Annotated in this window: 51 protein-coding genes, 1 tRNA gene and 1 pseudogene (2 of these 53 only partly in view); 39 read left to right on the top strand and 14 right to left on the bottom strand. The window is 60.5% G+C overall.

What is annotated here, in order from left to right:
• From HZB60_05940 to lepB, 21 genes and pseudogenes are all read left to right on the top strand, one after another.
• On the top strand, positions 1–342 hold the end of the coding sequence (locus HZB60_05940; protein ID MBI5059306.1) for a tetratricopeptide repeat protein. The gene continues 408 nt to the left of window position 1, outside the view; the window shows 342 of its 750 coding nt (coding positions 409–750); its start codon lies off the left edge, out of view; it ends in the stop codon at positions 340–342.
• Positions 343–429: 87 nt separating this feature from the next.
• A complete protein-coding gene (locus tag HZB60_05935) occupies positions 430–1,500 on the top strand; it encodes a glycosyltransferase family 2 protein (GenBank protein MBI5059305.1) in 1,071 nt (356 codons plus the stop codon).
• Complete coding sequence (locus HZB60_05930) at positions 1,494–4,421, top strand: DUF2723 domain-containing protein (protein MBI5059304.1); 2,928 nt, start codon at positions 1,494–1,496, stop codon at positions 4,419–4,421. The genes HZB60_05935 and HZB60_05930 overlap by 7 nt, the downstream gene beginning before the upstream one ends.
• A 50-nt stretch (positions 4,422–4,471) precedes the next feature.
• Positions 4,472–5,218, top strand: coding sequence for a hypothetical protein (locus tag HZB60_05925; protein MBI5059303.1), 747 nt, complete (start codon positions 4,472–4,474; stop codon positions 5,216–5,218).
• Between the two features lie 208 nt (positions 5,219–5,426).
• On the top strand, positions 5,427–6,140 hold the full coding sequence (locus tag HZB60_05920) for a polyprenol monophosphomannose synthase (GenBank protein ID MBI5059302.1): 714 nt from the start codon (positions 5,427–5,429) through the stop codon (positions 6,138–6,140).
• Between the two features lie 2 nt (positions 6,141–6,142).
• The gene (locus tag HZB60_05915) at positions 6,143–6,997 is read left to right on the top strand and encodes a glycosyltransferase family 2 protein (protein ID MBI5059301.1); all 855 of its coding nucleotides are present in this window, start codon (positions 6,143–6,145) and stop codon (positions 6,995–6,997) included.
• A gap of 116 nt (positions 6,998–7,113) precedes the next feature.
• Positions 7,114–8,061 carry an acetyl-CoA carboxylase carboxyltransferase subunit alpha gene (locus tag HZB60_05910; GenBank protein ID MBI5059300.1) on the top strand — a complete coding sequence of 316 codons (948 nt, stop codon included), beginning with the start codon at positions 7,114–7,116 and terminating at the stop codon, positions 8,059–8,061.
• A complete protein-coding gene (locus HZB60_05905) occupies positions 8,030–8,467 on the top strand; it encodes an acyl-CoA thioesterase (GenBank protein MBI5059299.1) in 438 nt (145 codons plus the stop codon). The genes HZB60_05910 and HZB60_05905 overlap by 32 nt, the downstream gene beginning before the upstream one ends.
• On the top strand, positions 8,464–9,447 hold the full coding sequence (locus HZB60_05900; GenBank protein MBI5059298.1) for an NAD-dependent epimerase/dehydratase family protein: 984 nt from the start codon (positions 8,464–8,466) through the stop codon (positions 9,445–9,447). Before HZB60_05905 ends, HZB60_05900 begins: the two co-directional genes overlap by 4 nt.
• Complete coding sequence (locus HZB60_05895; GenBank protein MBI5059297.1) at positions 9,448–12,366, top strand: DEAD/DEAH box helicase; 2,919 nt, start codon at positions 9,448–9,450, stop codon at positions 12,364–12,366. It begins immediately after the preceding gene.
• Positions 12,366–13,889, top strand: a complete 1,524-nt coding sequence (locus HZB60_05890) for an acetyl-CoA carboxylase biotin carboxylase subunit (protein ID MBI5059296.1) — start codon at positions 12,366–12,368, stop codon at positions 13,887–13,889. Before HZB60_05895 ends, HZB60_05890 begins: the two co-directional genes overlap by 1 nt.
• A 14-nt stretch (positions 13,890–13,903) precedes the next feature.
• Positions 13,904–14,404 carry a biotin/lipoyl-binding protein gene (locus HZB60_05885; GenBank protein MBI5059295.1) on the top strand — a complete coding sequence of 167 codons (501 nt, stop codon included), beginning with the start codon at positions 13,904–13,906 and terminating at the stop codon, positions 14,402–14,404.
• A 5-nt stretch (positions 14,405–14,409) separates the two neighbouring features.
• On the top strand, positions 14,410–16,086 hold the full coding sequence (locus HZB60_05880; GenBank protein MBI5059294.1) for a methylmalonyl-CoA mutase: 1,677 nt from the start codon (positions 14,410–14,412) through the stop codon (positions 16,084–16,086).
• Entirely contained in the window at positions 16,059–16,868 is an 810-nt protein-coding gene (locus tag HZB60_05875; GenBank protein ID MBI5059293.1) for a biotin--[acetyl-CoA-carboxylase] ligase, read from the top strand. The genes HZB60_05880 and HZB60_05875 overlap by 28 nt, the downstream gene beginning before the upstream one ends.
• The gene (locus HZB60_05870) at positions 16,865–17,635 is read left to right on the top strand and encodes a type III pantothenate kinase (GenBank protein ID MBI5059292.1); all 771 of its coding nucleotides are present in this window, start codon (positions 16,865–16,867) and stop codon (positions 17,633–17,635) included. The genes HZB60_05875 and HZB60_05870 overlap by 4 nt, the downstream gene beginning before the upstream one ends.
• Positions 17,632–19,107, top strand: coding sequence for an N-acetylmuramoyl-L-alanine amidase (locus HZB60_05865; GenBank protein MBI5059291.1), 1,476 nt, complete (start codon positions 17,632–17,634; stop codon positions 19,105–19,107). The genes HZB60_05870 and HZB60_05865 overlap by 4 nt, the downstream gene beginning before the upstream one ends.
• A 14-nt stretch (positions 19,108–19,121) precedes the next feature.
• Positions 19,122–19,601, top strand: coding sequence for a transcription elongation factor GreA (gene greA / locus HZB60_05860; GenBank protein ID MBI5059290.1), 480 nt, complete (start codon positions 19,122–19,124; stop codon positions 19,599–19,601).
• A gap of 9 nt (positions 19,602–19,610) precedes the next feature.
• A pseudogene (locus tag HZB60_05855) lies at positions 19,611–19,808 on the top strand (PspC domain-containing protein).
• Positions 19,809–20,078: 270 nt separating this feature from the next.
• A complete protein-coding gene (locus HZB60_05850) occupies positions 20,079–20,360 on the top strand; it encodes a PspC domain-containing protein (GenBank protein MBI5059289.1) in 282 nt (93 codons plus the stop codon).
• Positions 20,360–22,153 carry an elongation factor 4 gene (gene lepA, locus HZB60_05845; GenBank protein ID MBI5059288.1) on the top strand — a complete coding sequence of 598 codons (1,794 nt, stop codon included), beginning with the start codon at positions 20,360–20,362 and terminating at the stop codon, positions 22,151–22,153. Before HZB60_05850 ends, lepA begins: the two co-directional genes overlap by 1 nt.
• Positions 22,154–22,203: 50 nt before the next feature.
• The gene (gene lepB, locus HZB60_05840) at positions 22,204–22,953 is read left to right on the top strand and encodes a signal peptidase I (GenBank protein ID MBI5059287.1); all 750 of its coding nucleotides are present in this window, start codon (positions 22,204–22,206) and stop codon (positions 22,951–22,953) included.
• Between the two features lie 97 nt (positions 22,954–23,050).
• Here lepB and HZB60_05835 read toward each other — a convergent pair whose 3' ends face one another.
• From HZB60_05835 to uvrB, 11 genes are all read right to left on the bottom strand, one after another.
• Entirely contained in the window at positions 23,051–23,710 is a 660-nt protein-coding gene (locus HZB60_05835; protein ID MBI5059286.1) for a hypothetical protein, read from the bottom strand.
• Positions 23,710–24,546 (bottom strand): hypothetical protein, encoded by an 837-nt coding sequence (locus HZB60_05830; GenBank protein MBI5059285.1) that lies wholly within the window; start codon positions 24,544–24,546, stop codon positions 23,710–23,712. The genes HZB60_05835 and HZB60_05830 overlap by 1 nt, the downstream gene beginning before the upstream one ends.
• 16 nt (positions 24,547–24,562) lie before the next feature.
• A complete protein-coding gene (locus HZB60_05825; protein ID MBI5059284.1) occupies positions 24,563–25,186 on the bottom strand; it encodes a hypothetical protein in 624 nt (207 codons plus the stop codon).
• Positions 25,187–25,205: 19 nt separating this feature from the next.
• Positions 25,206–26,438 carry a fibronectin type III domain-containing protein gene (locus tag HZB60_05820; protein MBI5059283.1) on the bottom strand — a complete coding sequence of 411 codons (1,233 nt, stop codon included), beginning with the start codon at positions 26,436–26,438 and terminating at the stop codon, positions 25,206–25,208.
• A gap of 263 nt (positions 26,439–26,701) precedes the next feature.
• Positions 26,702–27,574 (bottom strand): DUF3108 domain-containing protein, encoded by an 873-nt coding sequence (locus tag HZB60_05815; protein MBI5059282.1) that lies wholly within the window; start codon positions 27,572–27,574, stop codon positions 26,702–26,704.
• Between the two features lie 46 nt (positions 27,575–27,620).
• Positions 27,621–28,256, bottom strand: a complete 636-nt coding sequence (locus tag HZB60_05810; GenBank protein MBI5059281.1) for a threonylcarbamoyl-AMP synthase — start codon at positions 28,254–28,256, stop codon at positions 27,621–27,623.
• Entirely contained in the window at positions 28,256–28,741 is a 486-nt protein-coding gene (locus tag HZB60_05805) for an LptE family protein (GenBank protein MBI5059280.1), read from the bottom strand. The genes HZB60_05810 and HZB60_05805 overlap by 1 nt, the downstream gene beginning before the upstream one ends.
• Complete coding sequence (locus HZB60_05800; protein ID MBI5059279.1) at positions 28,728–29,819, bottom strand: sigma-54-dependent Fis family transcriptional regulator; 1,092 nt, start codon at positions 29,817–29,819, stop codon at positions 28,728–28,730. Before HZB60_05800 ends, HZB60_05805 begins: the two co-directional genes overlap by 14 nt.
• A complete protein-coding gene (gene purD / locus HZB60_05795; GenBank protein ID MBI5059278.1) occupies positions 29,816–31,072 on the bottom strand; it encodes a phosphoribosylamine--glycine ligase in 1,257 nt (418 codons plus the stop codon). The genes HZB60_05800 and purD overlap by 4 nt, the downstream gene beginning before the upstream one ends.
• On the bottom strand, positions 31,069–31,803 hold the full coding sequence (locus HZB60_05790; protein MBI5059277.1) for a hypothetical protein: 735 nt from the start codon (positions 31,801–31,803) through the stop codon (positions 31,069–31,071). The genes purD and HZB60_05790 overlap by 4 nt, the downstream gene beginning before the upstream one ends.
• Entirely contained in the window at positions 31,800–33,782 is a 1,983-nt protein-coding gene (gene uvrB / locus HZB60_05785; GenBank protein ID MBI5059276.1) for an excinuclease ABC subunit UvrB, read from the bottom strand. The genes HZB60_05790 and uvrB overlap by 4 nt, the downstream gene beginning before the upstream one ends.
• Before the next feature lie 204 nt (positions 33,783–33,986).
• Here uvrB and HZB60_05780 point away from each other — a divergent pair, with 204 nt between their 5' ends.
• The 10 genes from HZB60_05780 to HZB60_05735 all read left to right on the top strand — a co-directional run bounded on the left by HZB60_05780 (position 33,987) and on the right by HZB60_05735 (position 45,603).
• Positions 33,987–35,813 (top strand): peptidylprolyl isomerase, encoded by a 1,827-nt coding sequence (locus HZB60_05780; GenBank protein MBI5059275.1) that lies wholly within the window; start codon positions 33,987–33,989, stop codon positions 35,811–35,813.
• A gap of 140 nt (positions 35,814–35,953) precedes the next feature.
• Positions 35,954–36,433 carry a hypothetical protein gene (locus HZB60_05775; protein ID MBI5059274.1) on the top strand — a complete coding sequence of 160 codons (480 nt, stop codon included), beginning with the start codon at positions 35,954–35,956 and terminating at the stop codon, positions 36,431–36,433.
• A 77-nt stretch (positions 36,434–36,510) separates the two neighbouring features.
• Positions 36,511–37,899 (top strand): sugar transferase, encoded by a 1,389-nt coding sequence (locus tag HZB60_05770; GenBank protein MBI5059273.1) that lies wholly within the window; start codon positions 36,511–36,513, stop codon positions 37,897–37,899.
• An 18-nt stretch (positions 37,900–37,917) separates the two neighbouring features.
• Positions 37,918–39,201: a serine--tRNA ligase gene (serS, locus tag HZB60_05765; protein MBI5059272.1), complete on the top strand. Its 1,284-nt coding sequence runs from the start codon at positions 37,918–37,920 to the stop codon at positions 39,199–39,201.
• The gene (locus HZB60_05760) at positions 39,188–39,859 is read left to right on the top strand and encodes a class II aldolase/adducin family protein (GenBank protein ID MBI5059271.1); all 672 of its coding nucleotides are present in this window, start codon (positions 39,188–39,190) and stop codon (positions 39,857–39,859) included. The genes serS and HZB60_05760 overlap by 14 nt, the downstream gene beginning before the upstream one ends.
• Positions 39,856–40,872 carry a tRNA (adenosine(37)-N6)-threonylcarbamoyltransferase complex transferase subunit TsaD gene (gene tsaD / locus HZB60_05755; protein MBI5059270.1) on the top strand — a complete coding sequence of 339 codons (1,017 nt, stop codon included), beginning with the start codon at positions 39,856–39,858 and terminating at the stop codon, positions 40,870–40,872. Before HZB60_05760 ends, tsaD begins: the two co-directional genes overlap by 4 nt.
• A gap of 27 nt (positions 40,873–40,899) precedes the next feature.
• Positions 40,900–43,059 (top strand): VWA domain-containing protein, encoded by a 2,160-nt coding sequence (locus HZB60_05750; protein MBI5059269.1) that lies wholly within the window; start codon positions 40,900–40,902, stop codon positions 43,057–43,059.
• Between the two features lie 13 nt (positions 43,060–43,072).
• Positions 43,073–44,614 carry an acyl-CoA carboxylase subunit beta gene (locus tag HZB60_05745; GenBank protein ID MBI5059268.1) on the top strand — a complete coding sequence of 514 codons (1,542 nt, stop codon included), beginning with the start codon at positions 43,073–43,075 and terminating at the stop codon, positions 44,612–44,614.
• A gap of 36 nt (positions 44,615–44,650) precedes the next feature.
• A complete protein-coding gene (locus HZB60_05740) occupies positions 44,651–45,121 on the top strand; it encodes a response regulator (protein ID MBI5059267.1) in 471 nt (156 codons plus the stop codon).
• An 11-nt stretch (positions 45,122–45,132) separates the two neighbouring features.
• Positions 45,133–45,603: a hypothetical protein gene (locus HZB60_05735; GenBank protein ID MBI5059266.1), complete on the top strand. Its 471-nt coding sequence runs from the start codon at positions 45,133–45,135 to the stop codon at positions 45,601–45,603.
• 101 nt (positions 45,604–45,704) lie between these two features.
• On the opposite strand, the gene HZB60_05730 is transcribed toward HZB60_05735, so the two are convergent.
• The gene (locus HZB60_05730; GenBank protein MBI5059265.1) at positions 45,705–47,255 is read right to left on the bottom strand and encodes an FAD-dependent thymidylate synthase; all 1,551 of its coding nucleotides are present in this window, start codon (positions 47,253–47,255) and stop codon (positions 45,705–45,707) included.
• A 338-nt stretch (positions 47,256–47,593) separates the two neighbouring features.
• Here HZB60_05730 and HZB60_05725 point away from each other — a divergent pair.
• Positions 47,594–47,679, top strand: a tRNA-Leu gene (locus HZB60_05725).
• Positions 47,680–47,782: 103 nt separating this feature from the next.
• On the opposite strand, the gene HZB60_05720 is transcribed toward HZB60_05725, so the two are convergent.
• Positions 47,783–48,913, bottom strand: a complete 1,131-nt coding sequence (locus HZB60_05720) for a hypothetical protein (GenBank protein MBI5059264.1) — start codon at positions 48,911–48,913, stop codon at positions 47,783–47,785.
• Positions 48,910–50,262 carry a cytochrome ubiquinol oxidase subunit I gene (locus HZB60_05715; GenBank protein ID MBI5059263.1) on the bottom strand — a complete coding sequence of 451 codons (1,353 nt, stop codon included), beginning with the start codon at positions 50,260–50,262 and terminating at the stop codon, positions 48,910–48,912. Before HZB60_05715 ends, HZB60_05720 begins: the two co-directional genes overlap by 4 nt.
• A gap of 157 nt (positions 50,263–50,419) precedes the next feature.
• Between HZB60_05715 and HZB60_05710 the strand changes: the two genes are divergently transcribed.
• The 7 genes in view from HZB60_05710 to HZB60_05680 are tightly spaced (at most 43 nt apart) and all read left to right on the top strand, a layout consistent with a single transcriptional unit that may run on beyond the window.
• Positions 50,420–51,421, top strand: coding sequence for a phosphoribosylformylglycinamidine cyclo-ligase (locus HZB60_05710; GenBank protein ID MBI5059262.1), 1,002 nt, complete (start codon positions 50,420–50,422; stop codon positions 51,419–51,421).
• Positions 51,418–52,011: a glycerol-3-phosphate 1-O-acyltransferase PlsY gene (gene plsY, locus HZB60_05705; protein MBI5059261.1), complete on the top strand. Its 594-nt coding sequence runs from the start codon at positions 51,418–51,420 to the stop codon at positions 52,009–52,011. The genes HZB60_05710 and plsY overlap by 4 nt, the downstream gene beginning before the upstream one ends.
• Before the next feature lie 6 nt (positions 52,012–52,017).
• On the top strand, positions 52,018–53,010 hold the full coding sequence (locus HZB60_05700) for an NAD(P)-dependent glycerol-3-phosphate dehydrogenase (protein MBI5059260.1): 993 nt from the start codon (positions 52,018–52,020) through the stop codon (positions 53,008–53,010).
• A gap of 27 nt (positions 53,011–53,037) precedes the next feature.
• Positions 53,038–54,357 carry an asparagine--tRNA ligase gene (gene asnS, locus HZB60_05695; protein ID MBI5059259.1) on the top strand — a complete coding sequence of 440 codons (1,320 nt, stop codon included), beginning with the start codon at positions 53,038–53,040 and terminating at the stop codon, positions 54,355–54,357.
• A 43-nt stretch (positions 54,358–54,400) separates the two neighbouring features.
• Positions 54,401–56,077: a hypothetical protein gene (locus tag HZB60_05690; protein ID MBI5059258.1), complete on the top strand. Its 1,677-nt coding sequence runs from the start codon at positions 54,401–54,403 to the stop codon at positions 56,075–56,077.
• Positions 56,074–56,349, top strand: a complete 276-nt coding sequence (locus HZB60_05685) for an acylphosphatase (protein ID MBI5059257.1) — start codon at positions 56,074–56,076, stop codon at positions 56,347–56,349. Before HZB60_05690 ends, HZB60_05685 begins: the two co-directional genes overlap by 4 nt.
• 1 nt (position 56,350) lies before the next feature.
• Positions 56,351–57,671: the 5' portion of an FAD-binding protein gene (locus HZB60_05680; protein MBI5059256.1), read on the top strand. It continues 71 nt past the right edge of the window; 1,321 of the gene's 1,392 nt are visible here — the first part of the coding sequence; it begins with the start codon at positions 56,351–56,353; the stop codon falls past the right edge of the window.

The following is a 57,671-nucleotide window of genomic DNA, read 5'->3' as shown; positions in this document are numbered from 1 at the left end:
GCGCTGGGCGTGATTGCAGCCCTGGTTGCCGCGCTTCGTCTGCTGCAGCCGTGGTGGGCCCGGCGGATCGTCCAGCGAGTGATGGTCGCATCCTTGGGACTGTTCATACTGGCGGGTGCCTGGTACGGCTGGCGGGCGGTGGTTGAGCTGCAGCCGCGCGGTGTCATTATGGCCGAAAAGACCGACGTCTACTCCGCCCCCGATGACGGCAGCAAACAGTTGTTTGCCCTGCACAACGGTACTTCAGTCAAAATCGGCGAAACCCTGACAGGCTGGACTCGCATCGCGCTCGTCGATGGCCGGCAGGGGTGGATCAGCGCAGCCGACTTGGAGAAGATATGAACGTGCAAAAACTGCGTATCCCACTCTGGATCGGCACGGGGAATGTGCAAATACCCTTGACAATCCGGGGTAGATTCATTACCTTCTTTGACTTGCGTACCTAAGGAGTGCGGACTGTCACAGCAGCCACTCGTTTCTGTTATCATACTGAATTACAATGGTTTAAAGTTCCTTCCGGGTTGCCTCGAGAGCCTCGCCCGGTCGAACTATCAGCCCATTGAAGTTGCTGTTGTTGACAACTGCTCCAATGACGGCAGTCTCGAATACCTGCGCCGACATCATCCCTCCGTCCAGCTCTTCCCCCTCGATCATAACTTAGGCTACAGCGGCGCATATAATGCAGTGCTGGACCGGACCACGGGGAAGTACGCGGTCCTGCTCAATTTCGATGTCGAAGTTGAGCCAGCGTGGCTTGATCAGGCTATTGCACTGCTCGAAGCTGAGCCCACGCTCGCCGCGGTACAGCCGAAACTGAAGTCATTTCAGAATCGCGAAATGCTGGAGTATTCCGGCGGAAGCGGTGGGTTCATCGATCGATACGGGTATCCGTTTGTGCGCGGGCGGGTCTTTGACACGGTCGAGCGCGACGAACATCAGTATGACGACGTCATTCCGATTCACTGGGCGACCGGTGCCGCGCTGATTATTCGTCGCGACGCCTACTATGACGTGGGCGGACTGGACAGCGATTTCTTCCTGCATATGGAAGAACTTGATCTGTGCTGGCGCTTGTGGCTGGCGGGTTGGACCGTGAAAGTTGCTCCACGGGGAGTCGTTTACCATTGGGCCGGAGCGGCGCTATCCGCGGAACGCTACCACAAGATGTATTACAACCACCGGAATAGTCTGGTGATGATGTTGAAGAATCTTGGCGCGCCGGGCCTCTGGCGGAATCTGACTGTGCGCTGGATGTTGGACTGGGTGACCGTCGTGGCGTCGCCCGTGAAGCGGGAACCCAAGCGCTCGCTCGCTGTGCTGGCCGCGCATTTCTACGTCTTGCGGAATTTGCGCAATGTGTTCCGCAAGCGCAGGGCGGTGCAGCGGTTGAGGAAGGTTGCCGATCACGACCTGCAGCACGTGATCTTCCCCCATTCCGTGATTTGGCGGTATTATTTTCATAACCAGAAACTCTGCTCTCAACTCCTGAATAGATGGTGAAATTCGATACGCACCGCTGGGTGGCGACCGGCGTCTTCCTGGCTTCGCTGGTGGTGTATGCGTTGACAATGGCGGATACGTGCTCGTTCTGGGATTGCGGTGAGTTCGCCGCGTGTTCCTATACCATGGGCGTTCCCCATCCGCCGGGCTCGCCGTTATTCCTGCTGATCGGTCGAGTGTTTACCATCCTGCCCATTTCCGCCGATATCGGGGTCCGGGCGACGTGGATGTCGGTGCTGGCGAGCGCCTTTTCGATCCTGTTGGCCTACCTGATCATCGTGCGGTTGATCCGTCACATTCGCGGTCGCGAAGAAAGCGGGCTCGATCAGTGGATTACTTACGGCGGCGGCGTGGTCGGCGCGCTCAGCCTGTCGTGGTCCTATTCCATGTGGTTCAATGCCGTGGAATCGGAAGTTTATGCCATGAGCCAACTGTTCACACACCTCGTGGTGTGGCTTATTCTGGTCTGGCATGAGAAGGCGGATGAAGCGGGCAACGAACGCTGGCTGATGATGATCGGTTACACGATCGGGCTATCCACCGGCGTGCATTTGCTCATGGTGCTCGCGCTGCCTGCGCTGGCGCTGGTGATGTACTTCCGCCGCCGGTCGTTCCAATTGGCTTCATTTGCGGCGATGGCGGCCGGGACCGCGGTGGCTTTTGTCATGATCTATCCCGGCGTGGTCAAATGGCTGCCCGGTTTGGCGACAAGATTCGGCTCGTTCTGGGCGGTGGCTGCCGTCGTGGCGGTGATCGGCCTGATCTTCTGGTGGGCGGTCAAGAATCAACACGGGATTATCGGCGTCGCCATGGGCAGCCTGTTGCTGATCACCATCGGCTATTCGTCGTATTCCATGATTTACATCCGTTCGGGTCTGAATCCGTCGATCGACGAAAACGACCCGGACACGCCGGCGCGTTATCTCTCATACCTGAATCGCGAGCAGTACGGCGATCGTAAGATGTTCCCCAGAATGTGGAACAAGAACCCGGAGTATCGCAGCGAATCCGATTTCTTCTGGCGCTATCAGGTTAACAAGATGTTCAACCGCTATTTGTTCTGGCAATTCATCGGACGCGAAGGCGCGCCGCAGGAAGAATTCCAGGACGCCGGCGTGTCACCGAACTACTCGATCCTGAGTGCGATCACCCAGAATCCGCAGGGCATTCTCCGCTGGCTGGCGATCCTGACTTGCGTTCCGTTCACGCTCGGCCTGATCGGTATCTTCCACCAGTTCGCCAAGGACAAGACCGGCTGGCTGTTCGTCGCCGCGCTCTTCTTTATGACCGGATACGCGGTCATCCTGTACCTGAATCAGGATGACCCGCAGCCGCGCGAACGTGACTACTCCTATGTGGGTGCTTTCTTCGCTTATGCACTCTGGATCGGGATCGGTGCGGCCGCGGTCATCGAATGGGTGGCGAAACGGATCCAACAGGAGTCCTCGCGGCCGGCGGCGGCGATTGCGACGACCGTGTTGCTGCTGCTGTTGTCACCCGTGATGCTGTTGGCGAACAACTACGAGATGAACGACCGGGACAACAACTACGTGGCCTGGGATTACAGCTACAACATGCTGATGTCCTGCGAGCCGAACGGACTGTTGTTCACGAACGGCGATAACGACACTTTCCCCGTCTGGTACCTGCAAGAAGTGGCCGGCGTTCGCAAGGACGTGCGCCTGGTCAACCTGAGTCTGCTCAATACCGGCTGGTACATCAAACAGCTCAAGCATCGCGAGCCGATGGTGCCGATTTCCTACACGGATCAGTACATCGATCGCTACCTCGAGGAGAACGACGCGCAGGCAATTATGGCGCGTTACTGGCCGCCGGACAAGCAGAAGATCGAGCTCAACACTTCCGTCGGTAAGATGGCCTGGACCATGCCGGCCGCCATGTACATCCCGTTCAAGGAAGGCGAGACCAGCCGCACGCCGAACTTCCTGCGCGTTCAGGACATGATGATCCTCGACATGCTGAAGACGAACTATGATCCGAGCAAGACGCCCGTGCCACGACCGATCTATTTCGCCGTGACGGTCGCCAACAGCAACATGATCGGATTGCGTGACTGGCTGACCATGGAAGGTCTCGTCTTCAAAGTGAATCCCAAGAAAGACCAGCAGATCGATCCGGTCCGGATTCAGGAGCATCTGTTCAAGACGTTTCAGGGACATTTCCGCGGGATCGACGATCCGGGCGTGCATTTCGATGACAACGTCTCGAAGCTCCTGCAGAACTATCGCTCCGCCTTTCTGCAACTGGCCTACTATTATTCGAACTTGCCGGACACCGGGGCTACGGCCGCCGCTCCGGCCGCGCTGGCGGATCGACTCGAGAATTTCAATCGTCTGCCGAATCGACAGAAGGCTTTGACGCTGCTCGAACAGATGGACAGCGCGATTCCGGAGGCGATCCGACCGATTGGCAATCCCGATCTCTCGGTTCAGCTGGGCCGGATGTACGCGGATCTTGGGAAACCGGAGGAGTTGCGACGCCGGCTCGAGATGGCAACCTCCCGCGAGGACTTGCGCTTTGACTCACAATGCCGGCTGGCGGCCATGTGGATCTCCAGTTTCGGCGACACCGCGCAGGCGCACAAGATCCTGCGCAGTGCGCTGGGCGCGAATCCGACCGGCGAGATGTACTATCAGGCGGGCGGTCAACTCTACCAATCCCAGGCCTTTTCGATCGCGGCGGATATGTTCGAGCAGGCCCTCAAGCTCGATGCCAACGATGGTCAGGCCGTCGGGGCGTTGATGCAAGCGCTCGAGGCGCTCGGAGACACGCCACGCGCCAAACGGGTGCTCAACGACTGGATCGCCAAGCATCCAACCGACGCCGGGGCCAAACGCCGGCTCGACCAACTGGACAATCGCGGAGCGGTGGATTCGATCGCCGCTGCGCCGACCAAATAGTCAACCACTAACTTGATTCTGCCGAGCACTTCTTCTACGGAGGTTTGATCATGTTCCGCTTTCTTGGTACGGGCGTTGTTGTGGCACTGCTCTGCTTGAGCCTTCAATCCGGGCCGGCCCTGGCCTATGACTCTCCGCAGAAGTACGGCGTTGAACTCCGCGGCGGTTTTGGCGTCTATGACATGGGAGATGTCACCGCCGGCGCCGACTATCTGAAGCGACAGCGAGTCGGGAACTCGCTCACCGAAGGCAGCGGTGGCGGCGTGGCCGGCCTGTCCGGCATCTTCCGCCCCTCAAAGCAGGTCGCATGGGAAGTCGGGTACAATGCCTTGATGGATGTCGAGAATCTGGTCGAAAGCACGATTCCCGATTCGCAAGGTCAGATTCTGACCCATTCCAATGAGTTCTTCCTGAAGGGCAGCGTCATCACCTATCTCACGAACTCGATCCAACTCGGTCTGGGCGCCGGGATCGCTTACTACAATACCGAACTTCAAATTCAGGACGACTTCAACAAGCGATACAACTATGACGCCGATGGCCGCGGGTTCGGCGTGATCGGTGGGCTGAACCTTGAGTTCCTGCTCAGCCAACACGTCGCTCTGAACTTGGCCGGCGGAGGACGCCTCGCGAATGCATCGGACTTTTCGCAGGAAAGCTCCCCGGGAGTCCGTACGGGGCTCAATGTTCTGGGGGGGACCCGTCCGATGGAGGTCAATCTAAGCGGCGGCTACGCCAGTCTGGGCCTCCGTTTCTACTTCAGCAAGACCACACAGCCCGTGGACTTCGGCCGTTAATGGCCGATCGGTCTGCGTGAGCAGCGTCAACTTCGAATATGCTCGGACCATCACCCGCCGGAACGTCGGGTGATGCTCTTTTCCTGACCCGCCAAAACTCCCAACCGCCGGAGTGTCCATCGCACTTGTTTCCCGACACCCTTAGTCCGTTCCGGACGTACGAATTCACTGGCGCGATCCGGTTCGCTACCGCGGAGCGGACATGGGCATGAAAGGACTTGTGGTGATCCCGACCTACAACGAGCGGGATACGATCGACCACATTCTTGACGCCGTGCTCGGCCAGCACCTCGAGCTCGACGTGCTCGTGGTCGATGACAATTCGCCGGACGGGACGGCCGCACGCGTCCGTGAGCGCGCGCAGGCTGATCCGCATTTGAAGCTGATTGTTCGCACCGGAAAGCTCGGCCTCGGCACCGCTTACGTCGCGGGTTTCAAATACGCCATCGAAAACCGCTATGAGATTGTGTTTGAGATGGATGCGGATTTCTCCCACGATCCGCTCGAACTGCCGAACTTCCTGAAGGCGATCGAAACGCACGACTTCGTGCTCGGCTCGCGCTATGTCAACGGAATCTCGGTCGTGAACTGGCCGCTGAGCAGGTTGATGCTCAGCTATTTCGCCTCCTATTATACGCGCGCGATCACGGGAATGCCGATCAAGGATCCGACCGGAGGCTTCAAGTGTTTTCGCACCACCGTGCTGCAGGCGATTGATCTCGACCGCGTGAAATCAGGCGGCTACAGCTTCCAGATTGAAATGAACTTCAAGGCCTGGCGCAAAGGTTTTCGCTGGAAGGAGATCCCGATCATCTTCGTCGATCGCCGCGTCGGCCAGTCCAAGATGTCCAAAGCGATCATTCGCGAGGCGGTGATGATGGTGTGGAAGCTGCGGCTGCGCTCGATGTTCGGAACCCTCTGAGCATGTCCGCGCGGCCCTGCGTGACGGTGATCCTGGTTACTTATCATTCCAAAGACCACGTCGGCGCGTGCCTGAAATCCCTGCGCGAGTTCGGCGGACCATGGTTGTCAGGAATCGTCGTGGTGGACAACGCGTCGCAGGACGGCACCGCGGACTGGTGCCGCCAGAATTACCCCGACGTTGTTGTGATCGCCAATCCGGAAAATGTCGGGTTCGGCACCGGAGTGAACCGCGGGGCGATGCGCGCGGAATCAGAGTTTCTGCTGATCCTGAATCCGGATACGGAAATCGACGCCATGACGATCGGCGAACTGGTTGCCCTGCTCGACAGTCGTCCGCTCGCCGGAGCGGTCGGGCCGCGAATCGTGAACGGCAGCGGCAAGTTCGACTACTCCGCGCGCCGCGGGTTCCCGAGACCGCTGGCCGCGCTGGCCTACGCCGCCCGCCTCGACCGCGTGTTCCCCAGATCGCCCACGCTCGCCGCCTACCAGATGCCGGGCGTATCGCCCGAGCGCGAAGTGATGACTGATTCACTCTCCGGCTGCTGCATGCTCGTGAGACGTGCGGCGTTCGAGCAGATCGGCGGATTTGACGAAGACTATTTTCTGTACGGCGAGGACATTGACCTCTGCTGGAAACTGGCGGCGGTAGGTCTCGAACGCTGGTATGTGCCGACCGCTCGCGTGCTGCACGTGAAGGGCGCCAGCATGAAGTTCGCGACCGATCGCGCGCGACGGGAGTTCTTCCGGGCGATGAATATCTTTGTCGATAAGCGGTTGTCCGCAGAGTACTCGGTGACAGCGGTGCGGTGCATGCATGCCGGTATCGCAATTTGGAAACTTCTGTCCCGCCGCTGAGCCGTCAGCGAAGGGCGATGGCGGTCTTGAACATTTCAAGAGATGTGAGGTAAACGATGAGCAGTAGCGAACGAGCGTCCGCCGCCGTGAAGACGAGTTTCGCCGATAGCTTCGTCATGGACTTTGAAAAGCCGGTGGTCGAGTTGGAGCGCAAAATCGCCGAGATGCGCGCGCTGGCGACCGGCCCGGCGATGCGGTCGCTCGCCGTCGAAATCGACCGCATGGAGAAGAAAGCCGAGCGGTTGCGGACCGAGGTCTATCAGAACCTCTCGGCGTGGCAGAAAGTGCAGATCGCGCGCCATCCGCGGCGACCCTACACGCTGGATTATGTCGGCCGCATCTTCGATTCGTTTCTGGAGTTGCACGGCGACCGCGGGTTCAGCGATGATCACGCGATTGTCGGCGGCTTCGCCGAAATCGCCGGTCGCCAGGCCCTGTTGATCGGCCATCAAAAAGGGCGCGGCACAAAGGACAATCTTTATCGCAATTTCGCGATGGCCAATCCCGAAGGCTACCGGAAAGCGATGCGCCTGATGAAACTGGCCGCAAAATTTCGTCGGCCGATTATCACGCTCGTCGATACGCCGGGAGCGTACCCCGGCTTGGGCGCCGAGGAGCGCGGGCAGGCCGAGGCGATCGCGCGCAGCCTGTATGAAATGGCGCAAATCGCCGTTCCCATCGTGACGGTCGTCATCGGCGAGGGGGGCTCCGGCGGAGCGCTCGCGATCTCCGTCGCTGACCGCATTTACATGATGGAGTATTCGATTTACTCCGTCATCTCGCCGGAAGGCTGCGCGTCCATCCTCTACCGCGATGCCGCACAGGCGCCGCAAGCCGCCGAGGCCTTGAAGCTGACTTCGACCGACCTGCTCAAGCTCAAGATCATTGACGGTATCATTGACGAACCGATGGGCGGCGCGCATACCGACTACGATTTCAGCGCGGACGCGCTCAAGCGCCAGATTCTTGAAGCGCTCGACCAGCTCGCTCACTTGTCGCAGACCGAGCTGATCGCGGCGCGCCACGCGAAGTATGAGAAGATCGGCTTCTTCCTCGAAGGCTGACCGACCGGTGTGCAGCGCGACAACGGAGTTGCGCGTACGCTATGGGGACACGGATGCAATGGGGTGGGTGTACTATGGCACCTACCTCACGTATTTTGAAGTCGGGCGAACGGAATTGATTCGCGCGATCTGGACATCGTATCGCGCGCTCGAGGAACGGGGCATGCGGCTGCCGGTGGTGGAGGCCCGCTGTCGATACCACGAGGGGGCGCGGTACGATGATATCGTGCGCGTCGAGACCGCCCTGATTCTGCCTTCGGCATTCCGAATCCGCTTCCAGTATCGGTTGACGAGAGCGACCGACAACGCGACGATTGCCACTGGCCACACCGACCACTGTTTCGTGTCGGCGATCGGCAAGCCCATCCGGATTCCGCAGGAATTGCTGGATCGAGTCCACGCGTGAGGCGGCGCGCGCTGATTACCGGCGGCACGGGTTTCGTCGGCAGTCACACGATTGAGTCCTACTTGCGGGCGGGGTGGATCGTGCGCGCACTGGTGCGCGACCCGAATCGGCTGAGTTGGTTGCGAGCTTTGCCGGTTGAGTTCGCCACAGGGGACGTCGCCAATGTGGAATCACTGCGCGCCGCGGTCGCGGAATGCGAGACCGTCGTTCACTGCGCGGGCTTGACGAAAGCCGTTCATGAAGTTGATTTGTTCCGCGTGAACGTGCGGGGTGTGGCCGAATTCACGAAAGTCGCGCGGGACGCCGGGTGTAAACGCTTCGTGCTCTGCTCTTCGCAAGCTGCGGCCGGGCCTTCGACCGGCGCGGGTGCGAAGCGAGAAGACGAGCCGCCGACCCCGATCTCGGCCTATGGCCGAAGCAAGCTGGAAGGCGAGCGCGAGATAGTGGCGAATGCAGGTGAAATGGAGTGGGTGATCCTCCGCCCGTCCGCGGTGATCGGACCGCGTGACCTGCAATTTGTTCCGCTGTTTCGCGCGATCAAGGCCTTCGGGCTTTATCCGCGGTGGGGCTCCGGCTCGCAACGTTACAGCTTGATCTATGTGAAAGATCTGGCGCGAGCGCTACTGCTCGCGGGAGAATCCGATCGCGGGTTGAAGGCCGTGTACTTTGCCGCCGCGCGCGATTCTGTGACGTGGAGCGACGTGAGTTTCCGGCTGGCCCGGATCGCTGGTCGCCGGGTTCGGGCGTTGCCGATTCCGCGTCCTGTGATTCATGCCGCGGCGCCAATCTCCGAGCTTGTATGCAGACTCACCGGAAAACCGGCACTATTGAGTCGGGACAAACTGCGCGAGATACTGGCGGATGGCTGGGTCTGCGATGCCTCCGCGATTGAGCGCGCCTGGGGATTTCGCTGCGAATACGAATTGGATGCGCTGTTGCGCGAGACGTACGAGAGTTACGTCGCTGACGATCTCATCTGAATGTCGCGGATTGACAACTTTCTCGCCGCCATCGAGGACGATGCGGAAATCGCGCGGTCGTTTCGCTATCGCGAAGCGCTGCCGGAGCGCGACGCCGCCTTTGCCGAACTCGATCCGCCGCTTCCGCAGGCGATTCTGAACGCGCTACAGCGCGACGGCATCCGCCGGCTCTTCACGCATCAGGTGGCGGCGGTGGAAGCGGTCCGGCGCGGAGAATCCGTGGTCGTGGTGACGCCGACGGCGAGCGGCAAGACGCTGACCTTTTCGCTGCCGATTCTGGAAGCGATGCTGGCCGAGCCCGCGACGAGCGCGCTCTTGATCTATCCGCTCAAAGCGCTCGAGCAGGACCAGCGTGGCAAACTCGTGCATTGGCAAGCGGCGTTGGCCGGTACGCTGCCATTCTCGGTTGAGATCTACGATGGCGACACGCCCGCGGCAAAGCGCGCGAAGATCAAGCGGAGTCCGCCGAACTTCCTGATCACGAATCCGGACATGCTCCATCAGGGGTTGCTCGCCTATCACACCGGCTGGGAGCAACTGCTCAAGCGCCTGCGGTACGTGGTCATCGATGAACTGCACACCTACCGCGGCGTGTTCGGCTCGCATATCCTGCAAGTGCTGGCGCGGCTGCAACGGCTGCTTAGCTATCATCGAGTAAAGCCGCAGTTCATCTGCCTCTCGGCGACGATCGCGAATCCGCGTGCACTCGCCGAATCGCTAATGCATCGCGACTTCACCGTGGTGTCGGAATCCGGCGCGCCGCTGGCCGCGAAGGATTTCGTGATGCTGAGCACGCAAAGCTCCACAACGAGTCTGGTCGCGAAGCTCTTCGTCAAAGCCATTGACGCCGGGTTGAAAACGCTCGTCTTCTCGAAAGCCCGCGTGCAAACGGAAGTGGTGCACCGGATCGTGCTGGACACCCGGCCGGACCTGGCGCCGCGGATTAGCTCTTATCGAGCCGGTTTTCTGAGCGAGGAACGCCGCGACATCGAGCGCAGACTCGCCTCGGGCGAGCTCACGGGCGTCATCTCCACCAGCGCGCTCGAACTGGGCATCGACATCGGCGGACTCGACCTTTGTATTCTCGCCGGTTATCCCGGCAGCATGATGTCCTTCTGGCAGCGCGCGGGTCGAGTTGGGAGGCGGGATGAGCACAGCGCGGTGATCATGATCGCCGGGTATGATGCACTCGATCAGTATCTGGTTTCGCGGCCGGAGCAATTCCTCCATCGACCGTTTGAAGCCGCGCTGGTCAACGATGCCAATGAAGAAATCCTGCGGGCGCATCTGCCCGCGGCGGCCGCGGAGATTCCGCTGATGGCCGACGACCCGTTCATTGATGTCACGCGCTACCAAGACGTGCTTGCCGATCTCGAACGCGAAGGCGCCCTGGTGCGAAGCGCCTCCGGAAAGCAGTGGTTTCCGGGCGGTCCCCGGCCGCACGCCGCGGTCAATCTGCGCAACATCGGCGGCACGTTTGACATCATGCAAAACGGATTGAAGCGACCCGTTGGAGATATCAGCGGCGGCGCGGTCTTTCGGGAATGCCATACCGGCGCCGTCTATCTGCATCGCGGCGAGCCGTATTTGGTCGAGGAACTAGACATCGAGCGCAGACGGGTGGTCGTGAGACCCACGACGAGCACGATCTACACGATGGCGCGCTCCGACAAGCAGACGGAAATCCTCGACGACCGCGAACAGAAGGTCGTGCACGGTTTCGTCGCCCATCGCGGCAAGGTCAAGGTCACTGAAACCTACCACAGCTTCGAGCGCCGCCGTATCTACACACAGGAATTGCTTTCCGTCGAGCCGCTCGACCTGCCGCCGCAGAGTTATGTCACCGACAGCCTCTGGCTGCAGCTGCCGGCCGATCTGGAGAGCATACTCGCTGCCGAAGAACTGCATTTCATGGGTGGGATTCATGCTTGCGAGCACGCGGCGATCTCGCTGATTCCGTTGTTCGCACTCTGTGACCGCAACGATGTCGGCGGCATCAGTTTCATGAAGCACCCGCAGTTGCCGGAAGGTGCCGTGTTCTTCTACGATGGCTATCCGGGCGGCGCGGGCATCGCGAACTTTACCTTTTCGATCCTTGCGGACTTGCTGGTTCGCACGCGGGAGCTGATCCTGAACTGCTCCTGTGAAGCCGGGTGCCCGACGTGCATTCAGTCCCCGAAGTGCGGTTCCGGAAACAAGCCACTCGACAAGCGCGCAGCGGTGCGGGTGCTTGACGTGTTGTTGGACCGGGAGCGAACCGTGCTGCCGGAAGCCGCGGCCGTCCGCGTGGCCCAACCCGTGAGCGAAACCGCAGAAGTTCCGTGGCAGGCTGTCAACCTGCCCGCCGACAAGCGTGTGCTGGTGTTCGATCTCGAAACTCAGTTGTCCGCCGACGACGTCGGCGGTTGGAATGCCATCCGGTTCATGCGGTTGGCCATCGGTGTGGTGTGGGATAGCAAAACCAACCGGATGTCCGCTTACGGCGAGTCGGAGGTGGAGGCGCTGATCGCGCACTTGCAGTCCGCCGATCTGGTGGTGGGATATAACCTCAAACGGTTCGATTACGAAGTGCTGCGGGGTTACACCTTCGCGGACTTGCAGGCCTTGCCGACGCTCGACCTGCTGCTGGAAGTGCAGGATTCGCTGGGGAACCGCCTCAAACTTGATACGCTCACGCGTGCCACATTGGGCGCGCAAAAGACCGCCGACGGTCTGCAATCGCTCGAATGGTTCAAGGAAGGGCGCCTCGATCTCGTCACGGAATACTGCATCCACGATGTCGAATTGACCCGCGACCTGCTGTTGTTCGCGCTCGGACACGGCTATGTGCTCTATGAGAGAAAGGACTTTGGAACGGTGAGAATTCCGCTGCGGCTTGATCCGCGGAACTTCATGGATTCCGTGGAGTCCGTCTCCTGATGATTAAGAAACTGCTGATTGCAAATCGCGGCGAAATCGCCGTTCGAATCGCTCGCACGGCGCGCGAGATGGGAATCGCGACCGTCGGCATTTACTCCGATGCGGATCGCAGCGCCTTGCACGTGCAGTCCGTTGACGAAGCCCACGACATCGGCGCCTCGCCGGCAGCCGAGAGCTATCTGCGTCAGGAGAAGATTCTCGAAGCCGCCGGGAAATCCGGAGCAGACGCGATTCATCCGGGCTACGGATTCCACTCCGAAAAAGCCGACTTCGCGCAGCGGGTCACGGATGCCGGGCTGATTTGGGTCGGGCCGCCGCCCCGTGCGATCGATTCCATGGGATCCAAAACCGGAGCGCGGGAGCTGATGACCAAGGCCGGTGTGCCGGTCGTGCCCGGAAGCGACGGTCCCGTGGCCTCCGCCGATGACGCGAAAGCGTTTGCCAATCGCGTCGGCTATCCCGTGTTGTTGAAAGCGGTCTCCGGCGGCGGTGGCAAGGGCATGCGCGTCGTGGAGCGGGCCGACGACATGAAGAGCGCCTACGAGGCGGCGCAGCGCGAAGCGCTCGCGGCGTTTGCCGACGGCTCGGTTTACGTTGAGAAGTACCTGAAGAATCCGCGTCACATCGAGATTCAAGTGTTTGCCGATCAGCACGGCAACGTGGTCTATCTCGGCGAACGCGAGTGTACGTTGCAGCGTCGTCATCAGAAGATCATCGAAGAATCTCCGTCGGCGGTCGTCACGCCGGAACTGCGCGCGAAAATGGGCGCGACCGCGGTGGCGGCGGCCAAAGCGTGCGGATATGTGAACGCGGGGACCATCGAGACCTTGCTCGATGCGGACGGCAGGTTCTACTTCCTCGAGATGAATACGCGCCTGCAAGTGGAGCACCCGGTTACGGAGGAGGTCACCGGTTACGATCTGGTCCGGCTGCAACTCATGGTGGCCGCCGGGGAGAAACTGCCCTTCACCCAAGAACAGATCACTCGTCGCGGCCACGCCATTGAGGTCCGAATCTATGCCGAAGATGTGGCCAACGGATTTCTGCCCTCAACCGGAAAGCTCACGCGCCTGCGCGGTCCGAACGGCCCCGGAATTCGCGAAGACTCGGGGATGCGCGAAGGCGACGAAGTCTCGCGTTTCTACGATCCGATGATCTCCAAGTTGATCGCGCGCGCCGAGTCGCGGCCCGCGGCCATTGAGCGGATGCTGCGAGCCCTGGAAGCCTACGAAGTGGTTGGTGTGCGAACCAATATCTCCTTCTGTCGCCACATCCTGGCCACGGAGCGCTTTGCGAAGGCCGACTTCTCGACGCATTCGGCCGACCATGAGTTCCTCGACAGCTATCGCGCCGAATTGAATGAAGCCCTTGACGACGAGGCCGTGCTGGCGGCGGCCATCGCGCACGTCGCGCTCAATGCCGAACGCGCGCCCCACGTTCAACTGGCCGCGCCGGGCGCTGCATCCGGCAACAACGGTTCAAACTGGACGCGAAGCGGTCGCCTTGCCGCCCTCCGCAAATAGCAAAAAGACAAACGATGTCCAATGCCGTCAAAGTGACCGTCGGCGAACGGGAATACGAAGTCGAAATCCGGAACGGTGAGACCACGGTCAACGGCCAGCGAGTCCAGCTCAGCGAGGCAGCGCTGGACAGCCGCGGTGGGCTGAAATTCGAGTTGCTCGGCCGCAGGATGTCGGCGGTAATCGACCGCGGAAAAAACGAGTCGTTCGTGCGGTTCCGGGGCCGCGAATTCGCCCTTAGTGTGGTCACCGAGCGCGAACGACTGCTGCGCAGCCTGTCCAAGTCTGCGGAAGCCGCGGGCGGACGTGCCGAGATCAAAGCGTCGATGCCCGGTCTGGTGATCCGCGTACTCGGAAGCATTGGTCAGCCGGTCAAGAAAGGCGAACCCGTACTGATCCTCGAAGCGATGAAGATGGAAAACGAGATTCGCGCACCCGGCGACGGAGTGATCAGCCAGATCAAGGTCGCCCAGGGGCAGGCGGTGGAAAAGGGCGATCTCCTGCTGGTGCTCGAGTAGCGATCATGGATGATGCAGGATTGCCTGAACGCGACGCTCCGGTTCGCGCTGGCGCGCGGAGTGAATGGCTCAGAGCCGTCGAGCAGCTAACGGCCGCGCATCCCGAACGGAAGCCGCGCTTCGAGACCGACAGCCACATCGACATCGAGCGGCTTTATGAGCCGGACCGTACCTTCGAGGTCGAACAGAAACTCGGCTATCCCGGACTTTATCCGTTCACGCGCGGAGTACATCCGAATCTCTATCGCGGCAAACTCTGGACGATGCGCCAGTATGCCGGGTTCGGGACCGCCGAAGAATCAAACGCCCGCTACAAGTACCTGTTGAGTCAGGGCACGACCGGGCTCTCGGTTGCGTTTGACTTACCGACACAGATCGGCTATGACAGCGATGATCCGCACGCCGGCGGTGAAGTCGGCCGCGTCGGGGTTGCCGTGTGCAGCCTCGACGACATGCAGGCGTTGTTCGACGGCATCCCGCTGGAGCGAATCAGCACATCGATGACGATCAATGCGACGGCCGCGACGCTCCTGGCGCTGTACATCGCCGTGGCCAGGGCGCGCGGCATTGAGCTGAACCGGCTCGCGGGCACCGTGCAAAATGACATCTTGAAGGAGTACGTGGCGCGCGGCACCTATATCTATCCGCCACGACCGTCCATGCGGCTCGTCACCGATATCATCTCGTATTGCCACGACCACATTCCGCAGTGGAATACGATGTCGATTTCCGGCTATCACATTCGTGAAGCCGGCGCCAACGCCGTGCAGGAGCTGGCGTTTACGTTTGCGAACGCGATTGCCTATGTGGAAGCCGCGCTCCGGGCCGGGCAGCACGTTGACCAGTTCGCGCCACGACTGGCCTTTTTCTGGGGCTGTCACAATAACGTGCTCGAGGAGGTGGCGAAATTCCGTGCTTCGCGCAGAATCTGGGCGCGAATCATGAACGAGCGATTCGGTGCGAAGCACCCGCAGTCCATGATGCTCCGGTTTCACACGCAAACCGCGGGCTGCACGTTAACCGCGCAACAGCCGGAGAATAATTCGGTGCGCGTGGGGTTGCAGGCACTGGCAGCCGTGCTTGGCGGGACTCAGAGTTTGCATACCAACGCCATGGATGAAGCGCTCGCTCTGCCGTCCGCCGCTGCCGCGCGCCTCGCTCTGCGCACCCAGCAGATTATCGCGTATGAGTCCGGCGTCGCGGATACCGTGGATCCCTTAGGCGGCAGTTATTATGTTGAAGCCCTGACCGACCAGCTCGAAGCCCGCGTGTGGAACTATCTCGACCGCATCGACGCCATGGGCGGCGCGATTCCGGCCATCGAAAACCACTTCTTCCAGCGTGAAATCGCGGCGGAAGCCTACCGCTATCAGCGCGAGATCGAGACGAATGAACGCGTGATTGTCGGCGTCAATCGGTTCCAGGAGACCAGGGAGATCGCGCCCGCGGTGACCAAAGTTGATCCGGCGCTGGAAGACAAGCAAAAGGTCCGACTGGCCGAGCTGCGGAAGAAACGTGACGCCGCCCGAGTGGGCAATGCACTGAGTTCCTTGCGACGTCGGGCAAACTCAAATCAGAATCTGATGCCGGAATTGATCGGTGCCGTCGAAGCCCATGTCACGCTAGGTGAAATCTCCAATACGCTGCGCGAAACGTGGGGCGAGTTCGAGGATACGCCTTGACCTGGGACGGCAAGCTGTTCGCCCGGCATCTGTTAACGCGAAGATTCGGTCGCGAACTGCGCCATTTCGAGGAAATCGACTCGACGAATGCCTGGCTGGCCGAAAACCACGATGACTTCATCGTGACCGGCGCGGTGGTCGTCGCGGATCACCAGACCAAAGGCCGGGGTCGGCAGGAGCGCTCCTGGCTCGATCTCCCGGAGCGCTCGTTGCTGTTCAGTGTGCTGCTCCGAAGCCCCGCAATTTCAGACGGCGCCGAACTGCTGAGTCTGCTGCCGGCCATCGCGCTGGCCCGGACCCTGAGGGATCGTGTCAGCCAGCAGGCCAAGGTCTCGCTGAAATGGCCCAACGACGTGCTGCTCAATGGCCGCAAAGTTGCCGGGATCCTCGGTCAATCATCCATTCAAGCCGGACAGCGTCTCGCGATCCTCGGTGTGGGATGCAATGTGAGTTTGCTGCGCGGCGAATTGCCCGCCGAGTTCCGCGAGCATGCGACATCGATTCTTGATGAGACGGGTACCGAAATCCCGCGCGAAGTCCTGCTGGCCGAGTTCCTTCAACATCTCGAGGCAGAGTTCGATCGGTGGACCGAATGTCAATTTGACGCCCTCTGCGCCGAATGGGAGTCATTTGGCCCCCCGCGAGGCACTGCACTCACGCGAACGGAAGGAGGCGCGACCGTTGTCGGCCAATATGCCGGACTGGGGCCGCGCGGTCAATTGCGGCTGCGTGACGGCCAAGGCCGAATCCAGGAACTGTTCAGCGGAGACGTTCAGGCATGAGTGACCACCTGCTCGCCGTCGATGTCGGAAATACACACACAACGGTAGGGCTGTTTCGGGGAACTCAGCTCGTGGACTCATGGCGTCATGCCACGCGAGTTCCGCGAACCGGAGATGAACTCTGGTTCTTCGTGAATCAATGCCTGCAAGTCGCGGAAATCCGGCAAGACCGCGTGGTCCGGATTTCCATCTCATCGGTCGTGCCGGAGCTTAGTCAGAACTATGCGCGAATGGTGCGACGCCGCTTCGCGATCGAGCCATTTTTCATCAGCGCGGAGAGCGTCAAGTCGCTCCGAATTTCCTACCAGCCACCGAGCGCCGTTGGATCCGATCGACTGTGCGGAGCCGTGGCGGGCGCGGACAAGTACGGAACGCCGCTCATCGTCGTGGACTTGGGCACCGCGACCGTATTCGACGTGATCGATGAGGGCGGAACCTATTTGGGCGGCGCCATCGCGCCGGGGGTCTCCACCGCCGCCTCCAGTCTGCACGCGGCCGCCGCGCTCTTGCCGACTGTTGAACTGTCGTTCCCGCCCAGCGTGATCGGAACGAGCACAGAGTCTGCGATTCGTTCAGGCGTTTTGTTCGGCGGGATTGACCTGATCGACGGCATGGTCTCGCGGATCCGGGATGCCCTGAAAGCGCCCGCCGCCGTGGTGGGGACCGGCGGTTTCGCCGCCCTACTGCAGCCGCAGAGCCGAACGATTCAGCATGTCGAACCCGACCTCGTGTTGCATGGCATCCGAATCGTCACCGATCAGCAATGATTCTCCAAATTGCGCTGATTGTCGCGTTCCTTGTCTGTACGGTTTCAGCCTCGGCCCAGCGGATTACGCTGGTCTATCCGCGCGTCTATGCGCCGGGTGAATCGTTTGTCTATGAGGACGGCCTCGATTCCACTTTCGTGCTGGGCAACGTGCAGCCCGCCGGAGGCCAGCTTCAAGTGAATGGGACGATCGTGGCGCTGACCCCACAGGGGGCATTCCTGGCGTTCTTGCCTCTGATTCACGAGGAAGCCGGAACAAAAGCGTGGAGGCTGGCTCTAATAGAGCAGGGGGGTAGGGTGTTGGACTCGCTGGTGTTACCCTATCGATACCGCTCGGAGACCACTCCAACCACAGCGGTAGTCGATACTCTTAGCTATCCACGGGTAGTGGTCGTGGTAACCCCGAATGCTCAAACCAGAACGGCGATCGGCGGAGCATACGAGTTCTTTCCAACACTGCAAACCCACCTCCTGGCAATTCGGTCCATTGATGGGTTCTTTGAATTTTCCGTCGGCAGGAGGACTGGCTATGTTGATCGGCGGTTTGTCACGGTCACCAGTGACAGCACGCTCGCTCCGGTCGTGCTCGGTAACGGTGTTTGCATTGGCTCAGACCGGAGCGCAAGCGCATCGTTCGATCTATCAGGTCCGACGCTCTATCGCAGTGAGCTTTCGTCGGATCGCCACGACGTGGTGATTACGCTCGACAATACAGTCTCCTTCGTTGACCGAATCGAATACCGGAATTGGGATTCCGGACTGCTCAACGTTGCCTGCATCCAGCAGGACGGCGAAGTCGAGCTCAGACTCAGCGCCCGCGAACCGATCCGACGCGGCTATCGGGTCTCATTGACGCCCGGCAAGCTTGAGGTGATGTTGGATCTGCAGTTCGCCGGAGAGCGGGGCAAGCTGCGCGGGAAGACCATCGTGATCGACGCCGGGCATGGCGGAGCAGCCGCCGGCGCGATCGGACCCCTGGGCACGAACGAGAAAGACGTCGCGCTGCGGTGGTCGGCGTTGATCGGTGAGGAACTCGCGCGAACCGGAGCGCGAGTCGTGCAAACCCGCGCGGCGGATGTTGACCTGAGCCTGTACGATCGGATCGACGCCGCTCGCGCGCTGAACGCGGATTGTTTTGTCAGCCTGCATGTCAACGCGCTGCCCGACGGGCAAAACCCGTGGCGGAAACACGGTAGCGGCACGTATTACTACCAGTCGGAATCGCGCCGACTGGCCGAGACTATCCAACGCGAGATTCTTGATACCGGCGGACTCCGTGACGACGGAGTGTATGATGCGAATCTGGCGGTCGTAAGGCCGACTGAATTCCCGGCTGTCTTGATCGAATCAGCCTATCTGATTCACCCGGCCGAGGAACAGCTATTGCTATCGGATGACTACTTACGCCGCCTGTCCCGCGGAGTTGTGCGCGGTCTGGCGGCCTATTTTCAGGCGGAGAAAGCGGAGAAATAGGCGGAGACCGACGGTTGGAAAAACACTACATTACGAAATCAGGCTACGAGAAGATCGTGATCGAGCTTGCCGAGTGGAAAAATGTCAAGCGACCCGCGATGGTCAATCAGCTGGCGACCGCTCGCTCGCATGGCGACCTCTCGGAAAACGCCGAGTATCATGCCGCCAAGGAAGACCTGGCTCGCATCGATCACAAGATCTTTCAACTCGAGAGCGCGCTGCATACCGCGGTTTTGATCGACGAGACCAACGTCAACACCGATCAGGTCCGGCTGTACACCCGCGTCCGTGTGCTCGACCTGTCGAAGAATCAGGAGCGGGAGTACTCGTTGGTTTCCCCCACGGAAGCGAACCCCGCCGAAGGCAAAATCAACCACCAATCTCCCGTTGGCAAGGGGTTGATCGGAGCCAAGGTCGGTGAGTCCGTGGATATCCAGGTGCCGTCGGGCACCGTCTCCTGGAAAATCGTCGCGATCATGCCGTACCAGCAATAGAGGTGCTTCATGGAACGAGCAGTCAGACAACTTACCCGGTCACGAAAGGAACGCGTCTTCGCCGGTATCTGCGGCGGGATGGCAGTCTATCTCGGCCTTGATCCTGTGCTCGTCCGTGTGCTGTTTGTCGCGCTGACGATGCTTTCGAATGGCATCGGCGTCGTTGTCTATCTGCTGGCCTGGTTCATTGTTCCCCTCGAACGCGAAGCCGCCGCCGAACCGTATATTCCGTCGGCTGCCAACCGTCCCAAGGCCGCCCTGGTCCTGGTGGGCGCCTTTCTGATCCTGTCCGGCCTGATCGCACTCTCGACCTCTTGGTTTCCCAGCTTCTGGGAGATCTCCGATGTGCGCTGGGCTGGCCCGGCGGTCCTCGTTATCGCCGGTCTCGCCATGATTATCTGGCAACGAAACCAAGCCGCGGGTGACGACCAACAACAAGCACTCGTCGGCGACGAACTATCTACCGGAGCTACGGCCATGCAGGGTTCCACTACTCAGGGCGGATCGCGGGTCCGCCGGCTCGTGCGCGTTCGTGAGGGTCGAAAAATCGCCGGCGTCTGTACGGGCTTCGGCGCTTATTTCAATGTCGATCCGACCATCATCCGACTGGTCTGGCTGGCCCTGCTCCTGATTGCAGGTACGGGCCTGCTTCTGTATATTATCTGCTGGATCGCCATGCCGCTCGAGGCGGAAAACCCGCTTAACGTGCACGGCGCCGGACCGCCTCCCCCATCTTCGACGACCCCAAGCTCTACCTGATGCAGGATCGTACCCGAAATTTTTGTATTGTCGCCCACATTGACCACGGCAAGTCAACGCTCGCCGATCGCCTGCTTGAGCTGACCCACACGCTGGACCCGCGCCAAATGCGCAAGCAGGTGCTGGACTCCATGGACCTGGAACAGGAGCGGGGCATCACCATCAAGATGCACCCGATCACCATGAACCTCGTCCACAGCGACGGCCGTGAATACACGCTGAATCTGATCGACACCCCCGGGCATGTCGATTTTACTTATGAAGTCTCCCGCAGCTTGAAGGCGTGCGAAGGAGCCTTGCTGGTCGTGGATGCGAGTCAGGGGCTGGAGGCGCAGACGCTCTCCAACCTCTATCTTGCGCTCGATGCCGGACTGGAGATCATCCCGGTTCTGAATAAGATCGACCTGCCGATCGCCCGGGTCGATGAAGTATCGCATTCCATCGTCGATCTGCTCGGCTGCGACGAAGACGATATCCTGAGAGTCAGCGCCAAGACCGGCGCCGGCTGCGAAGCGGTCCTCGCGGCGGTGGTCGCACGTGTGCCCCCGCCCAAGGGAAACCCGGGCGCGCCGCTGCGCGCGCTGATCTTCGACTCCATGTACGAAAGCTATCGCGGCGCCATTGCCCATGTCCGCGTGGTTGACGGCGCCGTGCGACCCGGAATGAAGCTGCGGTTCGCGGCTACACTGAAGGAGTACGAGGTCAGCGAGGTCGGCATTCTTCGCCTGGCGCAGATTAGACAGGACGAGTTGCAGGCGGGAAGCGTCGGCTACGTCGTTTCCGGCTGCCGTGACGTGCGCGATCTCAAGGTCGGCGATACGGTGCTGGATGTCGCCAATCCGTATGCGGAACCGCTGCCCGGTTATCGCGAAGTCAAACCCATGGTATTCGCCGGGATCTATCCCGCGGACACAAACGATTATGAGCTGTTGCGCGACTCGATGGGCAAATTGCGCCTGAATGACTCCGCGCTGATTTATGAACCGGAAACGTCCATCGCACTGGGCTTCGGTTTCCGCGTGGGCTTCCTGGGCCTGCTGCATCTTGAGATCATTCAGGAGCGACTCGAGCGCGAGTACAACCTGAATCTCGTCTGCACCGTGCCGTCCGTCGAGTACCGGGCGATCATGACTGACGGCGAAACCAAGCTCGTGGACAATCCCGTGATGCTGCCGGCGGCCACCGCCACCGATCACCTCGAGGAACCGTATATTCAGGCGTCGATCATCACGCCCGAGGAGTATATCGGCGCGATCATGCAACTCGCGATCGAACACCGCGGGATTCATCAAGATACCGTGTACCTTGATGCTACGCGCGCCAACCTGCACTACCAATTTCCCCTCGCGGAGATCATCTTCGACTTTTACGATAAGCTCAAGAGCATCAGCCGCGGTTACGCGTCCTTCGACTATGAACTGCTCGACTATCGACGCAGCGAGTTGACCAAACTGGACATCCTGGTCAACGGCGAAGTTGTCGATGCCCTGTCGGTGATCGTGCACACCGAGAAAGCCTATAGCTGGGGTCGGCGGGTGTGCGACCGGTTGGCCAACTTGATCCCGCGACAGATGTTCGATGTCGCGATCCAGGCGAGTCTCGGCTCGCGAATCATCGCGCGTTCCACGGTCAAGGCGCTGCGCAAGAACGTGCTGGCGAAATGCTACGGCGGCGATATCACGCGCAAGAAGAAGCTACTGGAGAAACAGAAGGCGGGGAAGAAGCGTATGAAATCCATCGGTAACGTCGAGATTCCGCAGGAGGCGTTTCTCGCAATCCTGAAAGCGGAGTGACGTTTCCGTGATTTACCCCGATACTATTCATGGAGATCAGTTGATTGCAGATGCCCGCTGAAAACACGCTGAAGACGGCAGCCGGCCACAGCGGCGATCGCCCGCGCAGCACCGTTCGCGAGTGGACGGACTTCATCGTGACGCTCATCGTCATGGTGTTCTTTATCCGCGTCACTACCGTCGAAGCATTCCGAATTCCCACGGGTTCGATGGAAGACACGCTGCTGGTCGGGGATTTCCTGCTGGTGAACAAATTCGTGTACGGAGTGCGCACCCCCGACTGGCTGGGCGTTCCGTTCACCAAGTTCGGCTTCAGCATTCCGAGTTACAAGTTCGACGGTCCGCGCAGCGTGCAGTCCGGTGACATCGTCGTCTTCCGCTATCCGCGAAATCCTGAATTGAATTACATCAAGCGTTGTGTTGCCGGACCGGGGCAGACGGTCGAGATTCGACTGCGACAAGTGTTTGTCGATGGTCAGCTCTTCGAAAACCCGGCGTTCTCCAAGCATACGCGCGAAATGGCCCCGCTGGGTATCGCCGAACGCGGGATGTTCGGCCAGCCGCCCGGGATCCCCTGGAATCGTGATAACTACGGACCGATCACCGTCCCTGCCGGACACTACTTCATGATGGGTGATAACCGCGATAACTCTGAGGACTCGCGATTCTGGGGATTCGTGCCGCAGGACAATATCGTCGGTCAGGCGCTCGTTATATACTTCAGCTACAACAAGTACGTCGATCTCAGCCACTGGTATGACATCATTCGCTGGGGGCGGATCGGCACCATGATCCACTGATCCCGGGCTCGTCGTCAGGTTTTGCCAACGGAAAACGCCGCGGAATCAACCGCGGCGTTTCGCATCTTGTGAATCGGCACCTGTTCGGCCAGCAGTCTTACACCGTCGCGACTTTGAGATACTCGACCATCAGAAAATACAGTCGATCGAACAGCAATGCGATCCGGTTCATCACGGTGTAGCCGTAGCCGGCCCCAAAGCCCACCATGAGCAGCGCGGTCCCGCCAATCGCCGCGTATCGCAACGGACCCCGCTGCTCGATCGAAAAGAAGAAGTAAAACAGCACGCACACCAGACCGATGGTAAATGTCGGATTGTCCAGCATGCCGAGGAAGGTCAACGCCCCGGGATTGCCGGCGAAATGCTCAATCGATGGCACCGAAATCACCGGGATCAAGCTCGCCTGCACCTGCAGCACCAGATCGCCGGAGGCAAAGCCAATGACCGCCAGCCCCGCATAGACGCCGATAATCAACGACATCGGGTACCGCGAGATCCAGGACAGCCCGGACGAGAAGCGCGTAAACAAGGCCGCCCCCATCAAGAGCGGAATGAGCAGAAAGTAGTTCTGTCCGGTGGAAAGCGGACGCCACAAGTTCGGCAGAATCACATTGTAGAACTCGGTGCAAACCACATAGCCTGCCGCGACTCCGACAAAGAGGTGCTCGGCAAACTTGTAGAACGGATTGTCCTTATACAGGAAACTCAGCACCGCTACCGTACAGAAGGCCGCAACGCTGCTCCACAGAAAATCCATCAAGCGCTCCTTGACCGACGGTTGATGAAGAAGATCACGTTGCCGACGACGATGAAAAAGATGATAATCAAATGCCCGGTCGTCTGACCGCCCATCGTAATCAGCGCCAACCCCGGTTTCTTCAGGAGTGATTCATACTCTGCCGCCCCGCTGATCCCGGTCAACAATCCGCGCAATTGCCCGCTCTGCAGGTAAGCGGAGTATTCAGGAACCGAAACCGCTGACGCGCCGCTGACAATCGGGATCCCGAAGCGCGCCTGAACATACTGCACGTACTCCTTGGTGCCGGGATAGCCGGCCGAGATGTTGACGAGCAAAGCGAAACTCGCATAATTTTCCACGGTCCGCATGAGCGGAATCCGCTCAATCGGCGTGTGATAGTAGTCCAACGGAAATGCGCTGCGCAGCGAGCGGCCCATTTCCACAATCACCGCCTCCCGCCCCTCTTTCTGGCCGAGGTAGCAGTAATCTTCGCCGTACTTCAGCCCGTACTCATCGCGACAGATCAAATTCACCTGCTGCTCGACCAGCGCCGGCCCGGTGGACCACAGCGTGATCACCACAAAGCGCAGGCGCCTTTCACATAGGTGGCGCAGGGTGGCCTGCATCATCGGATTCAATTCGGCTTTGCCGCCCGGATCGTAATCCGCGGATAGCAGCACTAACGAACCGGCCGGCAGCTCCTCGATCGCGTTGTAAAATGCGCGAACCGGCGGCGTCACCGCGGGCGCGATGCCGAATTTCAGAAACAATGGCAGCGCGACACTGAGCGCAATGAACAGGTAGATCCAACGCCGGTCGAGCTTCTCAAGTTTCGACAGAAAGAGATGGCTCATGTATTTCCTTGTTCGCTCATTCCCGACCCAGATAACTGCGTTCAATGCCCAGGATAACCTTGAGCCCGGTGGCAATCGCGCCCAGCGCCGCCCCGATCAGAATTCCGCGCTGCGCGGCGGTATTCGGCACATTCATGATCCAGTCCACGACCGGCGGCAGGTCTTTCCAAATCGACGCGCTGAGCGGAATCCGCCCGAGCATCACGAGTACCGCGGTGATCGCCAGCACCGCGGCCTGCCACGTCCGAATTCGAAATGCGCGAAAGGCCGCGGAGGCGATGAAGAACGCGAGCGAAGCATACATCGTCGCCGACATCGGCGTGTAGATATTGTTGAACAACCGATCGTTGGCAAAGTCTCCTTCCTTGATGCCGCCCACCAGACCCGGGATCACCATCAGAAAGAAGCCCAGCACCAATACCAGTTTGTACGGCCAATGCGGCGCCTTGCGATAGACCAACTCGCCATTGATCCGCAGGATATTCGCCGACCCCAGCACATAAGAAAATGCGATCACGATGATCGCCCAACCCTGCAACTGACCGGCAAGCAAGTTCACCGTCGGGTGCGGAATGAAGTATTGGACAATCATAAACAGCCCAAATACCAACGTAATCAGCAGCGGAATCTCTCTTCTCATGCCTGAATTCGGGTCCGGGTTAGCTTACGGAGAACCAGCTGGCGATAACGTGAACGCCAAACAGTTCGAGAATCATGGCGGCCACCAGCAGCACGATCAACCCGAGCTTGAACCAGTCCGTGGCCTTGACCGTCCCCAGCATGTCCGCGTTTTGTGTCACGAGCGCGCTCGCCGCAAAATACTCCTCGCCGATCAATGTGTAGTCACAGGCGACTACGAAAAACGGCAGCTGATGCACGTTCGCCGTCCCTGCGATCTGGATCGACCCGCTGGCGAATCCGGTCTCCGAGAGGATCAAGGACTCCGCGAAGAAGGCTCCGAGATACAGGTGAGCCGCGGTCTTTTCGCGCATCATGATCCCCGCGACTCCGCTCGTAAACGCGAACTGCTCATCCGAGAGATAGCGAATATTGTCCCGGTTGTAGCTGTCCGGTCGTGCCGCGTTGAGATAGCCCTGCTTCACCGCCTCTTCGGCGACTCCCACCATAAACGCGCGGTTCAGCGGTACGATGATCGGGGTGTCGTAGTTTGCGCACTTCGATGCTACCGATGTCAATAACTGAATCGACGCGATCGTCTGAATATTCTCGATGTTCTGAGTGCCCGGTACATAAAGCACGGGTTTCCCTAATTCCGTCGCCCGTCCGATCGCTTCGTCGATCGCGTCGATTCCCGCCAAACGGCGAAACTTCAGCGTTTCGCCGCGCTTCGCCCGCTTAACCCAGTAGAGCACCAGCGCAAAAAAGACCAGGATCATCAACAAGATGTTCACCCGGTTCGTATTGAACCACGAGACTTGTGGGCGAAACATCGCGCTCACCGGCGACTCGCTCCGGCGCAACCGCTTGGCCGTGCGATACACCACCGAATCCGCGCGAAACGAGTCCGGCACCGCGACCAAGGTTGAATCGAGCGCGACGACTTGCGCGAAATATTGCCCGCGGTGGCTGATCCGGAAATTCTCCCCGGAACTCACCGTCAGATCGCGCGCCAGCGCGGGCGCCGCTCCGACGACCACGAATCCGTCCCGGTCATTCTCCGACAATCGCACTTCGTACCCGAAGATCTGGAATCCCGGCAAGGGGCTCGGCTGCCACGTGACAACCATCGACGTGCCGTCATCATTGGGCACGTCGGCAATTGCAACGTCACGAGGCGCCGGACCCTGCGCTGTTACGAGGATGTCCTGGGCCAGCGCGATGGACGCCGTAACGGCCATCCACCATGCAAAGAGGCGCAACAGTCTGGGCATGAGCCGGTCGTGAGAAATTGTCAGTTGAGAGTTAAGGGAGTGGAACGGTCGCTGGCGGCCCTGCAGCGCAGCTGCTGCTCAAGACGCGCGCGATGGCAGCGAATGAGGTCACGCGACTGACAGGGACTACGCCTAATAAAGCAGATTTGTGCATGATGTCAAGCGATTTCGGCGGTTCGCAGAAATCTCCGTCATCCGGCGATGCAGAAACGGCGCGGTATCGCCGCGCCGCCACGCACCTGAATGCATGTTCAACGGTCTCGCTATGGTCCAATCGTTTGGATTCCGGAGCGGGAGTAGGGAGGACGATAGTTGTCGAGCACGGCCATGAAGGAGCCAAACGAGACCCGCGACTGCATTCGGATCGGGATCCGGTATTGATCGTTGGTTACCCAGACATAAACGCGCGCCCCGCGCTCCTTCTTGAACAGTCCTCCGCTGCGGAACACGGGCTCGACCTTCAAACAATCAAATGATCCAAGCTCACACTCCACGGTCTCGCGCGCGTGCGTAATGACCATCAAGTCATACGTCTTGTTCACGTCATGAGTCGTGATATACATCGTGTCACCGACGGCCAACGGCAACAGGCGCGCCTTGAAGCCCGCGGAGAGCACGTCCTGCACTCGCGGCGGCACCGCGATCACCGGCTTGGCCTTGCCGTCGTCCCACCAATGCACCAACCACTCCGCCAGGTCGAACTTCACTAACTTGTCGTCGTTGTATGTGCCCTCGTGAAGTCGCTTGCGGAATTGATGCGTGTACACCGAATCGGCGTCGATCCACGTTTCGATCGTATCACGTACCTTGAAAATCAAGTCATAGGCTTTCGCGCTGCGCGCACTGGACATCGCGCGCATTACCAGCTCACCGTTCAGGCGGGTCGTGTCAAGCACGGCGAGTTTTGCCTTGCCCGCCGGTACAAAGCCGAACACGACCTTGTACTCCATCTCCTCGCCCAGCCAGTATTCCGGCGTGATGATGGTTGGCAAGTCGCGCATGGCGGAATCGGCGCGGCCCAACGGATCCACACTCACCAGGTCCGGTCGTTCCTCGGCCACGCCCGGAGCAGGCGCGAACCCGCGAAGCAGCAAGGCCAGCGCAATCAACGTCAGCAGATGGGTCGGCGGTCTCACGTGCAAAGTCAGCATTTCTCCAAGCTGTGCAAATTTCGTTCCCCGGTCAGGCATGCTTCCACACCGACATAATCTCCGACTCCTTCACCGATAGTTCGCGAACGACGACCGGCTCCTTGCCTCGAACGTCCACCACCGTGGACGCCCGACCTTGCAGTAATTCTCCGGTTTTCACCACAAAGTCACAGGCTCCCGTCACGGCCGGGCTGACTTCCCCGAAGAAACCGGGAGGCTTATGCCCCGGCAAGTTTGCACTGGTTGCCCACAACGGAGCCTCAATTGCGCTCAACACCTGTAGCAGAAAATCAGATTTCGGCACACGATAACCCAACGAGCGATCCGGGGTCTGAAACTCCTCGGGGATCGCGCCCGACGTCTTCCAGACCAGCGTGAGCGGACCCGGCCAGAAGCGCTCGGCGAGCGCGACAATTCGCGGCGACGGCACGTCCCCCGCGCACTGGCTCATGCGGATGATGCTGTCGATCAAAACCGCGGTCGGTTTCGCGCCGCGTTCCGGCTTGACGCGCTGCAGTTTCTCGAAAACGGTCTGGCTGAACGCCAAACCGCCGATCCCGTACACCGTATCCGTCGGAAAGAGCACCAGGTCGCCGCGGCGAATCGCTTCCACGGTGTCGGCGACCACCGCGACGAAATTCGCACCGGATAGGTCACGCAGGATCATTACCAGCTACCGACGATCTTATTCAGTATATCCAGTTGCAGCTTACCGACCGCTTCTTCAATCGCGGCATTGCGATTCTCCAGCGATCCCGTGTACGGATAGATGGCCCAGGCGGGGTAAACCTGCGTCCACAGCGGATTCTGCGTCGCATTGTCGATCAGCTCAATCTCGCAGCTCATCGCGAACCGATATTCTTCAACCACTTGATTCGCCCGGGCCGTATAGGGTTGATCCTCGACGCGCACGATCCGGCCGCGCAAAATGGCGTCCGCCTGGGACTCCGACGTCACGCGCAACGTGCCGTCGCGCTGAAAACCACGCGTCAGCGTCTGCGTGACCAAGTCCGCGATGCCGAATTCCGTCGAAAGATTCTCAAAGGTCGGAATCGAAATGGACTTGATCGCACCAGCACTCTGGCCCCGAAACGAGTAGCTGCAGCCCGCGACAAGCAGGGCCACCGCGAGCAACGCGCTAACCGATTTCATAGTCCTTGAGCTTCCGGTAAAGCGTGCGTTCGCCGATTCCCAGGTCCCGCGCCGTTCGCCGGCGATTGCCGCCGTTCTGCTCAAGCGTCTTCATGATCTGGTCGCGCTCCAAATCCTCTAACTTGGAACTCGCCCCCGCGGGGTCCGCCGTCGCCTCGACCCGCGCGATGGCGGCCAACAACAAGTGCTTGACCTCGCCGACTTCGCGCCGCAAATCAAGCAGTGCCCGTAACACCAATTCGCGTTCCAAAGCTTCCGGCTGACGATGCAGCGGAACCGGCAACAGGTGCGGGGAACCGCTCTGCGGCAAGTGCGATCGGAAATCTTCGACAGTCAACTCGCCGCGCTCCCGCGACAGCGTCAGCGCGGATTCGACGGTGTTGCGCAGCTCGCGGATGTTGCCCGACCAGTACTGTCCCATCAACAACCGCTTGGCCTCGTCGCCAATTCGCGGGATCGGCAGATGATTCCGCTCGCAGAATCTCCGCGCGAATTCCTCAACCAACAGCGGAATGTCCGGCGCGTGGTCGCGCAAGGGCGGTACCGAAATCGTGACCGCTTTGAGTCGGTAATACAGGTCCTGCCGGAACTCATTGCGCGAAACCGCCGCCGCCAGATCGACATTTGTCGCCGCAATCATCCGCACATTCACCCGCTGCGTGCGACTCGACCCCACCCGCATGAATTCCCCGGTTTCGAGCACCCGCAGAAGCTTCACCTGAACCGGTAACGGCATTTCCCCAATCTCGTCCAACACCAGCGTCCCGCCGTCAACTTGTTCAAAATAGCCTAAGCGCTGCCGGTCTGCGCTGGTGAAGCTGCCGCGCTCATGGCCGAAGATCTCGCTTTCGAAAATCCCCTCGGGAATGGCGCCGCAATTGACGATCAGGACGGGTTTCGCTGACCGCTGAGATTTCTCATGGATCGCGCGGGCCACCAGCTCCTTGCCGGTTCCGCTTTCGCCGATAATCAAGACAGAGATATCCGTCGGCGCGACCTGCAGGATCAGCGATCGCAAGCTCTTCATCGCGACGCTCTCGCCTAATAGCGAGCGCATGGCTGCAGAGGCCGCACTCATCCCTGACCGATGTCCGTTCGATAGCGCAACCCGGGAACCGCAAGCTTGGCAGCCAGTTCGTATGCGTGGCGCGATGCCGCGGAAACCCCCGTTCCAATACCCACGGCGTTCAGCACCCGGCCGCCGCTGCTCACTGGCTCCGCGCCCTGCAGCGACGTTCCTGAATGAAGCGTGTAAGCTGCCGGGCCATCCGGAATCTGCCGCAGGCTGATGTTCTTCGCATGACTCGCCGGATAGCCGGATGCCGCTAACACAATGCTCACCGCCGCCGTGTTCACCTGAGCAACAGGCGGAAGCGCGGCGAGCTTCCCGTGAGCGCACGCCCGGGCATGCTCCGCGAAATCCCCATCCCAAACCGCGAGAACCGACTGTGTTTCGGGATCGCCCAAGCGACAATTGAACTCGATCACCTGTGCCCCGGCGTCGGTCAGGATCAGACCGGCATACAAGACTCCCACAAACGGAGTTCCCTGATCCGCAAGCCCGCGCAATACCGGCCTCACGATGTCTTGTTCAACCGCGGATAGCAGCAAATCGTTCCACCCCGGCGCCGGGCAAACCGAACCCATCCCTCCCGTATTCGGTCCGGCGTCACCGTCCAACGCCCGTTTGTAGTCCCGCGCCGCCGGCAGCGCGCGAAAGTCCGTGCCGTCACTCCAGAACATGCACGACACTTCAGGACCGTGAAGCCGCTCTTCAAGTACGACGCGACTCCCGGCGACTCCGAGCACGCCATCGACCAGCAGGGCGCGTGCCGCGGTCAGCGTCTGCGCATTGTCGTCACAAACAAATGCGCCCTTGCCCGCCGCCAGGCCGTCGGCCTTCACTACCCAATTTCCCGGCCCGGCGGAAATCAAGTAGGCCGCGAGCTGCTCAAACTCAGAAAACACTTCGAACCGTGCGGTGGGTACGCCCAGCGCTCGCATCAGTTCCTTGGCAAATACCTTGGACGACTCGATTCGGGCCGCGGCCGCACTCGGACCGAAGCAAGGAATGCGACCGGCCTGAAGAAGATCGGCGAGGCCTGCCGCCAGCGGCTGCTCCGGACCAACGATGACCAGATCAGGCTGCACACCGACCAGCGCTGAATACAGTCCCCTAACATCTGAGACATCGACGGAAATGTTGCTGGCCAGCGGCGGTGTTCCGCCGTTTCCCGGAAGTGCGAACAGGACATGCTGCCCTGGACTCTGTGCCAGTTTGCGCAGAATGGCATGTTCCCGTCCGCCCGATCCGACAACCGCGATTCTCACCGGTAGCTCCGATAGAAGATGAACTGGCCGCTGTCAACGCTGCCTTGATCCCCGCCGTCCCACACTCCGCTCACCGTATCTCGTCCGGTGTAAGTGCCGGACCACAATGTCGGATAGGACGTCCCCCCGAGTACCAGCACGCCCTGTAACTGAAATGATCCGGCGTTGACGCCGCCACTGGTCAATTGGAATTGATAGGCCTGCACGAAGGAGGTCGTCACGATTCCCGCGAACAGGGCGCCCCGCTGATCCATCGAAAACTGCGCGTCGTTCACCGTGCTCCACTGCGTGCTGGACAATTGGCCGCTCCAGTAACCCGTGAGATTGTACCCGCTAAACTCTCGATTTACGCGGAAATCGCTGACCCCGGAGGGCTCCTGCACATGCACGACCAGGCCGATATCCTGGATCTCCGCCTGCGCGCGATAAAGCGTTCCGTCCCGGTGAAAATTGAACCACAGCGTGTCTTCAGCCGAGTCCGTGTAGATATTACTGAGTGCAAGCGTTGCTCCGCGATAGGCTATCGCCCCGCTGAAATCGGCCGAGTCCGCTTGAGTGACTTCGATCCGCACATTGGCAACCGGCTCGCCCAATGCCGCCACACCCACGTACCCCCCCGCTACCGTCGCTTCGATCGGATGCTCAGGATCCGTCGGGTACTTCTTGCACGACAGCCCGACCCACACACTGAAGGCAATGAGCACAGCGACCACCGCCAACCGTTGCTTCATTTCAGTTTCGCTTTCAATCGCTCGATCTCGTCCCGCAGCTGAGCTGCTTGCTCGTACTCTTGACGTTTCGCCGACGCCTTCATCTCCTTCTCCAGCCGCGCGATCAACTCCTCGAACCCGGCCACGGTCAGGAAATCGTGCTGCGCCTCCTGAACGATCTCCTTGATCCGCGCATCCGCGACCGTCGTCGAAATGAGTACGTCCTCGATGGACTTGACCACGGATCGCGGCGTGACGCCATGTGCCTCATTGTAGTCACGCTGAATGCGCCGCCGGCGCTCCGTCTCGTCGATCACCTTCCGCATGGAATCCGTGACTTTGTCGGCATAAAAAATTACCCGGCCATTCACGTTCCGCGCCGCCCGTCCCGAGATCTGCATCAGACTGCGCTCACTGCGCAGAAACCCTTCCTTGTCCGCATCCAAAATCGCCACTAAGGAGACCTCCGGAAGGTCCAGGCCCTCCCGCAATAGATTGATGCCGACCAGCACGTCAAATTGCGCAAGCCGCAAATCGCGCAAAATCTCCACGCGCTCCAGTGCGTCAACTTCGCTGTGCAGCCAACGCACCTTGATGTTCAGGTTCTTCAGGTATTCGGTTAAGTCCTCGGACATCCGCTTGGTCAGCGTAATGACCAGGGCCCGCTCCTTGCACTCCACAATTGCGCGCAGTTCGCCTAACAGGTCATCGATCTGTCCCTTCACGGGACGGACACTGATCTCCGGGTCAATCAACCCCGTGGGCCGGATGATCTGCTCGACTAACACGCCTTTGCTCTGCTCCAGCTCATACTCGCTCGGCGTCGCGCTGACGAAGATGCACTGTTGAACCATCCGCTCCCATTCCTCAAACAGCATCGGCCGATTGTCCAACGCCGACGGCAGCCGGAAGCCGTACTCGACCAGTGTCTCCTTGCGCTGGCGGTCGCCGCGGTACATCCCGCGAATCTGCGGCACGCTCACATGCGACTCATCGACGATCAACAGGAAATCCCTGGGGAAATAGTCAAACAGGGTATCCGGCCGTTCGCCGGTCGGCCGACCGGAGAGGTGGCGCGAATAATTCTCGATTCCGCTGCAATAACCGACCTCCCGCATCATTTCCAGATCGAACCGCGTTCGCTGCTCGATCCGCTGAGCTTCCAACAGCTTGTTCTGGCCGCGCAGCTCGGTCACGCGCTCGTCGAGTTCGGCCGCGATCGAAGTCATCGCCCGCTTGAGATTCGGTACCGACGTCACAAAGTGCTTGGCCGGATAGATCGCCACCGACTCCGGGGCCTCCAGGACGTCCCCGGTCAATATCTTGATTTGCTTGATCGCCTCGACGGTGTCGCCGAAGAACTCGATTCTGTACGCGGTCTCTTCGTACGCCGGGTGAATCTCCACCACGTCCCCCCGGACCCTGAACGTACCGCGCGGGAACTCAATGTCATTCCGCGTGTAGTGCATATCCACCAGGCGTCGCAGCAGCTCTCGACGATCGACCTCTTCGCCCATCGATACAAACAGCAGGAGCTCCTTGTAGTCCTTGGGCGATCCCAGACCGTAGATCGAGCTGACCGAGGCCACGATGATCACGTCTTCCCGCTGCATCAGCGACGACGTCGCCCGTAACCGGAGTCGATCGATCTCCTCGTTGATATCCGTCTCCTTCTCGATATACGTATCGGTCGTCGGCAAGTACGCCTCCGGCTGATAGTAGTCGTAGTAGGAAATGAAGAACTCGACCGCGTTATTGGGAAAAAAACTGTGAAACTCACCGTACAACTGCGCTGCCAAGGTCTTATTATGCGACATGATCAGCGTCGGACGTTGAACCTGCTGAATCACATTGGCCACCGTAAACGTCTTCCCGGACCCCGTGATCCCCAGCAGAGTCTGAAACTTGTCCCCCCGGCGAATCCCCGTCACAAGCTCCCCGATCGCCTGCGCCTGATCCCCCTGAGGTCTTAACTCCGAGATGAGCTCGAACTTCTTCATGTCCGTAATTTAGCGTTTGACTGCCAAAACTGCAAGTCCGGTGGCAGACTGAGGAACTCCCTAAAGCTATAATCATAAGGACTTCCGATTCCGACTACCAATTTGACGGTCTAAACTCAGAGGTGCCGGGCTATTGCATTTCCCAAATGGAGTTTGTATATTACACGTTTAACAAAATCATATGGATATCGGGAGACACGGCTGATGATGACGCAGATGCGGGAAAACATGCCCCTGATCATGTGGATCTTGGTGGCAGCTTTTCTCGGAACGATTGTCTTTTCGTGGGGCATGGGTGGCTTCAATAGCGGGCAACAGTTAGACGGTGTCGTCGGAAAAGTCGGCGACCGCGAAATCCTCTATGACCGCTACAACCGCCTCGTCCAGGACCGTGTGCAGTCCGAGCGCCAGCGGGACACCACCGCGACCATGGACGACGCCAAAGTCAAGCAACTCCGCAAACAGGTCTGGGATGATCTCGTTCGTAGCGAACTCATGGCTGCGTACCGTGATAAGCTCGGCCTCGTGACGTCCGATGCGGAGGTCGCGTTCGCGGTCAAGAATAACCCGCCAAGCTGGCTGCGCACCAATCAAGCCTTCTTGACTGACGGCCAGTTCGATCGCTCGAAATACGACGAGTTTCTGCGCAACCCGCAATCCGCCGATATTCTGGTCTCGCTCGAAGCCGACTATCGGGAATCGATGGGCAACCAGAAGGTGATCGACCGTATCATCGCGCCGATCTTTGTGACGCCGACGGAAGTCTGGGATGAGTACGTCATCACGTCGCGCAAGCTCAATGCCGCGATCGTCTCGTTCCCCGCGCGAAATTATCCGGTCGATTCCACGTCGATTACGGCGGCGGAAGTCGAACGGTACTACGTCGGACACAAAGTCGATTATCAGCGGAAAGAACGCCGCAAGCTGTCCTATATCGCCGTGCCCGTGGTGGCGACGCGCGAAGACAGCCTGCAAGTCATCGAACTCGCCCAGGAAATGGTCCAGCGCGCGACGGCGGGTGAGAGCTTCGCCGAGCTCGCCAAGGAATTCTCGGAAGATCCGGGTAGCGCCAAGCAGGGCGGAGAGCTCGGCTGGTTCGGTCGCGGGCGGATGGTCAAGGAGTTCGATTCCACCTGTTTTGCCGCCGAAATCGGCAAGGTGGTCGGCCCGATCCCGACGCGCTTCGGTGTCCACGTCATCAAGGTCGAAGCCCGCGCCGGAGAATCTCCCACGGACTCCGCGAAAGCCCAGCACATTCTCGTCAAGTGGAAAGTCGGCCAGGATACCGATGAACGCGCCGCCCAGAAGGCCAAGGACTTCACCGATGCCGCCAAAACCGACGGCTTCGATGCTTCGGCCGCCAAGGCTAATCTCGAAATCAAGGAAACGGACTGGTTCCTGAAAAGCCCGCAGGGCTCAATCCCCGGCCTCGGCGCACTGCAACCCGCCATGGATTTCGCCTTCTCGTCAAAGATCAGCACGATCAGCTATGTCTATCGCACCAAAATCAAGTCTGACGACGCCTACATTGTCTGCGCGGTCAAAGATGTTTCACCGGAGGGCGTGACTCCGCTCACCGAAGTGGAACACCTGATCCGCGGCCAACTCCTGCGTGACAAACAGGAAGCGCTCGCCCTGGAAGCCGCCAAGAAGTTCCGGGCGCGCGTGAATACGCCCGAAGCGTTCTTGAATGCCGCCGCACGCGAAAGCCTCAAAGTCGATACCACCGGCGATCACCTCCAGCGCGATTTCTTCAAGGGCTTTGGTTCCGACGAGGCGATCGCCAAGTCCCTGCTTAACTTGCGGCCAGGTCAGCTCAGCGATGCGCTTAGCAACACGCGAGGTGGCTACGTCGCCGTGCTCCTCGCGAAGGCCGAGGCCGACTCCGCCGCCTTTGCCGCTAAACAGAAGGAAATCAGCGACCGCCTGAGGCAGACCAAGCAGAATAGTGTGTACTCCGACTGGCTCGCCACGGCTGAAAAGGAGATCGGAGTGGTCGATAACCGGCATCTGTACTACACGGACTACTAAGGCGGCCTTTCGGCAAGTACGTCCGATGACTTCACGACCGAATCCGCAGGGTTCGGTCGTCTTTTCTCACGGCAACTTGTTGACTTATTGGCTGAAAATACCTACTTTAGCTCAGATAATCCCGCCCTTCGGACCCCAATATGCCCGACCAGATCAAATACCAGGTTAACCTCCTGGATTTCCTTGCGTTCCTGCTCCGCTGGCGCAAACTCATCTTGACCGCCTCCTTCGGTGTCGCGCTGGTGGTTGCCGTGATCACATTCATCGTCCCGCAGCGCTATCGCGTCATCGCTGTTGTCCGTTCTCAGGAAAGCGAAGAACAGGGGATCGGGTCGCTGGTCGCGTCTAAGCTCGGCGCGCTCGCCGGCCTGGCAGGAAACGTGGCAGGCTTTGGGGATAGTTACGGCGAGGTCGCGCTCTCGATTCTCCGCAGCCGCTGGATGAGTGAACGAGTGATTGAGAAGTTTGATCTGCAGCATGTGTACAAGATTGAAAGCGGGCCGATTGAAGACGTGATCAAAGCCCTTGCTGCCAATACGAACTTCGGGTCGGCATGCTCATCTGCTTCACCGCCGAGTACGTTATCCCGTGGGCGTCCTACTGGATCGTCTTTACGATGATCAGCATCTTCCCCATGGTTTTCGCCGATCCGGAGCCTGCCACTGCGTGAGCCGATGCTTGCGCCGGGGCCCCTGCCATGACGCGACTCTGGGTGTTGCGCTCACTACTCCTGGTGGCCGATGTCGCCCTGATCGAAGGCCTGTTCTACGCGACCTATGCGGCCAGATTCAAGTCAGGCCTGTTCACGAATCCGGTTCCATTTAGCGCCGCCGAACTCGTCCTGCCCAGCGCGATTGTGCTGTGCTATTGGTTGCTGATCTTTTCCGTCTTCGGACTCTATCGCTATGATCCGCTCCGACAGCGGCGGCGAATTCTCCACGATGCGCTGCGCGCCGCAGGATTCGGTGCGCTTATTCTGTTCATCCTGACGTTTAATCCGCAGGATCCGCTCCCGTCCAGCCGCGTTATCCTCGCCACGTATGCCGCCGGTCTGATCCTGATTGTCACGGGAAACCGGGTCGCCCTGTCCACGATCCTGCGCGATCTCCGCATCCGCGGCATCGGCACGTGGCGTACCTTGCTCGTCGGATCGCGGAACGAAGCAATCGCCGTGGCACGCTATGTCCGGGCGCATCCGGAACTCGGTTTCCGGATTGCGGGCTGTCTCGGCGCTGCCGACTCCGGCGCCGCGCCGGTGCCCATCATCGGCAACTTCGCGGACTTCAGACGACGAGTTGCCGCCGATCGAATTCAGACTGTGCTGTTCGCCACGGAACCGACGGAAGCGCAGGCGCTCTTCCGCCTCATGCGAATCCTCCGCGGTGCCCGGGTCCGCTCTTTCATCTCCCCGAATCTGTATCCGCTGCTCATCGGTGAAGTGCGGCCCGCCGCGTTGCACGGCCATCCCCTGATCGAGTTGCGGCCGGAACTGCTCTCGTGGACCGAGCAGCGATTCAAGCGGCTCTTCGATATCGCCGCCTCCGCTTGCCTCTTGATCCTCAGCCTGCCCGTGTGGCTGCTGCTGCTCGTGGCGATCCCGCTCAATTCGCGGGGCCCCGTCTTCTTTGTGCAGCAACGCGTCGGACTCAACGGACGAGTCTTCCCGCTGCTCAAGTTCCGCTCCATGTTCCAGAATGCCGAAGCCCGGACCGGCGCAGTGCTCGCCGTCGAGCGCGATCCCCGCATCACCGCGGTAGGCCGGTTTATTCGCGCCACGCGGCTCGACGAACTGCCGCAACTCCTGAATGTACTGGTCGGACAGATGAGTCTCGTTGGACCGCGGCCCGAGCGAATTGAATTCGTGCGCCGGTTCCTCCGCGAGATCCCGCTTTACGAACGACGCCTCAATGTGAAACCCGGACTGACCGGTTGGTCACAGGTGCATCTCAAGTATGACTCGGGGACGGAGCAAATCCCGCTGAAGCTGACGTACGACTTTTACTACATCGAAAACATGTCCCTGCCGCTGGACGCAAAGATCCTCTTCATGACGCTATTCGTCATGCTGCGCGGTGAGGGCGTCTGAGCAAGAGACTCGCTATCCATGCTTGACATTCGCCTTGTGCGTGAAAACCCCGATTTCGTCGCCGCCCGCCTTGCGCTCAAAGGCGAGCGCGAAATCGTCCCAAAGCTCCTCGAAGCAGACAGCCGTCGTCGCGCCCTCGTGGCCGAAACCGACGCCCTGAAAGAGCGCCGCAACGCGGTCACCCGTGACATTGCTCTGAAAGCCAAGGCCGGCGAGCTCATTGACGCCTTGAAGTCCGAAAGCCGCGAAATCGGCGAGCGGATCGCCAACGGCGACGATGGTCTGCGTGCCATAGAATCCGAGCTCCAGGCTCTCGCGATGCGCATCCCCAACCTGCCGCACGAATCGGTCCCTGCCGGCGAGTCCGCCGAACAGAACGTCGTGGTCCGCGACTGGGGAAGCGAGGTCAAGTTTGATTTCGCGCCCAAGGATCACCTTGCGCTCGCCGAGTCGCTGAAGATGCTCGACTTCCCCCGCGGCACCAAGATTACCGAACCGGGCTTCCCGGTTTACGTCGGTCCCGGCGCTATTCTCGAACGCGCGCTGATCAACTTCTTCCTCGATTCGCACCGCACGGCCGGCAAGTACACCGAAATCTCAACTCCGTTTGTCGTCAATCGCACCAGCCTCGAAGGCACCGCGCAACTGCCGAAATTTGAGGACCAGCTCTACCACTGCGAAATCGACGACTTGTTCCTGATTCCCACGGCTGAAGTCCCGATTACGAACTTCCATCGCGATGAGTTGCTGCCCGAAGCGCAACTCCCGATTCGTTATTGCGGATATTCACCCTGCTTCCGGCGTGAAGCGGGATCCTACGGCAAGGACACGCGCGGATTCCTCCGCGTCCATCAATTCAACAAAGTCGAGATGGTAAAGTTCGTCGTTCCGGAGACGTCCTACGATGAACTGGAATCCATGGTAACCGACGCAACGGCGTTGCTCGAAGCGCTGAACCTACGCTATCGCGTCCTGCTGCTGTGCACCGGCGACCTTTCGTTCGGCGCCGCGAAGTGTTACGATCTCGAGGTCTGGGCTCCCGCCGAAAAACGCTGGCTCGAGGTCTCCTCCTGCTCCAATTTCGAGTCCTTTCAGGCACGGCGCGCTAACATCCGCTTCCGTCGCAAGGAGTCCGGCAAACCGGAATACGTGCATACGCTAAACGGCTCCGGCCTCGCCACATCCCGCGTCATCGTCGCCATGCTTGAATCCTGTCAAAATGACGACGGAACCTTCACCGTTCCGGCCGCATTGAAGAAATATACCGGATTCGGATTGATTACGCCTGGTGGGGTGCAATAGGGTGGAGGGGCACCTCGCAGCCGTCATCCGCGAATTGCAGCATGTCGCGAGGGTGCTCGCCGCCGCCCACTGTCTCCCCGCCACGGACGGCAATTTCTCCGCCCGCCTCGATGCGACCCGAGTCGTCTTGACCCGCAAAGCGATCGAAAAACGGGAGCTGCGGCAGGACGACTTTGTGGTCAGTGGAGTCGACGATCCCGCGCCTGAGGGCGGATCGAGCGAATGGCGGTTGCACCAGACCCTGTATCGCGCTCGTCCCGAAATCGCCTGTGTACTGCATGCGCATGCGCCCGGCCTGACCGCGTTCGCGGTGGCGCGTCGCGTACCGGACGCAAGCCTGCTCGCGGAATCCGCGTTACTGCTCGGTCGTGTGGCGCTGGTGCCATTTGTCAGCCCGGGCACCGCAGCGCTCGGCGAGACACTGATCGCCACGGACCGTGATGCCGGCGTTTACATCCTCGCTAATCACGGTTCGGTCACGGTCGGCGGCACGATCACGGAAGCGCTGCACCGGATGGAACGCGCCGAATTCCTCGCCGTCGCCGAGATTCAGGCGACAATCCTTGGCCGGACCATGCCGCTCACAGAGACCCAGCTTGCCGAGCTGCGGACTGCTTCCCCGGGGCCGGGTAGCGCGAAGGCCTCGCCGCCTTCATGATTACGCTTGCAATCGAGTCGAGCTGCGACGAGAGCTCCTGCTCCATTCTATCGGATACCGATGTCCTGGCGACACGAACGGAGACCCAGTCCGTGCACGCCCAGTATGGCGGAGTGGTCCCCGAGCTCGCGGGACGGTCCCATCTGGAGTTGCTTCCCGTGCTCGCTCACGAAGCACTATGCGCGGCCGGCGTCAATCCAATTTCCGTAGATCTGTTCGCCGCTACACGCGGGCCCGGGTTGGTCGGCTCACTGCTCGTCGGTACGAACTTCTGCCGGGGTCTGGCCCTCGCGGCGAACAAGCCGTTTCGCGGAATCCATCATATCGAAGCGCATCTCTGGTCGCCTGAAATCGAACACGGTCAACTGCCGTTGCCGTTCCTCGGACTCGTTGCCAGTGGCGGTCACACGCTGCTGGTCGAAGTACTTGGACTGCGGGAATATCGCCTGCTCGGTTCCACCATCGACGATGCCGTTGGGGAAGCGTTCGACAAGGTCGGAAAGCTCGGCGGCCTGCCGTTTCCCGCCGGCGCGTCGCTTGATTCATTGGCCGAACAAGGCAATCCTCGACGCTTCAAGTTCGCCGTTCCGATGCAGGATAACTCATACGATTTCAGCTTCTCCGGTCTGAAGACCGCGTTCCTCTATGCCCTGCGCGATCTCGGTGGATCGCCGAGCGAGTCGGACTTCCGCGACTTGTTCGCCGCCTTCCGCGAAGCCGCCGTGCAGTCCATCGTTCTCAAGACCCGGCGCGCCATATCGACGCTCCAACCGCGCGCGCTCCTCTGCGCCGGCGGAGTAGCCGCGAACTCCCTCTTGCGAACCCGGCTATCGTCGAGCGCCAGCGCCTCCGCGATTCCATTCTACTACCCCGCTCTGCAATACTGCGGGGATAACGCCGCCATGATCGGGTACTTGGCCTACAAACTCGAACGCGCCGCCATGCCGGATGCGAACGACGCCGCGCTGCCGCGCTGGCCGCTTGACGCCGTCAACGTGACCACCATCCAATAAGTGTCAGCCCCCTCAATTCCACCCCTCTTGCTCTCCAATTTTCGGCTGACATTCGGGTCCAGCGTCTGGTTCTATGTCCTGCTCGCGATCGCCGCCGTCGCGCTGGCCGTCGTGGTCTATCGCTACACGCTCCCGCCGGTCGCTGCCGTGCGCCGCACCGTGCTTTGGCTCCTGCGCAGCCTCGCCCTCATCCTGATCTTGTTGATGCTCTTCGAACCGGTCTTGAGCTTCTTCCGCTCGGAGCGCCAGCGGCCGACCGTGGCCCTGCTGGTTGACAAGTCTGCTTCGATGGACGTGTCCGCGCTCGGCGACAACCGCTTGGCGACCACCAACGCCCTGCTGCGCTCACCAGAGTTGAAACACCTGGCCGAGCGTGTGCAGCTTCGAACGTTCAGCTTCGCCGATACCGCCACTGAGTGCCCGTTCGATTCGCTCCAGCGCTTGCCTGCGGCGGGCGTGGGAACCGACCTGGCGGGTGCTTGGCGCACAGCGCGGAAGGCCCTCGCCGCCGAAAACCTGGTTGGCATGATCATGCTCACCGATGGCTCTTACAATCTGGGCGCAAGTCCGGAACGTGAAGCCAGCTCGGCGGCCATACCGATTCACACGATCGGTCTCGGCGATACGAGTTCACGAAACGACGCGGTCATCGCCGACATCCTGACCAACGAACTCACCTACCTCCATTCGCGTGTTCCCGTGGACTTGCGTGTGCGCGCCAAAGGGCTCAAGTCCCGGTCCGCGCGCCTGCGGCTACTCGGACCGCAGGGTGCGCCGCTCGGGGAGGAGAATCTGCGGTTCACCGAGGACCAAACCGAGCTGACCGTCAGCATGGAGTTCGAAGCCGCTTCCGTCGGCGATCTCCGGGTTACCGCGGTGCTCGATAGCGTTCCCGGCGAAGTCACAGCCGACAATAACCGACGCTCGGTCATCATCACCGTGCTCGAAAACAAATCACGGGTCGTAATCCTGTCCGGTCCGCCCGCGCCCGACCTGACGATGCTTCGCCAGTCCCTCGAAATGGACTCCACCATCGAGCTGACTGCGTTCGTCGAGGCCGGACAGGGCAAATTCATCGACCGCAACGACGCGCCCACCGCCTCCGAACTGGAAGCGGCCAAGCTGATCATCCTCGCCAATTTCCCGACCCGGTTCACCTCCGAATCCACGCTCAACACCCTGCTCCGAGCGGCAACGGACCAGCGCATCCCCGTACTATTTCTCGCGGGCGGCCAAGTCGCCTCCGGCCGTTTGGCCCAGCTCAGAGAGCTGCTGCCGTTTGAGCTGACCAAGCAGTTGCCCTCCGCGGAGCGCGTCACGCTGCGCGAGTCCGGCACTCATCCCGCTCTCGCCAGCAAGAATCCACTGCCCGCGGAATGGTCCGCGCTTCCGCCCGCCTTCGGCGGGAACGGCAACTACCGCGTGGACGCCGGAGTGCAAGTCGTCGCCCGCTTGTCCCGCGCGGCGCTGGGAATCCCCGAAGACGAGCCGGCCGTGGCTTACTGGTGTTTTCCCGGTCGCCGCGGAGCCGCGATCTTCTGCTGGGGTACCCAACGCTGGAGGCTGCAGCTCGCGTCCGGCGGAAACGCGGCGACGTTCTATGATGAACTGATGTCGCGAACCGTCAAGTGGCTGATTGCCCCCGCCGAAGAACGACGGGTCATCATCAAGACCGCCAAAAAACTCTATTCCGGTGGAGAACGCGCGCGATTCATCGCGCAGGTCTATGGCTCGGACCTCCAGCCGCGCGACGACGCCACCATCGACCTTACCGCGACGTCAGGCGATCGCGCCGAGCGCGTTCCTATGCGAAGCCGCGGCAATGGCCGCTACGAGGGCGACTTGGTCCCCTGGGCGGAAGGCGAGTATCGGTTCAGCGGGCGGGCGCTCGCCGGAACGGACACGCTCGGTTCGGATGGCGGGATCTTCGGCGTCGAAGCATTCAATATCGAGCTCGTTGACCCGCGCGCGCGGTTTGATATACTAACAAGAGTAGCGGAACTCTCCAACGGCTCATTTGCGCCGGCGTCCGGTGCCGCGGCTCTGCTCAATGCAATTCAGCCGGAATCCCGCGTCGTGACCAGCAAGCGCGAAATCCCCTTGTGGAACAAGTCAACCATGCTCTGGATCGTCATCGCTCTGCTCGCCGCCGAATGGATGCTCCGCAAGCGCAGCGGAATGCTGTAAACTCATATCATCTATGCTGGACAAACTGCAAATTCTGAATGAGCGGCGGGCTCAGGCGCAGTTGGGCGGCGGCGAAGACCGCATTCTGGCCCAACACGCCAAAGGCAAGCTGACCGCGCGGGAGCGGATCCATATCCTGCTCGATCCCGGCTCGTTCGTTGAATTGGATGCGCTGGTCATGCATCACTCCCACGATTTCGGCCTCGACGAACAGCAAATCCTCGGCGACGGCGTCGTGACCGGTTTCGGACGCATTGACGGCCGGAATGTTTATTTGTTTTCGCAGGACTTCACCGCGTTCGGCGGTTCGCTCTCCGAAGCGCATGGCGAAAAGATCTGCAAGATCATGGATATGGCCATGAAGACGGGCGCGCCCGTGATCGGCCTGAACGACTCCGGCGGCGCCCGCGTGCAGGAAGGCGTCGTTTCGCTCGGCGCCTATGCCGAGATCTTCCTCCGCAACACGCTGGCGTCCGGCGTCGTCCCGCAAATCTCCGCGGTACTCGGACCCTGCGCCGGAGGTGCCGTGTACAGTCCCGCGATCACGGACTTTACCCTCATGGTCCGCAAAACAAGCTACATGTTTGTCACCGGACCCAAAGTCGTGAAGACCGTCACCCACGAGGATATTTCGAGCGAGGACCTCGGCGGCGCGGATACCCACGCGGGACGCTCCGGCGTCGCGCACTTCGCCAACGAGGATGAGGCCGACTGTCTGATGACGATTCGCCGCCTGGTCTCGTACATGCCGCAGAACAACCTCGAAGATCCACCGCGGCTGCCCGCGCCCGATCAGCCGATCCAGGACGAGTCCTTGCGCATGCTGATCCCGGACAATGCCAACAAGCCCTATGACATCAAGGACGTCATCACGCGCGTGGTGGACGCGGATTCCTTCCTCGAAGTGCATCGCGATTGGGCGCAGAATATCGTCGTGGGCTTCGCCCGCATCGGCGGCTACTCCGTTGGCATCGTCGCGAATCAGCCCGCGGTGCTGGCCGGTTGCCTCGACATCGACTCCTCACGCAAGGGCGCGCGCTTCGTGCGCTTCTGCGACGCGTTTAACATCCCGCTCATCGTCTTTGAAGATGTGCCCGGCTTCCTGCCCGGGACCGACCAGGAGTGGCGCGGCATCATCAGCAATGGCGCCAAACTGCTCTACGCGTTTTGTGAATCCACCGTCCCCAAAATCACCGTCATCACCCGTAAAGCCTACGGGGGTGCGTATGACGTCATGAATTCCAAGCACATCCGCGGCGACCTCAACTTCGCCTGGCCGTCCGCGGAAATCGCCGTCATGGGTGCCGCCGGTGCCGTCGAGATCATCTTTGCCCGCGAAATCAAGGCCGCCGCCGACCCCGGCAAGACCAAGGATGAAAAGGTCGCCGAATACACCGAGAAATTCGCGAATCCCTACTCCGCCGCCGCGCGCGGCTACGTCGATGAAGTGATCGACCCGGCCGACACGCGTTCGCGCCTGATCGCCGGATTGCAACTACTCGAGCACAAGGTCGATGCCAACCCGCGCAAAAAACACGGCAATATCCCGCTCTAATCCCGGATCACATCCGCTTCAACTCGGAGGATAGCCATGGCCAGAATTCTCGTAATCGATGACGACCCCGCCTACCGCGCGGTCTTGCGTGGGTTTATCGAGGACAAGGGCCACACGGTGCTCGAGGCGGACGGAGTCGATGTCGGTATGAACGTCTTCCTCCATGAGAAAATCGATCTCGTCATCTCCGACCTGATGATGCCCGTCAAGACCGGCATGGACCTCTTGCATGAGCTAAAGCGCGTCAATCCAAAAGTCCTGTTTGTCATGGTCACCGGCTACCCCGCCCTGGACACCGCCAAACAGGCCATCCGCGACGGGGCCTACGACTTTCTCATCAAACCCGTCGAGATGCACCAGCTTGCCATGGTCATGAATCGCGCGCTGGCGACGCTGGAACTGCGCAGCAACCTGACCACCGTTCGCGGAATTAATACGGCCTTGTTGATTTCGATTCCGGTCTGGATTCTATTGGGTATCCTCGTACGAATGCTGCTCACTCGATGAAGGGATCTGTCATGGCACGGCTTCTTGTTGGCCCCTCCGCGCGCTTGCTGTGGCTGTCGCGGCTGCTGTGGTTGGGACTTGTGGTGCTCGCTCTTACCGGCAACTCCTGTCGCAAGAAAAGCACGGGCAACGACGACTCGACCGGTGTCCCCATCGGCGAATGGTCGATTCGACTGATTCACGGCCAGGCCCTGGTGCGCGGGACCAACGACACGATCACGGTACGCGTCTATGGCACCGACGGCGCGGCCAAGAGCGGAATCCTCGTCGCGTGTGTGGCGGCAACCGGACCCTTCGTCACCCCGAACGTGACCACTCGCCTCGATACCAACTTCGCCTGGTGGGGCTCCACGCCGGCGGTTTTCTATTGGGGCGACGGCGATGCCGATAACCACGAGACCATCAATGCGTGGGCGATTCAGACCGGCAGCGGTGACACGCTCGCGCACACCCAGCAGTCATACAAAGTAATCGGCGGCTGATTACCCGCCGGTTCCAGCGTGAGCAAGACCCGCGGCGAATCTCGCCGCGGGTCTTTTTCTCAAATCCGCCAAACGGTGCGTCCCCGCGCCGCCGCAATCTCTCACTCCGCCCCGAATACTCGCTCGTACGTCTCCTGATACTTATCCTTCCCGCAAGCGAGCAGGAACACCCTCGGCCACAGGCGCGATGCTTGATCCATCATCTGCTGCCCCAATTCCCGAATCTCCCACTGCGCATGGGCATCGCAACGCAGACGCGAAAAATGATAGAGCTCCCGGGCGTTTGCCTGCATCACAACGCGTTTGCGGTGAGCATTGGTCAGCAAGTATGAAGCCAGGAGCGGGGCATGCGCCGCGACGCGACGTGCCGCCTGCAAGGCCTGTCCTGCGGCGCCGAGGAATTCCGCGTCCAATCTGGCTTCGCGGATGCTCGGCGGCAAGACGATCCCGGCGTCCAGCTCGTAGGCTTGGTGCAGCAGCGTCATCATGCGATGTCGCTTGAGTTGTGCGAAGCACGATGCGCTGACCTCAGCTTCAAATGTGATACTCGCCAACTCAAACTCCCGGAGCGCCGGATCGTGCGCTCCCATCGAGCGAAATACCTCAAGCCAAACCGCCGCGTCGGCTGCATCGGGCAATTCATGCGGCCAGGCCCCATGGCCACTCGTAAACCGGATGCCCGCCAGGATCCGGCTCTCCGCGTCCGGTGTATGTGAGATGATCCGAACTCGCGGTCCGCTGAACACGTCGAGTGGACCACTCTGCTTCGCAGCCGTGCCGCGCGAACTTTGGCTCAGCCGTTCCCGGTTCCGGCGCGGGTAGTCACCCCGCACCGTGTATTTGACCAGTGACGGAGCCAACGGCCCCACCGCATTTGCGATCGCCCTTCCCAAGTCACGCAACTCCTGCAATGGATGATCCGAAAGCTCGCAGACCACATGCTCAACGTTGCGCGCATTCATGGTCATTCCCATTTGCGTCGCGCACGCCAGCGGCAACAGATAGCGCGTGTCTTCCTTTGCCCGCGTCTCCAGATCTCGAATCTGGCCCCGACTCGCGTCCGGTGCCGCCTGCGAAACGTAGCGCTCGGATAGCGTCGTGGTCAGCCGGTCATACGTGCGGAACAACTCCGGCATTGCGGCGATGAATTCGCGCGCCACATCGCTGTCCACGGCTTCCGGCGGCAGCACGTACTCGCTGCCGATCGTAATATAGCGCTGCGACTTCTCCGTAAAACTCGCCAGCCGATGCGATTGCAACTCCTCCGAGGCCAACCGGGAGATCCCCGAAACGTCGAAATTGAAGCAAGCGTGCTCCGCCACAGAGGCATGTCCAAGCCCGAAGATTATGGTCTCATTCGATTTCCGGGCACGAGCCACCCCGAACCGCGCTGACTGCCGGAGCTCGCTAACGTGGCTGGGGTCGCGACTGATCCTCGCATAAGCCGCCGAAATCGTCTCCGGCGTGAACGAATCTACCGACAACCGCTCGCGAGCCATCGCCCCCAGCTGCTCCACGAGCGCCCGGGGGTCGCCTCCTGAGCCTGAACCCGGTGACGGCGCCTCACGGATAACCTGCTGTATGGTTTCTACAACATCAGCCAACAGGTCAGCATCTATGTTGAATCCTGCCAGTCTTACGAACAGTGCCATCGGTCGGTAAGTTATGATTCCTTAATGAGATTCATCTGCCAGTCGGAAGAATCCCGCCATTTCAAGTAGAACCTGTAATATAGCAAATTCCCGGCATTCTCAAGCGGGGAACCCTGATAATTCAGCCCTCCGCCCGAGCCGCCGTAAGGAACTAATCGGGCAAGAGTTGCGTTTTTGACCTGAACCTGCTATATTTAGACTCCTAACGGTCGAGAGACCACTTCAATTCGGTCACTGTGGATTACCACTGGCTGCGTTGTAGCTTTGGTAAATGGCCCCCCACGTTTATCAAGCTCCGCTTGGCCAGTGGTTTATTTTTCTGTCGGATCGCTTCAATCGCCGGGGTGGTGGAACTGGTAGACGCAGCAGACTCAAAATCTGCCGGAGCTTTGGCTCCGTGCCGGTTCGATTCCGGCCCTCGGCACCGTCCAACAGCGTACAGCCTCGCATCGATGCGAGGCTGTCTCGTGTTCTGAAGCTTTCCACGCCCCCTCCAGGCCGGGTTCCGGTTCGCCGTTGCCTCCGCCTCAATTCTCAGGTGAGGCGGGGATGTCTGCTCCGGTTGACGTTCCCGCGTTCGCCGCAGTCTGCCGGACGGCCCGCAGCACGACGAACAACAACCCTGCCAGGATCGCCAGGGCGCCAAGCAGCAGCCAACTGAACATCAACATCGGACCTTGCTGAGTCTGGCTCGGCAGTCCGCGCAGGTCAAAGTCCGCCCCGAACGATGTGATTCGGATCAGCTCCCGACCAGAAACCATGCCCACCAGCGTCCAGGCCAAGAGCACGGACGCGATTCGCTGCCACTGCCGTTGCTGCGGAATAAAATTGGCAACGATCAGGACCACGAGCAAAATCAGCCCGGCCGCTACGCCGCTGATCCAAACGATGCTGGCGAATCCGCCGCTAAACAACTTGTCCCAATACACCGGCTCCAGCGAGAGTAAGTACCAGATTCCGATCACCACCTGACCGGCCGTGGCTCCGGCGGCGATCAGCAACCCCTGCCGCCGCAGCTTGTCGAGTTCACCGGCATCCGCAACGAGCCGCGAGCGCCATCCCGCGATCCAGACCATCCAGAACCCGGTGATGGCCATGGCTCCGAGTAGATAGTGCAGCGAGCGGGGCAGCAACGTTCTGGCCTTGAGCACCAGCGACGCGTTCGTCTGATAATCCGGCCAACTCGCCTCCGTCGTCGTCACAAAGTAGTTCGCGATCATCGTCAGTCCGATGCCAACGACGAGCAACCCGACCGCCAATGAGAGCAGCCCGGGCCAAATCGCATGCACCCGCTCATTCTCAATCCACAGCTTGACGAGATACACGCCATAGAAGCTCGCCAACAACAATCCGATGACGCCCAACCAGGCCGAACCGATCAAGATGTTCGCCGTGAAGAACTTGCCGGGAAACAGCACCTGCACAAATAGCAGACAGGCCACTCCGAGATTGATCGCGAAGGTGTACGCGACGGGCAACGCCGCCGACATCCAACGCGCCCGCAAGCGGCCCCGGTTGCCCTTCGCAATCAGAAACCAGGCGATCACAAACGGCGCGATCAACACGTAGTTCATGAACAACACGTGCAGGATAAACAGCAGCCCGAGCAAATGATCGAGCAGGAACGCAGAAGCCGGTACCGCCGGGAATCCGGTCATGGAGTTTCCTCCGTGTCCACGCTGTCCAATTCAAGTTCGAGACTGTCGGTCGCTACGGCACACCCTTGTCGGTCGGTGAGTGTCATCAAGTACGTCGCGAGCGCCAACTGCTCGGATTCCGTGCCGATAAACGGCGGCATGAACCCCTTCAGCAAGTCGAGATGGTCCAGCGCCGACATCACCAACGGTCGGTTCCAGGTCTTGATGAGCGGGACCATCGCGTTGTAACCCTCGATCTGATGACACCGTAAGCATTGCAGCTTGTAGATCGCTTCCCCCCGCGCCGACTCGCTTCCGCCCAGTGCGGAGTCCGGTTGCACCCAGCGCGAGTTGGCCAATATCCCCTCCTGATTGAACTTCGCCACGTCCGCCAGCAGAATACCGTTCGAGTATATGATGTCCCGGATCACATACGGCTTGCGAATCCCCTCCCGCACAAATTCCATCGACGCCGTGGCCATGAACGCGATCACGGCGAGTAGAACCGCCGTCTCAAAATTAATATCCCGCGCCTTTCGCAACACCCCGAAATACGCGTACACGCCGGCCAAAAACGATAAAATTGCGCCGAACACGAAGATAAAGCTCATCGCGATCGCGCCGCCCAGCGCCAGATCGCGCGACGCCGCGGGGATCGTCGAAAAATACCAGACGGCCAACAGCGGCATGAACGCCATGCTGAGCAGGAAATACGCGCCCCACTTCACGATCCGCGTGCGCTCCGCCGCGGCATACCGCTTCGTGCGCGCCGCCACCAGGGCCACAAAGATCCCCGCCAAGGACAGTGCCGAAACCAGACGCAGGAACAGCGACGGCCAGAACGACGGATTCAGCCACGCGTCGAATACGGCCCCGGTCTGCAACCAATCGCCCGGCGTCAGCATGAACGTCAAGATTCCATTGATCATCACGAGCGACATAAACGCACTGCCCGCGTAGATCCAGCCCACCGCTTCGTGCAGGACCGGCGATAGTCGATCCCATGTATAGTAGTAAACGTAGCCGCTGGCCAACTCGACGACAAAGAACACCCATTCGATCGCCCAGATCCAGAAGAACACGCGAATCAAGTAGGTCGTCGCCTCCGGTGACACCAGACCGATCGTGAACCAGATCCCGACCCCGGTGATCGCGCCCGCCACAAACGAGAGGTAGATCAGGAATCGCGAGTTCTCGCGCACGAACCCCAACAAGGTCGCGTCCGCCGTCACTCGAGCCCGGCGCTCCGTCAGCACGTTGAAGATCCCCGCGCCCACCGCAAAATGCGCGATGATCACGTGCACAATGGCGATCCCGGCAATCGCCAAGGCGCCGCCAGCCACCGGCAAATCCCAAATCGGATAGTACAATAGACGAACTCCTCAAATTGCGCTATCGCAATTAAGTGATTCTATTCACAATGTCAAGTCTCTCGGCGCTCAAGCGGTTCCTCACTCCTGCGGGTTTGATCGGCTTCATCTCCGGATCCCTTGACTTTTCGCCCGTAATTGCTTAAACTGCACTGATATGGAAAGCTATTTGTCCGCCGGAGTCGATCTCCATCGAGCCCAATCCGCCAAGGCCCGGATCGCCGCCGCGGCCCGCACCACGTTCACTCCCGGAGTCGTCAGCGACGTTGGCCATTTCGGCGGCTGCTTTGCCCTCGCCGACGGACCCGATGCCGATGTGCTCGTTGCATCCACCGACGGCGTCGGTACAAAACTCCTGCTCGGCGTAAAGCTCGGAATGATCAACGGACTTGGTCGCGATCTCGTTCAGCACAGCGTCAACGATATCCTCATGTGCGGCGCGCGGCCACTCTTCTTTCTCGACTACCTCGCCTTCGGACGGATGGACCCCGACACCGCCGCGACCCTCGCTGAAAGTCTGGCCGCGGCCTGCCGCGATCACGGCCTCGCCCTGATCGGTGGCGAAACCGCCGAGATGCCCGGATTGTACGCCCCCGGGGACTTTGACCTCGCCGGAACCATCGTCGGCCGCGTGCGCCGCGATCAGATGCTCGATGGCCGAAATGTCAAAGCGGGCGATGTGCTGCTCGGTCTGGCCGCAAACGGCCCGCACACGAATGGCTATTCGCTGATTCGCAAGGTCTTCGCCGACTGGATCGCGAGCGGAGAATTACAGCAATACCGACTCAACGATTCCCGCTTCCTCGCCGCGGCCCTGATGGAGCCACACCGCTGTTACCTGCCGTCGCTGGGCAAGCTCATCGGCCATCCCGAACTGCATGCCCTGAGTCATATCACCGGCGGCGGTATCGTCGAAAATACCGAGCGCGTGATTCCCAAGTCCCTGCACCTGCATGTTGACTGGAGCAGTTGGCCCCGGCCGGAACTATTTGAACTCATTCAATCTCACGGGCAGGTCCCGGAGCCGGAAATGCGACAGGTCTTCAATCTCGGAATCGGCGCCATCGCCATCGTCGATGTCGCGGCCGCGCCGGAGCTGGCCGCGATGCTCGAAAATGCCGGTGAGCGCGTTTACACCATGGGGCGAATCGAGCATTGAATCTTATCTGGGCGGCGCTGATCGGATACGTTGTCGGCGGAATTCCCACCGGGATCTGGATCACTCGGGCCGTCAAGGGTATGGATCCGCGAGCCGCCGGCTCCGGCGGTTCGGGAGCCACCAATGTCTCCCGTGTACTGGGCCGCAAATGGGCCGTCATCGTGCTCGTACTCGACACGCTCAAAGGACTTGTGCCGACGCTGGCTGTCACCCAGTTCTTTCCCGCAACCGATCAACCCCTGGCGGGTGTCATCGTGGGCGCCGCCGCCGTGCTGGGCCATGTGTTCACCCCCTTCGCCGGTTTTCGCGGAGGTAAAGGTGTGGCCACGAGTGCCGGCGTGATGCTCGCGATCGACCCCACGTCGCTCGGCCTCGCCGCACTCGTCTGGGCCGTCTTCTTCGCCGCGATGCGCATCGTCTCCGTCGCCTCGCTGGCAGCGGTTATTTCGCTCCCGCTGATCATCTGGTTCGCCGGCGACGCGTCGCCCGTCGTGATTCTGTTTTCCGCCGCGCTGGGTTTGTTCATCATCTTCACCCATCGCGGAAACATCCAACGATTGCTGGCGCGCAAAGAGCGCCCGATTGTGTAGCCGCGCATGAAAGCGACGATTCTCGGAGCCGGAAATTGGGGGACCACCCTCGCCGTCCTCTTCGCGCGGCAGGGTCACGAGATCACGCTCTATTCCAACGAGCCGTCCGTCGTGCGCGACGTCACCACGAACCGCGTCAATGCGCGCTACCTCCCCGACGTCGAAATTCCTTCCGGAGTCCGCGCGACCTCGGACCGGGATTGCCTCGCATCCGTGGAGCTCTGCTTCCTCGCCGTTCCGGTTCAACACCTACGCGGCGCACTGGGTCAGCTACGCCCGGCGCGATATCCCCGGTCCGCGATCTCGTTGTCAAAGGGCATCGAGCAGAAAACCCTCGCCCGGGTCTCGCAGATTATCGAGCAGGCGTGGGAAGGCTTTTCGCTGGAACATTTCGCGGCGCTCTCTGGCCCGACTCTTGCCGGAGAAATCGCCGCGGGCATGCCCGCGACTGCCGTCGTCGCTTCGACAAACCCGGCCACCGCCGAACGCGTCCAAGCGGAATGCTCCGGACCGCAATTCAGGCTCTATTCCAGCGACGACCTGATCGGCGTCGAACTCGCCGGAGCACTAAAAAACGTGATTGCCCTCGCGGCCGGCGTCTCCTCCGGACTCGGCCTCGGCCAAAACGCCATCGGCGCGTTGATCACGCGCGGCCTTGCCGAAATGACTCGCCTCGGCGAGACGCTGGGCGGCAAACGCGCCACCTTCGCCGGGCTGGCCGGGATGGGGGATCTGGTTACGACCTGCTCCTCACCGCTGAGCCGCAATCGGACCGTCGGCGAGCGCATCGGCCGCGGCGAATCCCTCGACCAGGTGCTCGCCTCCATGACACAGGTCGCCGAGGGCGTTTGGACCGCCCGCGCCGCCCTCGAATTGGCCGCCCAACACCGCATCGAAATGCCCATCACTACCGCGGTTTCCGAAATCCTCTTTGCGGGCAAAGATGCGCGTCTCGCCCTTCGTGAACTCATGATGCGGTCCCTGAAGAGCGAAAATTGACTTGACTCACCCTCGAATCTACATATCATGAACGCTGATCCGGCTATTACCAAGCTCCCGCAGGTCTATGTTGAGGACCTGTCTCACCACGTCGGCCAGATCGTCACGGTCAAGGGCTGGCTCTATCACATGCGCTCGTCCGGCAAGATCCGCTTCGTCGTGCTGCGCGACGGCACCGGCATCGTCCAGTGCGTCGCGTCGCTGGCCGATGTCGGCGAACAGGTGCTCGCCGAGATCGATGCGCTCACCCAGGAATCTTCGCTGCTGGTCACCGGTTCCGTCCGCGCCGATGCGCGAGCGCCCGGCGGACACGAACTCACCATCGCGAGCCTGATCGTTGTCGCCCTCGCCGAGGAATACCCGATCACGCCCAAAGAGCACGGCACGGCCTTCCTGATGGATCATCGCCACCTGTGGATTCGCAGCAAACGTCAGCATGCCATTCTCCGCATCCGCCATACCATCGTCAAGGCGATCCGCGACTTCTTCGATGCGCGCGGCTTTACGCTCTTCGATCCGCCCATCTTCACTCCGGCCGCCTGCGAGGGTACGTCAACCCTCTTCGAGACCGACTACTTCGGCGAACCCGCTTACCTGACGCAATCCGGACAGCTCTACGGCGAAGCCGGCGCCATGGCCTTCGGCAAAATTTACACGTTCGGCCCAACCTTCCGCGCCGAAAAATCCAAGACGCGCCGCCACCTCACCGAATTCTGGATGATCGAGCCGGAAGTCGCCTATCTGGATCTCGACGGCGATATGTCCCTCGCCGAGGAGATGATCGAGTTCATCGTGGCGCGCGTACTCGAAACCCGGCCGGAAGAGCTGAAGGTTATCGAGCGCGATACGGCCATCCTCGAAAAGATCCGCCGTCCGTTCCCGCGGATCACCTATTCCGAAGGAATCGAAATCCTGCGCCGGAACGGTCACGAAATCGAGTGGGGTGGAGACATCGGCGCGGACGAAGAGACCACAATTTCCAATCAGTTCGATCGCCCCGTCATGATGCACCACTTCCCGTCGGCGATCAAAGCCTTCTACATGAAGCGCGATCCGCAGGATGACAAACTGGCGCTCGGCTTCGACATGCTCGCCAGCGAGGGCAAAGGCGAGATCATCGGCGGCGGTGTCCGTGAAGATAGCTGCGATACGCTGATCGCCCGCATCAAACATGAAAACCTCCCGCAAGATGCCTACGATTGGTATCTTGATCTGCGCCGATTCGGCAGCGTACCCCACGCCGGATTCGGCCTGGGACTCGAGCGCACGGTCGCCTGGATCTGCGCCCTCCCGCACGTTCGTGAAACGATTCCTTTCCCGCGGATGATGTCGCGCCTGAAACCCTGAGCAGGGCCTCCATACGCCCCGCTCAATGTAAATGGAGAACCGGATGATGAAAACCACGATCAGTTTGGTCTTTGCTCTGCTCTCTGCCTGCTCCGTATTCGCCCAAGTGACCATCGATGCCACGAACTGGCCCTACGGCGCGGATCAGATCGGAAACTACTGGGACTACTTCAATACCGCCTCAAACACCCCCGTCAACATCGCCGCCCTCAATCCCTCCGCGCAGGGCGGCAACTGGGACTTCACGAACGGCCCTACCACTTCCACCGCCACCTCCGAAATCCATGCCACCGGCGATGCGCCGGCTCCGGCTCCGGCCAATACCTCCTACACCGAGTATCAGACGATGGGCGGCAGTGCGCAATGGGTGTACGAAGATGAACTGGCGGACGGCACCTGGGGGCGCGGAATCTCGCAAAATGGAAGTGTCTATACCTACAACGCGCCCCAATGGAACATCTATCACTATCCGATGACCATGGGCAGCGCCTGGACGTCCGCCTGGACTTGGTCCCCGACCGAGGGCATGGACATCACCTCCAGCCGAGTCAATAGCGTCGTGGGTTGGGGAACCGTGACGGTCCCCTTCGGCGGCCCGCTCAGTTGTCTGGTAATCCGCACGTACTCGACGGATCACATCGATATTCTTGGCATCCCCTATTCCGACGAAAACTATCGCATCTACGAATGGGTGGTCCCCGGCATCGGCAGCGTTTGCACGATCCAGTCCGTTAGCATGGAAGCAAACTGGAACTTTACCACGGCCGCGGGCTACTACCGCCTGAGCGCCAGCAACCTCGGCGGCGACCTGCTCGATCCCACCATCGCCGGCGTTACCGTGTTGACGGACACGCCTTTCCCCGGGCCCTACGCCGTGAACGCGACCATTACCGATGCCAGCGGGATCGACTCCGCGGCCCTCTTCTATTCCATCGCCGCCGGGCCGTGGATAGCTGTCGGTCCGCAGAGTGTAATCGGCGATGTGTTCAGCTTCCAGATTCCGCAGATGTCCGGCAGCCCGGTCCAGAACGTCCGCTATTATGTCTGGGCGCGTGATGCGGCAACCAACGCCAATACCGCCGTGTCACCGGCCGGTGCGCCGGGAACCAACTACTCGTTTAACTGGATCAATGACAACATTCCTCCGGCATTCTCGTCCGTAACCGTCTGGCCCTCGCCGACGAATTTCAACGGGCCCTATCCCGTCCATGCCACCATCACCGATGACAACGGCATTCTGTTCGCCTCTATTCATTACAAATTCGGCGGCGGCGCGTGGCAGGAGGCGCCCTCGGACAGTAACACGGGGAGCGCCTACCACTTCACGATTCCGGGGATCAGTTCCACCACGATTATCCGCTATTATCTCGAAGCGGTGGACAACTCCGGCTTCTTTAACACCGGTTTCCATCCCGCCGCCGGGTCGGCCGGTCCGATTGTCTTCAACGCCGTATTCACGGTTCCCGCGGCTCCGCAAGTCCCACTGAACCTGACGGCAATCCAATCCGCCGGACATATTCTGCTGAATTGGTCTCCCGTCACGCAAGATGTCAATGGCAATCCCGTGACCGTCAGTGGGTACAACATTTACCGCGGTCTGCTGGCCGACGGCGCGGATGGTTTGCTGATCGGCAACTCGCCGACAAATAGCTACACCGACCTCACCGCCCCGGGCGCGGGCAATCTGCTCATCTACCATGTGCGGGCCGTGACCCCGTGAGTGAGATCGTCTGTGTCAACGCCGTCGTCTCCGGACGAGTGCAGGGTGTCGGCTATCGGTTCTTCGTCATCGAACAGGCCGAAAAACTCGGGCTGGGCGGCTACGTCACCAATCTCGCCGACGGCAGGGTGGAGGCCTTGATCGAAGGCCCGCCGGAGCAGGTGGACGAGTTGGTCCGGCTGTTGCACAAAGGCCCGCCGCAATCGCGCGTCGATGCTGTCGAGATCTTGCCCGGCGCTCCGACCGGCCGCACTGTTTTTCGCGTCCGCTGAGATGGCATCGGAACACATAGCGCGCGATCTCTCCGGAATAGTCGGTGAGCGCTATCTGCTGCGGCCTGGCCACGACGATTTCGGCAAGTACGAACACGATGAGACCGAGGACCTGGTCTTCCCGCCGCAATTCGTGGTTCGGCCAGATACCGCGACTGAAATTCAGGAGGTCGTCCGGCTGGCCGAGCGACGCGCGCTGCCCCTCGTTGCCCGCGGCGGCGGCACGGGACTATCCGGCGGTGCACTTGCGACACGCGGCGGAATCGTTCTCAGTCTCGATCGCATGAATCGGATTCGGGAGATTGACGAAGAAAACTTCTTCGTCGTCTGCGAGCCGGGTGTCATCACGCAGCAGCTTCAGGAGGCTGTCGAAGCGCGCGGCCTGTTCTATCCCCCCGATCCGGCCAGCCGCGGCTCCTGCACCATCGGCGGCAACGTCGCGGAAGGCGCCGGGGGCCCACGCGCCCTCAAGTACGGCGTCACCCGCGACTATGTCTATGGCGTGAAGGTGGTCACGCACGGCGGCGAGTTGCTGACCTTCGGCGGCAAGCGCTACAAAGACGTGACGGGTTACAACATGGCCCAGCTCTTCGTCGGCAGCGAGGGCACGCTCGGCATCGTTACCGAGATCACGCTCAAGCTGATCGCGCTGCCCAAATTCCGCCGCACCTTGCTCGTACCCTTTGATGAGCTCGTCGCGGCCGCGGCCGCCGTCCCGGCCGTCATGCGTACCGGCGTCGTCCCCTGCGCGATGGAATTCATGGAGCAGGCCTGCCTGCTGGCGATTCAGAATCATCGCGGCGAAAAGATCCCGTTTTCCGATCGGGCCGCCGTGTTGTTGATCGAAGTGGACGGCAATTCCGAAGCGGTTCTCGACTCCGAAATGGAGACGATCAGTGCCGTGCTCGACGCCGCGGGCGCGGCCGATATCTTCTTGGCGGGCTCCCCGGCCCAACAAACGGAAATCTGGGCCATCCGCCGCGCTGCGGGTGAAGCCGTCAAGTCCATTTGTCCGTACAAAGAAGAGGATACCGTCGTTCCCCGCTCAAAGCTGCCCGCGCTCGTCAAAGGCGTTCACGAAATCTGTGATCGCTGGGGCCTGCGCGTCATCTGCTACGGTCACGCCGGCGATGGCAATGTCCACTGCAATATCCTGAAATTCGGTGTCAGCGATCACGTCTGGGAACACGAGCTGCACGACGCCGTCCACGAGATCTTCCGTCTGACCGTCAGTCTCGGCGGCACGGTCTCCGGTGAGCACGGCATCGGGCATGTGCAGCGTCGCTACCTGCATCTCGCCATGTCCCCCGCCGAGATCGAAT

The sequence above is a fragment of the candidate division KSB1 bacterium genome (assembly GCA_016214895.1).
Classification (GTDB): Bacteria; Electryoneota; RPQS01; order RPQS01; family RPQS01; genus JACRMR01.
The sequence above is the reverse complement of the archived record's forward strand: the minus strand, read 5'-3'. Positions and strand labels throughout refer to the sequence as shown.

Coding starts and splice junctions, on each gene's coding strand:
- HZB60_05930 (MBI5059304.1), top strand. CDS start 1,494: ATGGTGAAATTCGATACGCACCGCTGGGTGGCGACCGGCGTCTTCCTG.
- HZB60_05925 (MBI5059303.1), top strand. CDS start 4,472: ATGTTCCGCTTTCTTGGTACGGGCGTTGTTGTGGCACTGCTCTGCTTG.
- HZB60_05920 (MBI5059302.1), top strand. CDS start 5,427: ATGAAAGGACTTGTGGTGATCCCGACCTACAACGAGCGGGATACGATC.
- HZB60_05915 (MBI5059301.1), top strand. CDS start 6,143: ATGTCCGCGCGGCCCTGCGTGACGGTGATCCTGGTTACTTATCATTCC.
- HZB60_05910 (MBI5059300.1), top strand. CDS start 7,114: ATGGACTTTGAAAAGCCGGTGGTCGAGTTGGAGCGCAAAATCGCCGAG.
- HZB60_05905 (MBI5059299.1), top strand. CDS start 8,030: ATGAGAAGATCGGCTTCTTCCTCGAAGGCTGACCGACCGGTGTGCAGC.
- HZB60_05895 (MBI5059297.1), top strand. CDS start 9,448: ATGTCGCGGATTGACAACTTTCTCGCCGCCATCGAGGACGATGCGGAA.
- HZB60_05890 (MBI5059296.1), top strand. CDS start 12,366: ATGATTAAGAAACTGCTGATTGCAAATCGCGGCGAAATCGCCGTTCGA.
- HZB60_05885 (MBI5059295.1), top strand. CDS start 13,904: ATGTCCAATGCCGTCAAAGTGACCGTCGGCGAACGGGAATACGAAGTC.
- HZB60_05880 (MBI5059294.1), top strand. CDS start 14,410: ATGGATGATGCAGGATTGCCTGAACGCGACGCTCCGGTTCGCGCTGGC.
- HZB60_05870 (MBI5059292.1), top strand. CDS start 16,865: ATGAGTGACCACCTGCTCGCCGTCGATGTCGGAAATACACACACAACG.
- HZB60_05865 (MBI5059291.1), top strand. CDS start 17,632: ATGATTCTCCAAATTGCGCTGATTGTCGCGTTCCTTGTCTGTACGGTT.
- HZB60_05850 (MBI5059289.1), top strand. CDS start 20,079: ATGCAGGGTTCCACTACTCAGGGCGGATCGCGGGTCCGCCGGCTCGTG.
- lepA (MBI5059288.1), top strand. CDS start 20,360: ATGCAGGATCGTACCCGAAATTTTTGTATTGTCGCCCACATTGACCAC.
- lepB (MBI5059287.1), top strand. CDS start 22,204: ATGCCCGCTGAAAACACGCTGAAGACGGCAGCCGGCCACAGCGGCGAT.
- HZB60_05835 (MBI5059286.1), bottom strand. CDS start 23,710: ATGGATTTTCTGTGGAGCAGCGTTGCGGCCTTCTGTACGGTAGCGGTG.
- HZB60_05830 (MBI5059285.1), bottom strand. CDS start 24,546: ATGAGCCATCTCTTTCTGTCGAAACTTGAGAAGCTCGACCGGCGTTGG.
- HZB60_05825 (MBI5059284.1), bottom strand. CDS start 25,186: ATGAGAAGAGAGATTCCGCTGCTGATTACGTTGGTATTTGGGCTGTTT.
- HZB60_05820 (MBI5059283.1), bottom strand. CDS start 26,438: ATGCCCAGACTGTTGCGCCTCTTTGCATGGTGGATGGCCGTTACGGCG.
- HZB60_05810 (MBI5059281.1), bottom strand. CDS start 28,256: ATGATCCTGCGTGACCTATCCGGTGCGAATTTCGTCGCGGTGGTCGCC.
- HZB60_05805 (MBI5059280.1), bottom strand. CDS start 28,741: ATGAAATCGGTTAGCGCGTTGCTCGCGGTGGCCCTGCTTGTCGCGGGC.
- HZB60_05800 (MBI5059279.1), bottom strand. CDS start 29,819: ATGAGTGCGGCCTCTGCAGCCATGCGCTCGCTATTAGGCGAGAGCGTC.
- HZB60_05790 (MBI5059277.1), bottom strand. CDS start 31,803: ATGAAGCAACGGTTGGCGGTGGTCGCTGTGCTCATTGCCTTCAGTGTG.
- uvrB (MBI5059276.1), bottom strand. CDS start 33,782: ATGAAGAAGTTCGAGCTCATCTCGGAGTTAAGACCTCAGGGGGATCAG.
- HZB60_05780 (MBI5059275.1), top strand. CDS start 33,987: ATGATGACGCAGATGCGGGAAAACATGCCCCTGATCATGTGGATCTTG.
- HZB60_05775 (MBI5059274.1), top strand. CDS start 35,954: ATGCCCGACCAGATCAAATACCAGGTTAACCTCCTGGATTTCCTTGCG.
- HZB60_05770 (MBI5059273.1), top strand. CDS start 36,511: ATGACGCGACTCTGGGTGTTGCGCTCACTACTCCTGGTGGCCGATGTC.
- serS (MBI5059272.1), top strand. CDS start 37,918: ATGCTTGACATTCGCCTTGTGCGTGAAAACCCCGATTTCGTCGCCGCC.
- tsaD (MBI5059270.1), top strand. CDS start 39,856: ATGATTACGCTTGCAATCGAGTCGAGCTGCGACGAGAGCTCCTGCTCC.
- HZB60_05745 (MBI5059268.1), top strand. CDS start 43,073: ATGCTGGACAAACTGCAAATTCTGAATGAGCGGCGGGCTCAGGCGCAG.
- HZB60_05740 (MBI5059267.1), top strand. CDS start 44,651: ATGGCCAGAATTCTCGTAATCGATGACGACCCCGCCTACCGCGCGGTC.
- HZB60_05735 (MBI5059266.1), top strand. CDS start 45,133: ATGGCACGGCTTCTTGTTGGCCCCTCCGCGCGCTTGCTGTGGCTGTCG.
- HZB60_05730 (MBI5059265.1), bottom strand. CDS start 47,255: ATGGCACTGTTCGTAAGACTGGCAGGATTCAACATAGATGCTGACCTG.
- HZB60_05720 (MBI5059264.1), bottom strand. CDS start 48,913: ATGACCGGATTCCCGGCGGTACCGGCTTCTGCGTTCCTGCTCGATCAT.
- HZB60_05710 (MBI5059262.1), top strand. CDS start 50,420: ATGGAAAGCTATTTGTCCGCCGGAGTCGATCTCCATCGAGCCCAATCC.
- HZB60_05700 (MBI5059260.1), top strand. CDS start 52,018: ATGAAAGCGACGATTCTCGGAGCCGGAAATTGGGGGACCACCCTCGCC.
- asnS (MBI5059259.1), top strand. CDS start 53,038: ATGAACGCTGATCCGGCTATTACCAAGCTCCCGCAGGTCTATGTTGAG.
- HZB60_05690 (MBI5059258.1), top strand. CDS start 54,401: ATGATGAAAACCACGATCAGTTTGGTCTTTGCTCTGCTCTCTGCCTGC.